The following is a 55,834-nucleotide window of genomic DNA, read 5'->3' on the forward strand; positions in this document are numbered from 1 at the left end:
CAAAGAGGAATAGAACCATATTCCTTCTGTTGTTGATCGCACCAAAACAAAAGAACTTTTGCGTCACGAAAGATAGGGTCCCTCTGCGGGGGCCGGCTGCAAAGCCGGCCCCCGCATTGCTTTTGTGTGCCGCCCGCTTTTGCCGCGCCCTGGATGGGGCTGACTGTTTTGCGGTTGGGCGGGTCAGCTGACTGTTTTTTAACTTTTAGAGCAAAAACTTGACCACAGGTCAACATTCCCGGGGGCTTGCAAGGGGCCATCGGGCCTCCCGTGCAGAGCCCAAACAAAAAGCACCCGCCTTTAGCGGGTGCTCGCCTGTTTAGGGTGTGCGCTGATTGTATTTCGCCAGCACCTGGTCTACCTCAGCCGGCTCCAGCCGGAGGCGGGCCGGAGCGGGGGCGGCGCTGCCTTTGCGCAGGGGCAGCCACCAGGTGGACAGCCCGGCCCAGCGGCCAAACTTGTAAGCCGTGTGGGGCTGGCGGCCTACGCAGGTGAAACCGAACTTCTGATGAAAGCGTTCGCTGGCCGGGTTGGGGTCGGCAATGAGGGCATAGACGTTCCAATACCCCTGCATGCGCAGCAGCTCCAGCAGCGCGCCGTACAATTTGGCGCCCACCCCCGCCGAACAGGCGTCCGGGGCGCAGTAGATGGTGCTTTCCACATCCCAGTCAAAGGCTTCCCGGGGATGATAGCGATGGGCGCAGGCATAGCCCAGCAGGCGGCCGGTCCCGTCCCGCGCCAGAAGCAGCGGAGCTCGGGCCAGTGTATCCTCCACCCAGGTCTGGTATTCCTCCAGGGTGGACGGGGTGATCTGGAAGGTCGCGATCCGGTTGCGCACATACCAGTTATAAATGTGCAGGATGTCGGCAGCATCGGCGCAGGTGGCCATGGACAGCCGGGGCTGCATCTGCCGGGCCCATTCGGCACACAGGGCCTCTTTTTGGGATTTGGACAGCTTTTTAAGGGCGGCTTCCCGCCGCAGCGCCGCCGGCTTGTCCGCGCAGGGTTCGAGGTAGGCCAGGCTCAGAGCTCCGAAGGCCCGGGTCGCCCGGGCACCCTGCCCTGTTTTGTGGGCGTGCAGCCGGGCGGCAGGGTCGTTGGTCCAGCCGGTGTACAGCCTGCCGCCCCCGCAGCGGACCATGTAGACATAGGCGGGGGCGAACGATTCACCGTCCATTGTTCTTGAGCACCAGGCGGCAGGCGGCCACGGCGGTCTGCTTGTCCCTGGCGGTGATCAAAAAGCGGCTGGCATGGCAGAAGCTGATCCCATCCAGACCGCTGCGGGCTTCAATGACCTGCTGGGGCTGGCCGGCCCAGGAGGCGGGGAAGGGGAGTTTGGGCTTTTTGGTCCGGTGGTCGGTGACGCACTGGGCGCTCCAGCCGCCCCGCTGGCTGGGGTACACCACAAAAAGAGCGTCGGTTTTGTACAGGCCGTTTTTCCAGGGCAGATAGCAGGGCAGCACCACGATGCCGTCTTTGGAGGCAGCGTAGGCGGCCCGCACTTTTTCGTCCGCCCGGTTGACCGCGTTGGCCGCCTCGATCTGACGGGACAGGATCTGCTTTGCGACCGCCACCGCCTCAAAGAAGCGGTCATCGGCGCTGTCGGCGCTGTCCCAGGGCGGATTGAAAAAGCCGATGGCATCGCACAGGCTGTTCTGTTCGCCGGTGTTGTCGTTCAGGTCCAAAGGCTGAATGAAATTTTCATCGATGAGGCGGGCCTGACGTTCCCCAACCAGGCCGGGACCCAGCACCCGCCACAGCAGCCCGAAGGCCGCGTAAGGCACCCCGTTGGGGCGGGTCTGACGGGGCTCCCGGTGATGGTCGAACATACCGTCGCCGATGTCATAGACGATGCCGTCGAAGTCATCCGGCACCACAAAGCCCCGGCTGACTTTGATGTCCGGGCGCAGGATCTGCAAAAGTGCGGTCGCAAACACATCGTCGGCGTGGAACTTGCCGGCGTGGGTAAAACCGCGGGCTGGGATCTTCATTAGGAACACCTCTCTGCACAGAACTGTTTTCGTAACAGTATACCACATTTTATGCCGATGTGCAAAACAGCCGCAGCCTTTGGCTGCACCTGCGAATCGGGAAAAAGCCGCCAGCTCTGGGCGCGCCTTTGGCGCCGGGCGGGCTTTTGTCATAAGGGAAAGAAAAAAGATGCGATTAAATCAAGTCTCTCTGTTTTGTATAATTCTTTTCTTCTTGTTTTATAAATTTATACAAATAAGGCGAAACTATATTGACTATTCGCTGAATGATTTATATAATGGCAACATAGCGAACAACTGAACACTTCAATAACTAGGAGGTGGATTTATGAAAATCACAAAGGTGGAAGTGTTCCGGCTTCCGACCGCCCAAAGCAAGACCAACAGCCCCATCGGGTGCCGCATTTACACCGATACCGGCCTGTACGGCGACGGCGAGGCGGGCATGGCCTATGGCATAGGCGGAAGCGCTGCCTTTGGCATGGTGTGCGACCTGGCAGAACTGGTGCTGGGGATGGACCCTCTGCAAACAGAGCTGATCTGGGAGACCATGTACAAAAAGACTTTCTGGGGCCAGAACGGCGGCCCGGTGGTCTTTTCGGGCATCGCGGCCATTGACGTGGCGCTGTGGGACATCAAGGGCAAATACTTCAATGTCCCGGTCTATCAGCTGCTGGGCGGCAAGGTAAGGGACAAGCTGCGCACCTATGCCAGCCAGCTGCAGTTCGGCTGGGGACAGACTGGCGTCAGCGAACACCTGTGGGCCGTCACCCCTGAGGATTATGCCTACAATGTCAAGCTGGCAGTGGAAGAAGGGTTCGACGCCATCAAGATCGATTTCTTTGACCGCGACGAAGAAGGCAAGCCCCTCAGCTTCCTGGACACCACCGGATTTTTGACGCCCAAACAGCTCAAAATGGTGGAAGCCCGGATGAAGGCAGCCCGGGAAGCCGCAGGCGATGAAGTGGACATCATCATGGAGAACCACTCCTATCCGGACGCCCTGGGCGCGGTTCAGCTGGCCAAGCTGGCTGAAAAATACAATATCCTGGCTTTTGAGGAGCCCAATACCCCCACCCCGCAGACGGTGGAGTACATCGCAAAATACAGCTCGGTGCCCATCGCCAACGGCGAACGGATCTTCTCCCGCTGGCAGTACGCAGAATACTTCAAAAAGAACCTGCTGCAGCTGGCCCAGCCCGATATCGGCAACTGCGGCGGCATCAGCGAGACGAAAAAGATCTGCGATATGGCCCATGCTTTTGACGTGGGGGTCCAGGTGCATGCGGCGGGCAGTCCCCTGGCTACCAGCGTTGCCCTGCAGCTGGAGTGCACCATCCCCAACTTCATCATCCATGAGCATCACACCTGCAACCGGATGGACACCAGCGTAGGCCTGACCAAATACAACCTCCAGCCTGAGAATGGCTGCTTCACCGTGCCCGACCTGCCCGGTATCGGCAACGAGTTCCTGCGGGAGGCCATCGATAAGGCGGTCCTTTACAAAGTGATCGAGTAATGCCCCGGTCCGGCCGGGGAGATCGCGGAGTACGCCGTGACGGAAGGCGCAGCGTACAAGACAACGGCAGTAAACCAAACGGTTTTGGCCCGCGCCGGGAAGCGATGCCTCTGCGCGGGCCTATGGTAAAAGGAATCATAAAACCCAACTATAAGGAGGCGTTGAACTATGGCAGTTAAAATCATCCATGAACCGGAGCCCAAACCAGGTACGCTTGGCACCAAAGAGCTGTACGCGCTGGCTGTAGGCCAGGTCATTGGCGCTGGCGTTATCACCCTGATCGTCCCGGCCATCAAAATGACGGGCTATTCGGCCTGGCTGGCCTATTTGACGGCGATCATCATGGGCTTTATCATGGTTTTGCCCACCATCTTTATCTCCTCCACGCTCCGCCTGGGCGGCGGCAACTACTCGATGCTGTGCGAACTTGCCGGTCCGACGGTGGGCGGCATCTTCGCCTACGCTTACCTGACCCAATGCCTCTCCCTGTCCCTGTTTGGTGCTTCAGCGGCGGCCTATCTGGGTGATATCTTCCCCATCCTGGGCAGCCACTTGGCCCGCATCATCGTGGGCGGCGCCCTGCTGACGTTCTTCTTTGTGGTCAACCTGATGGGCGTGGACATCATGGCCTTTGCCCAAAAGGTCATGACCTGGCTGCTGATCGCCATGCTGTTTGTCTTTGCAGTGGCCGGTGTGATCCAGGGCAGTCTGCCCATCTTTGATTTCAGCGATCCCGAGTTCCTGACCCAGGGCTGGGGCATCACCTTTGAAAACGGCCAGATCGCCGGCGGTTTTACCGGCGCGGTGCTTCTGTTCGTCTACTCCTGCCAGGGCTACTACATGACCAGTTCCTATGGCAAGGACTCCAAAAACGCCCGGCGGGATATCCCCAAGGCCATGCTGATGACGGTCCCTACCCTGATCGTTCTGTATGTGGGCGTGGCCATGGCCGGCACCCGCGTCATGACCGTGGAAGAATACGGCAGCTCCACCACCCTGGTCTTTGCGGCACAGCGCATTTTCCCCACCTGGCTGTTCATCCTGTTCATCATTGGCGGCCCCATCATGGCGCTGCTCTCCACCCTGAACTCCTCCTTTGCCTACAACGCCATCAACATTGGCCAGTCCTGCGATGACGGCTGGCTGCCTGCCTCCTTCGGCAAAAAGAACAAGGCCGGCGCCCGCGTGTGGATCCTGACCTTCATGTATGTCGTGGGCATGATCCCCATCGTTTTCGGCTTCTCCATCGAAGTGATCACCAATATGGTCCAGCTGATGACATCGGCCTTTGCCATCCTGAACATGATCGCCTACCTGAAACTGCCCAAGAAATACCCCAACTCCTGGAAGAAGGCTCGCCTCCATGTGCCTGACGCGCTGTATTACGTCATCTGCTGGGTATCGTTCTTCTTCTTTATGGTGGTGCTGTGGAAGAGCTGTCTGTCCATGAGTCCCCTTCTGGCGGCCATCAACGTGGCGGCCATCGTGATCCTGGCAGCGATCGGCCTGTGGCGTTCCAAAACGGGCAACATCGTCATCCATACCTCGGTCTGGAGCGGTGAACCCGAAGAACATACCGCGTCCGAACAACAACCCAAATCATGACCCAGGGCTGATCCGCATCGGCCCGGAACAGGAGGTATCAAAGCTATGAAGATCACAAAAGTCGAAGTGTTCGAAGTGCAGGCCCGCCGCCCCGAATGGCGGCCCGTCCTCTGCCGGATCTATACCGACGAGGGGATCTATGGCGACGGCGAAGCCGCCCTGGCCTACTGCAACGGCGCACCGGCTGCCGCAGCCATGATCCGCGACCTGGCCACCCTGATCATCGGGATGGATCCTCTGGACAACGAGGTCATCTGGGACAAGCTGTATAAGTGCACCTTCTGGGGCCAGAACGGCGGCCCGGTGGTGTTTGCCGGCATCAGTGCCATCGATATCGCCCTGTGGGACATCAAGGGCAAATACTTTGGAGTGCCTGTCTACAAGCTGCTGGGCGGCAAGCGCCGGGACAACATCCGCACCTATGCCAGCCAGCTGCAGTTCGGTTGGGGTCTGGATGTATGCAAGGACAGCCTGACCATGAGCGCTCCCCACGATGCCGTCACGGTGCAGGATTATGTGGACAACGCCATGAAGGCGGTCGAGGAAGGGTACGACTGCATCAAGATCGACTTCTTTACCTATGACCCCAAGGACGGCCATGCCTACACCGATGAGGAGTGCTGCCGTCTGCTCTCCCCCTACTACGTCAATGTGGTGGAAGAACGTGTGGCCGCCGTCCGGGAGGCCATCGGTCCCAAGGTGGATATCATCATGGAGAACCATTCCCGCCCCGACGCCCAGAGCGCCGTGCAGCTGGGACGTGCCGTCCAGAAGTACAATATCTTCTATTTTGAGGAGCCCAACACTCCCACCCCCAAGACGGCCAAGTTCATTTCGGACAAGCTGTCCATGCCCATCTCCCACGGTGAGCGCGTCTACTCCCGCTGGCAGTATGCACCGTATTTTGAAGATCAGGCCATCCAGGTCATCCAGCCTGACATTGGAAACTGCGGCGGCATCACCGAGGCCAAGAAGATCTGCGACATGGCCTATGTCTATGACATCTCGGTACAGGCCCATGTCTGCGCTTCGCCCCTGTCCACAGCGGCGGCCCTCCACCTGGAAGCCGTCATCCCCAACTTTGTCATCCATGAACACCATGTGTTCAACCTGCACGACTACAACCGCGAGCTCTGCACAGTGGATTTCCAGCCGGTGAACGGCCGGTTCAAAGTGCCTGAGGGCCCTGGCCTGGGCGCAGAGATCAGCCCCTGGGCGATGGAGCACTCCATCCGGTATGTCGTGGAATAACGATACACAAAACAGAATGCAGACAAGAAAGGAGCTGTAACGTTGTATGAAGATCACAAGCGTTGAATGCTATCTGGGCAATTTTATCACGGTCAAGGTCAACACGGACGAGGGCATCAGCGGCTTCGGTGAGGCCGGCCTGGCTTATGGCAACAGTTGGGAGGCGGCCTTTGGTCAGTGCCAGGATTTCGCCAAGCTGGTCATCGGTATGGACCCCTTCAACACAGAGGAGATCTGGGAACACCTGCACCGTCATACCTTCTGGGGCATGGGCGGCGGCCTGGTGATCACCTCGGCCATGGCGGCCATCGATACCGCCTGCTGGGACATCAAGGGCAAGGCGCTGAACCTGCCGGTGTACAAACTGCTGGGCGGCAAGACCAACAAGAAGCTGCGCGCTTACGCCAGCCAGCTGCAGTTCGGCTGGCGCACCAAGATCGAGGCCAGCGACAGTCTGGGCCTGCTGTACGATCCCCAGGACTACTACGACGTTGTCAAGGACGCCATGGCTGAAGGCTATGACGCGGTCAAGATCGATCCTGTGTTTGCTCCCACTGAACCCCGGCCTCTGGCTGAGATCATGGGCACGCAGGGCAACCAGATCCGCGGCTGCTACCGCGAACACGATCTGAAACGCTCGGTGGAGCGGATCGCCGCGGCCCGTGAGGCGGGCGGCCCCGATCTGGATATCATTGTGGAGATCCACTCTCTGCTGGATGCCAACACCGCGGCCATCCTAGGCAAAGAGCTGGAGCCCTACCGCATCATGTACTACGAAGAACCCACCATGCCCTGCAACCCCACCCTGTTCAAGCACATCAAGGAGCGCAGCGGCCTGCCTCTGGCCACCGGTGAGCGCAGCTCCACCCGCTGGGGCTTCCGCCAGTTCCTGGAGGACCGGACCCTGGATGTGATCCAGCCCGACCTGTGCAATACCGGCGGCATTACAGAGACCAAGAAGATCTGCGATATGGCTCAGGTCTATGACGTGGGCGTCCAGATCCATGTCTGCGGCGGCCCGATCGCCACGGCAGCTGCCCTGCAGGTCGAGACGGTCATCCCCAACTTCGTGATCCATGAGGAGCATAACGCCAACCTGCTGACCAAATTCAAGAACGCAGGCAAGTACTACTATGCACCCAAGGATGGCTATTACGAGGTGCCTGAGCTGCCCGGCATCGGCCAGGAGATGAGCGAACAGGAAATGGCCACCGCACGCAAAGTTGTCATCGAGTGATCCTCCTGAATCCCGTATACCTGCCCTTTCTATCCCCTCAGAACAGCCCTCTTTCGGTCCAGCCGCCGGAAGGGGGCGTTCTTGTACCTCTTTGCAGGAGACGCGCCCGGGAGGAGCAAAATTTATGAAAGGTAATGACAAAAGCTAAACGAACCGCTATAATAATACATATACATGTGCAAAGAATTTGCCGTGTTCAGAGCTCTTATAGCCACAATCTCTACAGAAACATGGTCGGGTGAAAAATGTGAGACAGGAACAGATCAAACAGAACAGCAGAAGGCGCGTGAAAATCGCACGGGTGTCGGTGGTAGACCAGGTGTGTGCCTCGATCAAGCAGGACATAGCGGACGGCGTCTGGCAGCCGGGGGACAAGATCCCCTCCGAAGCAGAATTTGCGGATATGTTCGGAGTGAACCGGCTGAGCGTGCGGATGGCACTGCAAAAACTGAATACCCTGGGCATCATAGAGACCCGTGTGGGCGAGGGCTCCTTTGTCTGCAACTTCTCTCTCAAGCCCATCCTCAATGAGATATCTGTCTTTTATGAGGGGGAGGAACAGTACCGGGATGTGCAGCAGCTGCGGAACCTGCTGGAATACGAGTGTATGCGGCTGGCTGTTTACACCGCAACCGACGAGGAAAAACAGCAGCTGAAAGAAGCGCTGGACTGCTACAACGAGCGCGCAAAGCTCCAGGACACGGACCCGTATTCGGAAGAACTGCTGGCAAACCTGGTGGATGCGGATTTCAATTTCCATTACCAGGTCATCAAAATGAGCCACAACAAGCTCTACAAGGACATCTACTATATGGTACAGCAGCTGATCCGCGGGCATATCACCAGGCTGCTCAGTACGCGGACCCGGCGCCGCCACGAGGCAGGTATGCCTTATCAGACAGACAGCGACACGCACAACAAGATCTATCACTGCATCATCCATTCGGATGTGGATGCCCTGCAGCGGGCCCAGGAGGAAATGATCGGGATCATCCCCATCAAGGGTCTGGACCCGGATGCGGAAAAATAAGCGGCCTGCAGACGGCCGGTTTGGTATGAGATCGGGGTGGACCTGTCGGGGTTCACCCTTTTGATATCTATGGGCAAGACACGTTCCCAAATGCAAAGCAGCCGCAGCAGATCCCTGCTGCGGCTGTTGCATCATAATAGCATCGTGTGGGGGAGCCGGCGCACCGGGCGGGTGGCGGCCGTCGCCTCGTTACTGCACGTTCTGCTGGATCCAGTTCTCGATGTGGTCGGCGATGACGTCGTTGTTCAGATCCTGGAACATGAAGTGGTCGTTGCCGGTGATGCCCTCATCCGGCAGATGCACCACTGTGCTGGTGCAGCCGGCGGCGGTGTAAGCCGTAGTGAAGGTGTCGGCGGTGGAGGCCATCATGGTCCACATGGCGGCTGCGGGCACGTCGGTGTACTGCTGGCCGATGTAATCGCCGTAGTAGAAGGCCGCCGGGATGTTCTGTTCCACCATGGCGTTGTAGGCGTCGCTGCCCACCTCAGGCGCAGCGCCCGGCTCAATGGCCACGATGGCGGCCACATGATCCGTATACAGGGGCACTTCCCAGCCGGGCAGGCCGCCCTGGGAATGGGTGACCAGGATGGAGTCTTTGCCGGTGCGGGCATACACTTCATCGATGGTCGCCGCGACGGCCTGGGCCACCACGGTGTTGTCGATGGCCTGATCGCCTGCGTCGTTGTCCATGCTGGTGTCAGGGGTCATCTGGCGGAAGAACTGATCCAGCACCTCCTCGCCCCGGGGGAACTGGGAGCCCTCATTTTAGGTGAACTGATCGTTCCGGTAGGTGCCGATGCGGAACTGGGTGTACCAGGTCTGGTCCGAGGGGGTGGTGGTCATGGTGCCTGCCACCGAGGTCTGGCCGGCCTCGCCCCGGCGGGGCTGGTCGATCAGCCAGACGCTGTGCCCTTTGCGCAGGAACATATCCGACCATCCTTCCCGTCCGTCCGGGGTGGTCATCCAGCCCATGCGGGACTGGCCGTACCCGTGCAGGAACACCATGGGCAGTTCGGTGTCGTTTTCGGGGATCTGGTAGAGGACGTTGGCGTGGTCCACATGGGAGGTGTAGTAGTTGCCCACGTCAAAGGTGCCATCCGAGCGGATGACGGTGCCGCCCGCCGAGAAGATGCCCTGTTCCGCGATGCGCAGGGGCGCGTTTTCGGGGTCGATCAGGTCCCGCAGGGGGGCGGGCAGAAGGTCCAGGATGCCGTTTTCGGCGGCATCCCCGGATGCCGCAAAGGCGGTGACCGGCGCTGTCAGGGTGGACAGGGCCAGAACGGCGGCCGCTGTCAGGGCGGCGGCCCGATGCTGTAGTTTCATAGGTTTGATCCTTTTCTTTTGTACGGTGGACGGTCGTTCTTTTCTGGGGCCGAAGCACTTTTTTCCTGGCTTTATTGTAACGCGCTCCGCCCCCGGTCAGAAGTCTCGATTGGTTATGGAGTGATAAGCCGAAGGTTTCTACTGGGGATGCATACGCCAAACAGGCCCGCAGCATTCGGCTGCGGGCCTGCGGCAAAGAAGGAAGATGGAGATGATGTTATTTGGAAAGGCGATATCGCAGCCAAAGCGCACCGCCGTCCACCGCGTAGACGGCGCCGCTGATGTAGCCCGCTTCCTCCGATGTTGTGTATGGATCTTCCGGATGCGCCCATCCCGGCTTATTTCAGCCTGCCGCCGTCCCAGAACGCGTTGCCCGTCTTTTCGCCCAGGGCGCGGTAGATGTTGTTGGCGGGGTCGAAGGAGATGGGATGGAACAGCTCCGGGTCGATCTGGCCCTCCCCGTTCAGGATGGTGTCATCCACACTGACGTTGAGGATCTGGCCGATGATGTTGCCGTCCTCGTTCACCTTGAGCAGCCGGCACTCCAGCGCCACCGGCAACTCGTCGATGAGCGGCGCGTCCACCGTGCTGGCCTTGCTGGTGTGGAAGCCGGCCTTCTGCATCTTGGCCGGCTCGCTGTTGCCCGAGACCATCCCCCTTTTCATTCCTATAGGCGTTGGCGGTATCGATCAGGCGGTAGCCGCACCGCAGGGCGCTGCGCACCGAGGCCTCCGCCTCATCGGGGCTGAGAAGAAAGGTGCCGATGCCGGCCATGGGCATCTTGACGCCGTTGTTCAGAACTGCGTACTCCATAAGAAAACCTCCTTGTTCCGTATGTTCAGTTTTGTTTTACCCCATAGACCGCGGACATCCCGACGGTGTCCAGGGCCTTGTCCAGGGCCTCCACCTCTCCGGCGGTGAGGGCGATGCCGGCGGCCCCTGCATTCTCTGCCATGCGCTCTTCCTTGCGGATGCCGGGGATGGGGACGATCCAGGGCTTTTTGCACAGCATCCAGGCCAGGGAGATCTGGGCCGGGGTGGCCTGTTTTTCCCGGGCCATCCGGCGCAGCAGATCCAGCAGCGGCTGGTTCTGGTCGATGGCGTCGGGGGCGAACTGGGGCATCCCGGCCCGGTAGGCAGGTTGCGGATGACGCTGCGCATCAGGGCCTCCATGATGTCATCCGAGACGTTGTCCGCGTCGGGGGCGCTGAAATAGGTCTCCATGATGTGGCTGAGGATGTCGAAGCTGCCCGACACCATCTGTCCCTGGGGCACGCTGTACGTGTAGGTCGGGTCCATCAGGGCAAACCGTGCGTTGAGGGCGGGGTAGTCCCGGCCGGTCTTGATCTTCTTTTCCTCGTTGGTGATGACGGCCCCGCCGTTGCACTCGCTGCCGGTGCCCGCCACCGTGACGATCACTCCCAGCGGCAGCGGCTCGAAGTCGATAACGCCGGGCCGGGCCCAGAAGTCATCCCAGACATCCCCGTCGTAGCGGGCGGCCAGGCTGACCGCCTTGCAGCAGTCCATGACGCTGCCTCCGCCCACGGCCAGGATCATGTCGGCGCCGCAGGCGCGGGCCAGGCGGGCGCCCTCCTGCACCTTGGCGTAGGTGGGGTTGGCCATGATGCCCGAAAATTCCACCACCTGCTTGCCTGCGCTGTAAAAGACATCCATGATCTCGTCGTAGACGCCGTTGCGCTTGATGGAGCCGCCCCCGTAGGCCAGCAGGATGGTATGGGCGTGTTTGGTCAGGCAGGCCAGGTACTCCTTGACGCAGCCCTGCCCAAAGTAGACCTTGGTGCTGTTCTGAAAAATAAAGTTGTTCATAGAAAATGCTTCCTTTCCGACTGTGACCTCGCTTTTTCCGGCGGTCCGTTCTGTTCCTAGTATAAAAAAATCGAGACTTCGGCAGAAGTCTCGATTGGTTATGCAGTGTATACCTGCGGCTTATCAGTTTGGCGCGGGATGGGACGGGCCGGGATTACGGCTCCAGGTCCTCGCCGTTGGAGGCGATGACCTTTTTGTACCAGAAGAAGGACTTTTTCCGCAGCCGGGCAAAGTCCCCGGTGCCGTCGTCGTAGCGGCGGACGTAGATAAAGCCGTACCGCTTGGCATACTCCCCGGTGGAGGCGCTCACCAGGTCGATGCAGCCCCAGGGGGTGTAGCCCATCAGGTCTACCCCGTCTCGGACCGCCTCGGCCATCTGCTGGATGTGGCGGCACAGATAATCGATGCGGTAGTCGTCCTGGATGGAGCCGTCGGGGGCGACCTCGTCCTTGGCGCCCAGGCCGTTCTCCACCACCATCAGGGGCTTGCCGTAGCGGTCGTACAGGTCGTTCAGAGCGTAGCGCAGCCCCTCGGGATCGATCTGCCAGCCCCAGTCGCTGGCCTTCAGATAGGGGTTGGGGACCCCGCCCAGGATGTTGCCCTCGCCGCTCTTGGCCTCGCCTGCGGTCTGGCAGGAGGACATAAGGTCAGCCAGTATTTCACCTTGCCCTTATACCGGGTGAAGATGGCCCGGCAGTAGCAGAGGAAATAGTCGATGGTCTCCCGGCTGGCCCAGGCATTGCATTTTTTGGTCAGGACGAAGGGCACCTCATAGTGGCTGATGGTGATCAGCGGCTCGATGCCGTACTTCCGGCACTCGTCGATCACCTCATCGTAGTGGCGCAGCCCGGCTTCGTTGGGCTGTTCCTCGTCGCCGTTGATGTACCTGGCATCCTGACACAGGGAGTGGCCCGCCGCTGTCAGCTGCAGGCCGCGGTGGGTGCGGATGAACAGCGCCACACCCAGGCTGTCCTCCAGCAGGTTGATCTGCTTGATGACCGCCGGGGGCGAGATATACAGCTGCTCGGCAGCCCGGTTGAAGCTGCCAGCTTCTGCCACACAGAGAAACGTTTCCAGCTGGGGGTTATAGATCATCCGTGTCACCGTCCTTTCCTGTTTATTGTAGGAGATGCGGGACTCCATGTCAAGAAAAAGCGGGCGCGACCCGGCAGCCAGGCCGCACCCGCAGGGCACAAGGAGGAACGCAGGCGGGTCAGGACTTCTGCGCCGGCTCGTCGCGATAGGTGATCAGGATGAGGATGAAGTCAGCCACCATGGCAACGAGGGACACCACGATAGCGACGACCATGCCGCTGGTGTTGTTGGTGGCGGTATCCACAAAGGCGGTCCAGCTGAATATGCCCAGAGCGCCGATGCTGTGATGATGCGGGCAAGGCCGTCGTACTTGCTTGCCATGATTCGTCCTTCTTTCTTTTGAATTTTTTACAAACCGAACGCTTTATAACGCCTGCCGCAGTCCCGGGAGGGGGGCGTTTGTGTGTTTTCTATAAAATAGTCTAACAATATGGATGGAAAAGTACAACGACAGATCGGGAAAGCCGCTTTCAAAAGATGGTTCCTGGCCGGCGCAGCAGGCATGTGCGGCCAACATGGGCTGCACACGGAGCGCATACGGCAGTGTGCCGCCGGAGAATGCCGCACAGGGACTGCTGCTCTGTAAAATAAAAGTAAGAACGGGTGGAATTGGAGCCCCCAACATGGTACAATAAAACAAAAGGCGGAACGATAAATCGATGGAAGGTGGACGAAGAATGAAGGAGCATCAGGACCGGATCGGCAGGAGCATCATGGCAGCGGCCATGATTGCGGCGGCATCGAAAACGCGGGAGCCAACATCCAGAAGGGTCTGCGCTATGCAGCTGAGATCCTGCGGTGAGGGGCGGATATGAAAGAGGTGAGCTGGCAGGGAGCAGGTGTAGGATGGAAAATCGTGCGGAGAAATTGAGGATCGCCATGTTCGGCCAGAAAAGATGGAGCCGTGAAGGCGGCATCGAGGTCGTGGTCAAGGAACTCAGCAGCCGAATGGTGAAGCTGGGCCATCAGGTGACCTGCTACAACCGGAGCGGCCATCATGTGAGTGGGAAAAAATTTGACAGCGCAAAACTGCGGGAATGCAAGGGCGTGAAAATCAAAACCGTCCCGACCATAAACAGGAAAGGATTTGCAGCGGTATCGTCCAGCTTCTTTGCGGCGCTTGCCTGTGCATGGGGAAAATATGACGTGGTGCACGTCCATGCAGAAGGTCCTGCGGCCATGTGCTGGCTGCCAAAGCTGTTTGGTAAACGTGTGGTGGTCACGATCCATGGCTTGGACCACAGACGGGGCGAAAAGTGGGGCAGGTTTGCCCGGAAATATATCATATTTGGAGAAAGAAATGCCGTTCGTTATGCGGATGAGATCATCGTTTTAAGCCGAGGCGTGCAGCAATACTTTGCTGATGCTTATGGACGAAAAACCGTCTTTATCCCCAACGGAGTCGAGCGTCCCATACGGCAGGCGGCAAAGCTGATTCAAGAGCAGTTTGGCCTCGATAAAGATGGTTATATTTTGTTTCTGGGAAGGATCGTTCCGGAAAAAGGGATCCAGTATTTGATCAAGGCATTCAAGCAGGTCGATACCGATAAAAAACTGGTCATAGCAGGCGGCAGCTCGGATTCGGACGCATTCATGCAAGAGATCACAAGGCTTGCTGCGGATGATTATAGAATACGGTTTACTGGGTTTGTACAAGGGCAGATCTTGGCGGAATTGTATAGCAACGCCTATGTATACTGCCTGCCCAGTGATCTGGAAGGGATGCCGCTCAGCCTGCTGGAAGCGATGAGCTACGGAAACTGCTGCTTGACCTCGGATATTGCTGAATGTGCAGATGTTGTGGAAGATAAAGCGGTACTTTTTGAAAAAGGAAACATAGTAGCTTTGCAGAAGAAACTGGAAGAATTGTGCCAGCATCCTGAACAGGTAGAACAATACAAAAAGGAAGCGGCAGATTTTATCTGTGAAAAGTACAACTGGGATACGGTTGTCCAACAAACACTGGATGTATATAGAGGAGGGACGGTCCATAAAAAAGGATAGTTTGCACAGGATAGTATATCCTGCACAATACGCTGCCGTATCATGGAGCACCTGAGCCGGAACGCCAGGTTCGGAAACCGTTGTAGGATTTGGAAACGGCGGTACTTGTATTGGCGGCAATTGTTGTGTTCTCGGTTGTGTTATGGAGCGATTCATGTGGCAGAGGATCAATAAGTATGCGCATTCTTATGATCAACAAGTTTCTCTACCCCAACGGCGGCAGCGAAACATACATATTTAAACTGGGTGATTATCTGAAAAGCCAGGGGCATGAAGTGCAATACTTCGGCATGGAACATAAAGGCCGCTGTGTGGGCAATCGTGTGAATGCATACACCAGTGATATGGACTTTCATGGAGGCTCAAAGCTGGCAAAACTTACATATCCTTTAAAGACTATCTATTCCTCAGAGGCGCGGAAGAAGCTTCGGCTTGTTCTGAATGACTTCAAGCCGGATGTGTGTCACCTCAACAATTTCAATTACCAGCTGACGCCCAGTATCATTCTGGAAATCCAGAAATGGCGCAAAGAAGGCAATAAATGCCGGATTGTTTTTACTGCTCACGATTATCAGTTGGTGTGTCCTAATCATATGTGTAACAACCCGAACACCGGTGAGAATTGTGAAAAGTGTCTGGGCGGACATTTCCTGAATTGTGTAAAAGGCAAGTGTATCCACGGCAGCACGGCCAGATCTGTGATCGGGATGCTGGAGGCTGAGTTCTGGAAACGGAACGGCGCATACAATTATATCGACACGATGATCTGCTGCTCCAAGTTCCTGAAAACAAAAATGGACAGCAATCCGCTTTTTGCACAAAAGACAATTGCCCTGCACAACTTTGTAGACAAGGTGGAGTGGAAGGATACTTGCAAGAAAGAGTATGTGTTGTACTTTGGCCGCTATTCCAAAGAAAAGGGGATTGAGACTCTGATTCAAGTATGTAAGCAGCTTCCCGATATACCGTTTGTTTTTGCCGGAACAGGCCCGCTTGAAAGTGAATTGAGTGGTATTCCCAATGTCAGAAATGTGGGTTTTCAACGCGGCAAAGCACTGGAAAAGCTGAACCGGGAAGCCCGCTTCAGCATTTACCCATCCGAATGGTATGAAAACTGCCCGTTCTCTGTGATGGAATCTCAGATGTATGGCACGCCGGTGCTGGGCGCTGACATAGGCGGGATCCCGGAACTGATCGAGGCAGGTAAAACCGGTACTTTATTTGAAAGCGGCAATGCAAATGACCTAAAAGAGAAAATCCAGACGTTGTGGTCCGACCGTGCGTTGACCGACCAGTACATGGAAAATTGCAAATCGATTCGTTTTGACACGATAGAGGACTATTATAAAAAGCTGATTCCCATTTACTGTCCGAAAAAGTAATGAGAAAAAGGAGGGGGAACAACCAATGGTCAGGGATAAAACAACGATAGGCAAAAAATTGAACGGGACCGTGATCGTGACCTACCGCTGCAATGCGCGTTGCTCGATGTGCAACCGCTATAAGGCTCCTTCCAGAGCGGAAGAGGAAATCAGCATCGAAACCATCAAAAAGCTGCCCCGGATGTACTTTACCAACATCACCGGCGGCGAGCCGTTCATACGTACCGATCTGAAAGATATTGTGCGTGAGCTGTACAAAAAGAGCGACCGTATCGTTATTTCCACCAACGGTTTCTTCACCGATCGTATTGTGGATCTGTGCAAAGAATATCCTGAGATCGGCATCCGCATTTCCATTGAGGGCCTGGAACAGACCAACAACGAGATTCGCGGCCTGCAGAACGGTTACCAGCGCGGCTATCAAACACTAAAAATGCTCCGTGAAATGGGAATGAAGGACGTCGGTTTCGGCATGACGGTGCAGGATAAGAACGCCTCTGATCTGGTGCCGTTATACAGGATCTCAAATGAGATGGGCATGGAGTTTGCAACGGCTTCCCTGCATAACAGCTTCTATTTTGTAGAGGCCAAAAATATCATCCATGACCGGCCAATGGTTGCCAAGAACTTTGAGAACCTTATCAATGAGCTGCTGCGCAGCAACAGCCCCAAAAAGTGGTTCCGGGCCTACTTCAATCATGGCCTGATCAATTACATTTACAGCCAGAAACGACTGCTGCCCTGTGATATGAGTTTCGATACTTTCTTTATTGACCCTTATGGAGATGTGATGCCCTGCAACGGCACCAAAGATAAGGAAGTTATGGGCAATCTGAACACCCAAACCTGGGATGAATTGTGGAATAGCCCGGAGGCTGAGAAAGTGCGGAAAAAGGTGCGTTGCTGTGACCGTGACTGCTGGATGATCGGATCGGTTTCGCCGGCCATGCACAAGTACATTTGGATCCCAACCTGGTGGGTGCTGCGCCATAAATTCAAGGCGCTGTTTACAAAATATCCTTACAGTATGTATGAACTGAAAATCTGCCGGGATTACCGAGACGGCAAGGTGACCAAAGAACAGCTGGATCAGTGCAGTACCTGCGACTTGAATGCCGAGGTCAATGATGGGCTGAGCGAAGCCAGCAAAGCGCAGCTGAAAGGTAAGACTGGCGAGGAAATTGTGGATGCGGATATTGCAGCGCAGATAAAAGAATGAGATGTATGTTATCTGCTTCCTTCCTGCATATATTTTGTATCGAAAGTGGAAAATGAAATCACAGGATTACGATGGGTAATATGGCGCGCCATATCGGCGAAACTATCCCGTAATTTGTGTAAAGCTCCTGAAATGTATAGATGCAGGACACATGGTGTAAAAATATGGCCTGAAGACATAGTTTGCAAAAGAGAAAATTTGAACCCCTTTTCAGATAACAAACATCGGCAGCGTGGATGATATCCAGAATCTCTTTAGAGAGAATCACCAAATGTATGAAGAACGGTCTGGAAGCAGAATGAAATGAGAATTTAGGCCACAGCAAATAGGACGATGATAATAACGCTTAGCAGCAAGGTACTTTAAGTGAAAGAGTTGCAGTGCTCATGCGGTTTGCAGCTGGCACTTTTTGGCAAATACTCGGTATGGCTGTCTCCTCAGATGCACCCTGGCGTGGTTTCTTTGGATTCTTTCGACTATCAGGTGTGGGAGTTGACTTTGTACATAAGGAGAAACTGGACCTTGTGTTCATCTCTTGGATGATGGACTTGCTCCCGTTGCAGCAGAGGGAGATGGATGCCTTTCTACAGGGGTGCAGCTGCCTCCTGCCGCCCTTTCTGCTTGTGTTGACCTGTCGGAAACCGTATAAAATTACAGGTCCCAAGCCTCCAAGAGCTTCCGAAGGGGGTCCTTTCGGTATTTCTTTCACGCATTTTAACGCATTGAAACGGATTTTCACGGAAAAGCTGTCTTTGAACATTTTTCGACTTATGATAATAGAGGGGTCCATGCTTTGGATGTTCCAAGGGAGGAATATAGTATGGACAAGAAAAATGTTTTGCTGGACATTTTGCGGCCGTTCGGCATCGTCAGTCAGTACGCTGGCTGTGCGCAGCTGATCCGTGCAGTCGAACTTACGCTGGAAAATCCGGATGCCATTCAGGCTGTGCACAAACAAATCTATGCGGTCATTGCAAAAGAATACGGCATTCAGCCGAAATCGGTCGAGAGCAACATCCGAACGGTATCGGCTGTTGCGTGGGCGACCGACCCCGTCAGGCTGAAAAAAGTGGCTGGCTTTTCGCTGCATGGCCAACCGTCTGCCGTGGAGTTTATTGAAATTTTCTCGAATTATATGCAGAGAAAGGACATGAAAGAAACCGTCCATAGCTGATGGCGTAAACAAAAGACATCTGAAGCGTTAGATGGCCCCGGGCTGTTGCAGACTGCTGCGGCAGCTCTTTTTATGACCGATGCAGCTCCAGCGGATGTTTTGATCCGTATAGTATAGTATAATACCGGTGGCAGAATAAAATCGAAAACAAACCAGCAACGCGGACAGGAGGGAAATATGAGCGATTTTAGCATTCAAGAAATGCTTGCCATGCAGCAGGCACTGCAAGAAAAATATAAAGATAAGTGGGAAAGGATTTGTCCTGAAGCGGGCAAGCATAAATTGCTGTGGATGATTGGAGAAATTGGAGAGGTTATAGATATTATTAAGAAAAATGGAGAAAGCAAAGCACTGGAAGAAAACGATTTGCGAAGACATCTCATCGAAGAAATGGCAGATGTCCTGATGTATTACAACGATGTTCTTCTTTGCTATGGGATTCGCGGTGAGGAATTGAAAGAAGCCTATACGACAAAATTTGAAAAGAATATGGAACGCTGGTAACTTCCTTTGGATCGAGGAGAAGCAAAGCCGGAGAAATGAACCGCAAGAGGAACGGATGTATAAGTGCACGGTTGTCCGTCCCTCTGCAATGTCCCTCTATGCTGCCCGGGCACGCACGATCGCAAAACCGAAAAAATATGGCCCAGAGGTTTCTCTGGGCCATTGTGTTGAGGGTGATGGACTGTTTCAGGAGGTCAAGCTGACAAGGCGTCGTGTTTTTGGAGGAACTTTTTGGTGCACAGATAAGTGATCCCGATTCCCAGAAACACCACGAACAGGCATACGATCACCCCAATGGTTCGGTGAGTGGTCAACAGGGCGTAGAGCGGCATCGACAAGAAAGTGCCCAAATTGATTGTGACATGAATCACCATGGTAACCGCAAGATTATCGGTCCGCCAATAGATCCAGGCCAGCAAGATCCCGATGAGGAACACAGACGGCCAGGAAATCGTCAAATGTGACAGCGCAAAGATAGCTGCCGAGAGTACCATGGCAATTTTGTAAGAGAAGGAGCTGGCAAAGGACCCAAACAGGCTTCCCCGGAACAAAAGTTCTTCCACGACAGAGATTAGAACTATCCTGGTTGCCATGTATTGTGTCCAAAAGAAAAGAGTAAGAGGCATTTGTTCAGGGACCGGCTCCTGGCTCAAAACGCCAAGAACAATCGCTATTTTGGAAATCAGGGCCAGGCCGAGGCCGATCCCGACACAAAAGAGGAGCTGAGAGCCTTTCAGGTCCCGGCTGCTGAGATGCAGCATCCGTTTTTTGTGCAGCAGCCATCCAAGTACAATCAATGCGATAACCCCGGCAATGGGCTCATAATACTCCACCGAGATAAAGCGGGCCACCAGGATCTGCAATACCAAATAACCGATCAAAGCCAAGATTCCCTGGTACGGTTTCATGCGGATTCATCCTCCCTTCATGCGATTGAAATGGCTGCTTGTAGTATAGCATCCGTTGCGATCGAATGCAAACTTGTCCCTTGCCTGAATGGATTGCAGGAAAAAGAAGCGTAAACTGGAAAGAAAAGAAACATACACTATGAAACAGAAGAAAAAACGAACCACGTCTCCACGATACGGCGCTGGGTTCAAAAGCTGTGCGGCTGGCCGCCAGCCTCGATCTGGGGGATGCCTCCTGATGAGGCGGCCTTTGCACGGGGTACAAATCTTGTGCGGTGCGCCGGCAAAAAAGAGGGGACAGATGAATCAAAATTCGCCTGTCCCCTCGGTTTGGCGGAGCAGCAGGGATTTGAACCCTGGCGCCGGTCGCCCGGCCTACGAGATTTCGAGTTTTTACGGTTTCACGGTAGTTGAGAGAACCTCGTGGAAGATGCCAGACGAAGCCGGAAGATAAAAACCACCCTGTTTACGATGAAAAGAAAGCCGAATTCTAAAAAATCCAGTCAGGATGTACGGATTTGAACCCATTCCCCAAAGACCTTAAAATAGCCCATTGGAAAGATTTTAGAGAGATTTTGGGCTGTCTGGAAAGATACAGGAAAGACTATTTCACCCTTTGTTCCCACCTTTGCCTGGTTCTGCTGCTGACAAAATCAGAACAGGAAAGGATGGCATCGTATGAACAACCTGTCTTCTATTGTACAACAGTTGGACGCTCTCCCTGCAACAATTACCAAGGATCAATTCTATCGCATCTGCCACATCAGCAAACGCCACGCCAAGTATCTGCTGGACTCTGGCCTTGTGAAATGTGTAGACTCCGGCAAAAAGACACGGAAATACAAAATCGAGATGAAGGACGTTTTGGCCTATCTGATCGACCGGGAACTTGATCCCGAAAAATACCGTGCCCCTGCGGGCTACTACATAGGCAACAGCGGCAAACTCAAGCGGTGTATCCGCCGCAGCCAGGCACCTGGTTCTGTGGTGACCTTTCATTTTACAGAACAGGAGAAACCCGGCCTGCTTGCAGTATGGGAGGCCGCTGCCGCCGATTACAAAGACCTGATGACAACTGCCGAGGTCTGCGAGTTGACCGGATATGGGGCACAGACCGTCCAACGATGGCACAGCAACAAGTCCATTACTGGATTCGTCATTCAGCGCAAGCTGCTAATTTCCAAACTGACCCTTCTGGAATTTCTTGCTGGAGATACAGCCACCAAAATTGTCCGTAAATCTCCCAAGCATCTGAATCTGCTTTGTCAATATGCAGGGCAATGCAGTAAAGAAAGTGAGGCTGGTGCCTCCGCAGAACCAGAATAACAGTATGAAAACAGCCCCTTGCTTTACAGTGAGGGGCTTAACTCATAGCAGATCTTTTGTCTTTCTGGCATGGATCAGGTCCTGCATCGCATTGCGATGCAAGCAAATCACCCTCCTTCCGGGTAGCCGATATCAGTATAACACACATCCACACCCAAAGATGACCATCCTTGTACACCCGACCAGATAGCCTTAGCCAGAATTATCTTTACTCTATATATTGCATTATAACTTATAACGAGTTATAATATGTAAAAAGAGTTATAAGTGGGTGGTGATGACATGGAGTATCTCAAGCGGGTATTGGGGATAGAAGTCACTTGTGAAAGCAGGCCGATCCGGCATCTGCCCAACTTCATCAGCACGAGGTATACCCTGAAAGGCGCATCTCTGGATGGGCAGAAAGTGGTCTTTCTCTTTCCCAAAACGGAACTGGAACAAATAGAGGCGCTCAAGAAGCATCTGGAAAGGGTGCATGAAAGCGAAAAGTTGCCGGTTGTATTGGTGCTGGATCAGATCACTTCCCGACAGAAAGAGTATCTGCTTCGGGAAAAAATTCCATTCGTTGTAAAGGAAAAACAAATCTATCTGCCCTTTATGGCGGTGTATTTGCAGGAACGCTGCAACGCCGAAAAAATCCAGCAGGAGAAAATGATTCCCTCGGCACAGGTACTTTTGCTCCATTTTATTTACCATGGGGCAGGAAAGATCACTACGCACCAGGCGGCAAAGGACCTGAATTTGACCCCGACGTCAATCTCAAGGGCATCTAGGCAGCTCGAAGAAATGGGCCTGCTCAAAGCCAAAAAGGCTGGCGTTCAGAAAATCCTGTTTTCAGATGCTGTGCCCAAAGAACTATTTCAAACTGCAGAGCCGAAACTGCTCGATCCTGTAAAAAGGACCGTTTATCTCCCGAAGGATTCTGTAAAAGCAGAATGGCTGGAAAGCGGCTATCTGGCGCTGGCAGAATATTCGATGCTGAACACGCCGAAGATTAGCTGCTACGCGACAAACAAGGCTGTGCCGAACGCTCTGCTGACAAGCCGCTTACAGGATTCGCGGTCGCAGGTGGCCGTGGAGCTGTGGAGATATGATCCGCGAAGATTGTCCGGTCGAAAGACGGTGGATGAGCTTTCGTTGGCCTTGGCGCTGCGGAATGACCCGGATGAGCGAGTCGAAGAAGCGGTGGAAGAAATGCTGGACTGCTTGTGGAGGAAGATAGATGGTAAAAGGAATTGACAGTTTTAAAAACTGGTTCCAGGGCTACGAGGAACAATATGTCATCATTGGAGGAACAGCCTGCGACATTCTGATGACAAACGAGGAGCTGAGTTTTCGTGCGACAAAAGATATCGATCTTGTTCTGATTGTCGAAGCGCTGAACGCAGACTTTGGGAGAAAATTCTGGGAATATGTGAAGCAGGCCGGATACGAACATCGCAGCAAGAGTTCTGGAATGCTCTGATTGCAAGCTATCCTGAAGACGAGGATATGCTGCGGGAGATGCTGGAGTTGCTGGTTGATACCGTGTGCAGCAAACGCCGCTTCATCCGCATTGCGGGCGATGACAAGCCCGCTGAGGTGGTGAAGGCCCAGCTCATGAAACTGAACAGCGACCATCTGCGGTTTGTCCTCATGTGCCTCAAAGAGAACACCACCCAGGTACGAAACGTCCGGCAATATCTATTGGCGACCCTCTACAACGCCCCCATGACCATGCACAGTTCCTATGCTGCCAGGGTACAGCATGATTTCAAAACAGGATAAAAAGTTTGGCCCAGAGCTTTCTCCGGGCCTTTTCTGTTGGAGGTGATGAATCATTTCAGAGCAGAAACCAGAAGTAATCCCAACCGAACCCCAACGCGAGCAGATCCAGCAAATCCCCATCACTGAGCTGCATCCCTTCAAAAACCATCCGTTCAAGGTGCTGGACGATGAAGCCATGCAGCGGACGGTGGAGAGCGTGGCTCAGTTCGGCGTGCTGGCCCCGCTCATTGCCCGGCCCCGGCCGGAAGGAGGTTACGAGATCATATCGGGGCACCGCCGCCAGCACGCGGCCCAGCTGGCAGGGCTGACCACTCTGCCGGTCATTGTACGGAACATAAGTGATGAGGAAGCTGTAATCAAGATGGTGGACAGCAATTTGCAGCGTGAGCACATCCTGCCCAGCGAACGGGCTTTCGCCTACAAAATGAAGCTGGAAGCCATAAAAAAGCAAGGTGCTAGGTCGGATTTAACTTCTGACCAAGTTGGTCAGAAGTTGCCGTGGGCTGTAGAAAGGGTTGCAAATGATTCTGATTTAAGCAAGACACAAGTCCAGCGCTTCATCCGTCTTACCAACCTCATCCCCGAACTTCTGGACCTGGTGGACCAAAAGAAAATCTCCTTCAATCCCGCTGTGGAGCTGTCCTATTTGACGGCTACTGAACAGCGAGATTTTTTGGAGGCTATGCAGGACACCCAGAACGCCCCGTCTCTTTCCCAGGCCCAGCGCATCAAGAAACTGAGCCAGGAGGGCAAATGCACCTACGATGCCATGTTCGACATCATGGGGGAAGAAAAGAAGGCCGAGATGGACCGCGTGACCATCAAAAACGATGTGCTGCGGAAGTATTTTCCGAAATCCTACACGCCCAAGCAGATGCAGGACACCATCATCAAGCTGCTGGAACAGTGGCAGAAAAAGCGCCAGCGCAGCCAGGAACGATAAAGGCCAGGACCAACAATGGCCCTGACCTTTATCTGATTTTCAATACCTGTCGCTCAACAGGAAATCCAGCAAATGCACGATCTGCACACCGTTGATATTCCCAGAAGCCAGATCGTCCAATGTCACTACAAATTTGGGGTAATGGTCCCTGATTTCCAGGAGGTTACCGACTTCCCGGTCAGAATCTTCGGGCAGCTGACGGCAGACCTGCACATAAATGCGCTCATCTCGCCGCACAGCTACAAAGTCGATTTCCCTGGTCTCATTCTTGCCGATGTATACCTCATAACCGCGGCGCAGCAGCTCAAAATACACGACATTTTCCAGCATGGATGCCAGCGATTTAGGGTTGAAGCCCGTCATGCAGTATTTGAGCGAAGGGTCAGCCAGATAAAACTTTTCCTGCGTTTTGAGGACAGACTTACCCTGCAGATCATACCGCTGACAACGGTAGATGACGAAAGCCTTTTCAAGCCAGTTCAAGTAATTGTAGATGGATTCGACGGACAGGGAACGCCCTTCGCCCCTGAGAAACTTGACGATAGCGTTGGCCGAGAAAGTTTTGCCCACGTTTTCCACCACATATTTGACCACCCGGTTAAACAGGTCGTAATTGCTGATGTTATGCCGTCTGGTGATATCGTTGGTAATGACAGAAGTGTAGATACCCTCTACGATCTGGTAAGCGGAACGCTCGTCAAAAGAACCCAGAGCAACAATAGGAAAGCCGCCGGTGCGCAGATAGTCGTTGAGCAGCTCTCTGGGTGGACGTCCGCTGGCCGCTTTGAAGTCCAGGTACTCTGCGAACGATAGGGTATATACCGGAATGGAAACATACCGCCCGGAGAGATAGGTGGAGATTTCGCTGGACATCAACCGGGAATTGGAGCCGGTCACATAGATGTCGGCGTTTCCGTTTTCAAGCAAACTGTTCACAGCTTTCTCCCAGCCGGCAATTTCCTGAACCTCGTCCAGGAGCAGGTAGTAAAAAACGCCATCCTTCATCTGCGACTTGATGTTTTGGTACATCTCACGGTCGGTCATGCCCTGTTCGAGCTCCTCGGATGTATAGCGCATCAAAATGACCTGCTCTGCCATGACACCGCCTGCCAACAAATCATCCCGCAGCATTTCAAGGATGGTGGACTTTCCGCAACGACGGATACCTGCGAGGATCTTCACCAGCGGGATGTTGCGATAGGTGCGCAGAGCGTCTATATATCGTGGCCTGAGAATCACAGAAATCGCCTCCTTCTATTCATAGTATAAGAGAAACATAATAAAATTCAAGAGTTTTTGCTGGATTTCAGAAAAAACTTCAAAACAGAAAGGAAATATCTATGACTAAAACGAAACCCACCCTCGCACAGCAGACCTATGAGAAGGTTTGTGCCATCGAAACCATCCTGAATAGCCTGCTGGCAGACAGCACCACACCCGTATCTGGCCCGCCCGTGTCGGAGCGTCCCCTCTATCTGGCGACGGCCGGCCCCGAGATGCCTCTCTCGGTCATCCGGTTGGAGGACGCTCCCGACTATCTGCCTTGTTTCGACGAGGCCGACCTGCTGTATGGTATCCCCGGTCTGCCCATCCTCATGAGCTACTGCCCGGAGCAGGTCATGGATATCGGGGAGGAATCCTATCTCGTCGGCCCCATGGTCTTTTTCCGCATCGACCGGGACGGCTACACCGTCTCCCTTCAGGTAGCAGACCTGTATCAGCTGGCGGAATTTTTGGAACGGCACAGCGTCATCCTGATGCAGGGCGGCGAGAGCTTTATCGCCATCCGGCTGGACTGACCATGTGGACGGGCGCGGTATTTTTTGCGGCGGGCACCTGGTTCGGCTTTTTCGTCGCGGCCCTGATGCAGGCTGGAAAGGAGGATGACCCCCATGCAGGAAGATGTGGAGAACAGAACGATCAACTTCGCCATCAGCACCACCAAGCTGACGGGCCGGACGATCCTGGCGGCGGCCCGTAAGTTCTTGCAGTGGCGGGCGGGCAAGACGCACGGTAAACTGGTGGGCAAGCAAAGCGTCAAGCAGCTGCTGCGGCAGGACCAGGGGGCCACCAACATTGAAATCGAGAAAACCGGCATCCGGGATTTCAAGCGGATCTTGGACAAGTACGGTGTGGACTACGCCATCACCAAAAACCATGACGACCCGCCGCGGTATCTGGTTTTCTTCAAGGCCAGAGATGCCGATACCCTGACTGCTGCCTTCAAAGACTACTCCGCCAAGCTGGTCCAAAAAGAAAAGCACCCCAGTGTTCTGGAGCGTTTGCAGCAGTTCAAGGCCCTGGCTGCAGAGCTGGTACCTGGCCGGATGAAAGAAAAGAAGCAGGAGCGTGGTGAGCGATGAACCAAAACACCAAACGCCTTGTACTCCTGAACCTGCCCTATGTCCTGATGGGCCTTTACGCCACCAATCTGGGTTATGCCTGGCGGCTGGCTGTCGGGGCTGACTTTTCCGAAAAGATGATGTCCCTCATGTCGGTACTGCCGGGCGCCCTGGGACGCATTGTACCCAGCTTCCACCCACTGGACCTGGCTGTTGGTCTGTGCTGCGGCGTGGGGCTGCGGCTGGCGGTTTACCTGAAAAGCAAGAACGCCAAGAAGTACCGCCACGGCAGCGAGTACGGCTCGGCCCGCTGGGGCAATGCCAAGGACATCGAACCGTATGTGGCCCCCAAGTTTGAGGACAACATCATCCTGACCCAGACCGAACGCCTCACCATGTCCAGCCACTCCAAAGACCCCAAGACTGCTCGCAATAAAAATGTGCTGATCGTAGGCGGGTCCGGCAGCGGCAAGACCCGCTTCTGGATCAAGCCCAATCTCCTGCAAATGCACAGCTCCTATGTCCTCACAGACCCAAAAGGCACCACGGTTTTGGAGGTCGGCAACGCCTTTTTGAAGAAAGGCTACTGCATCAAAATCTTCAATACCATCAACTTCAAAAAGTCGATGCATTATAATCCGTTCGTGTATATCCACTCAGAAAAGGACATTTTGAAGCTGGTGACGACCCTCATGACCAACACCCGCGGCGAGGGAAAAGGCGGTGATCCCTTCTGGGACAAGGCGGAAAAGCTCTTGCTTACGTCGCTTATTGCTTATATCCACTACGAGGCCCCGGCAGAAGAACAAAACTTCGCTACCCTGCTGGAATTTTTGAACATCATGGAAGTGCGGGAGGATGACGAGGAGTTTCAAAACCCGGTGGACCTCATGTTCGAGGATCTGGCAAAACAGAAGCCGGACCACTTCGCAGTGCGGCAATACCGTCTTTACAAGCTGGCTGCGGGCAAGACTGCGAAAAGCATTTTGATTTCCTGCGGTGCCAGATTGGCCCCATTTGACATCGCTGAACTGCGGGAGATCACCGCCTACGATGAGCTGGAACTGGACACCCTGGGCGACCGGAAAACAGCGCTGTTCCTCATCATGTCGGACACCGACAGCACCTTCACCGACAGCACCTTCAACTTCCTGATCTCGATGGTGTACACTCAGCTTTTCAACCTGCTCTGCGAGAAGGCCGACGATGTGTACGGCGGGCGGCTGCCCGTCCATGTGCGGTGCCTCATCGACGAGTGCGCCAACATCGGCCAGATCCCGAACCTCGAAAAGCTGGTGGCCACCATCCGCAGCCGGGAAATCTCGGCCTGCCTGGTTTTGCAGGCGCAGAGCCAGCTCAAGGCGCTGTATAAGGACAACGCCGACACCATTATCGGGAACATGGACAGTCAAATCTTTCTGGGCGGTTCAGAAAATACCACTCTCAAGGAGCTGGCAGCCACGCTTGGGAAAGAGACGATCGACCTTTACAACACTTCGGACACCCGCGGCAACAGCCCCAGTTACGGCACATCGTACCAAAAGACGGGTCACGAACTCATGAGCCGGGACGAGCTGGCTGTTATGGACGGCGGCAAGTGCATCCTGCAGCTGCGCGGCGTGCGGCCCTTCCTCTCGGACAAGTATGACCTGACCCAGCACCCCAATTACAAGCTGACCGGCGACTACGACAAGAAAAATATGTTCGATATTGAGAAGTTTCTTAACCGCCGGTTAAAACTGAAACCGTCGGACGTGTACGATGTGGTGGATGCCGACTTGCCATAAAAACGTTTCTCCCAAAAGGCACCATAGATTGGGAGAAAGAACTGGCCCGTTGGGAGTAAACGGGCCGTAAATAGTTGTTCCGCTCTCCCATCCCGGGAGGATTTTTTATTTACCCCAGGCCCCAGGATACACCGGCAAATCAGCCTTCGCTGCGGCCAGCAGCTATAAAAAACGAGATTTCAGGTGTGTATCCGACCGGCCGTAAGTTCTTTTTATACAGGAGGAAACCACCATGGAATTTTTTAACTCCGCAATCGAAGTCCTGCAGACCCTCGTTGTTGCCCTGGGCGCTGGCCTCGGCGTGTGGGGCGGCGTCAACCTGCTGGAAGGGTATGGGTCCGACAATCCCGGCTCGAATGCTCATGTGCCATAAAGTAACACACAAAAATTTGATAGACAACCACCTGCTATTCCGCACAAAAGAGCCGCTTATGACCGTGTGAATGTTTACGGGACAACGGTTCTTTTTACTGCACAGGCAAATGATTGACAAGCAAGGAAATTTAATATATAATTTACGTTATATAACAAATATAATAAATCGGAGGTAAATATAGTGCCACCAAAAGCTAAGGTCACAAAGGATATGATTATTGATGCCGCATTTGAGGTTGCTCGTGAATCGGGTGTGGAAAATATCAACGCTAGGACAGTTGCAAAAAAGCTGAACTGTTCCACGCAGCCAGTTATGTATCATTTTGAAACGATTGAAGAATTGAAAAAAGCTACTTATGCCAAAGCAGATAGATTTCATACGGAATATTTGATGAACATAAAAGAGCCGCAAGAAGGAATTATGCTTGGAATCGGATTAAATTATATCCGTTTTGCGATTGAAGAACCTAAACTGTTCCGCTTACTTTTCCAGTCGGGCTTTGCCACCGAGAACAGTCTACTTGAAATGATCGACTCAGAGGAACTTATTCCCATCCTTTCTGTTATGCAGGAAGCAATGGAAATGAGCATAGAACAGACAAAAAAAGTATTTCTAACGATTGCCTTATTTGCTCACGGATATGCAAGTATTATTGCTAACAACTCATTAGAGTATGACGAAGAACTTATTGCTTCTCATTTGGAGCAAACATATAAAGGCGCAGTTTTAGCCGCACAGGAGGACATATAATGAAAAAGCTATACGAGAAAAACGAGTTAACATTTGCTCTTGTCTGGATTGGAGTTTACTGCGTTTTGCAATCCTTAGCCAATCCACTCAATGAAATAATAGGGATTGAAAACGCTGTAAGTGCTGTTTTTTGTGTTGTACAGGCTATAGTTTTGTTTTCCTTTATGCAGAAAAACAGGTTACTTGACAAGTATGGGCTTTGTAAATCATCTGTATCAGCTCGCCAGTTCCTCTACTACGTTCCGTTGATTATTTTGGCTACAAGTAATCTTTGGAATGGGATTATGGTAAATTACTCTTGGTTGGAAATGGTCTGTCATATCATTTTAATGCTATGCGTTGGATTTATAGAAGAAGTGATTTTTCGAGGTTTCCTCTTTAAGGCGATTGCTAAGGACAATGTGAAAACAGCGATTATCATTTCGAGCGTTACATTTGGTGTTGGACATTTGGTGAATTTAGTAAACGGCAGCGGTATGGAACTTGTAGCAAATCTGTTTCAAATTGTGGGAGCGATTGCTTTTGGTTTCCTGTTTGTAATTTTGTTTTACCGTGGTAGAAGCCTGCTTCCCTGTATCGTTACTCATTCCATGATAAATATACTTAGTGCTTTTGCAAATCAAGCAAGCCTAAACGTTGAGAAGCGTATGATTTCCACCTTGATTGAATTTGCCATTATCCTTGTCTATGCCCTCATTCTTATAAAAACTCTGCCGAAAAACCGGGTGTCATAGAAGCAAGCAGATAGCTGATAACCAATAAAATAGCGAAGCCAGCCGAGCCAGTCAACGGTCAAGATGAACGGGCATACGCCCGCCGTTGACAGCCCCGTCTGTCTTTGCTGGTGAGCAGACAAGGGGCGACAGCAAGGAGTGCTGCCGCCCCTCTTTATCATCACAGAAAGGGGGATTTTCCATGACGGAAACGGAATATCAAATGGCTGTTCAGAGAACCCATGACGCATATTGTAAAACTGTTATACGCCATGCTGCTATCACCGCCATCCGGCGCTTGCAAAGGAAATGGGAACGGGAAATCTCCCTTGAATACTTGATGTACGAGAAGCACTTTCCCATAACAGACTGGCGTGATTTTGTGACTGCGGAACTGGACGAAGAACGGCTCTTGACTGCCTGCGGCTTATCGGTCATGCTGGACAATGAAGAGCTGGCCAATGCCCTTTCCCATTTGTCACAGGAGGAACGTGAGAAAATCTTCTTGTATTACTTTCTGCGTCAGACCCAAACGCAGATCGGCCAGCATTATGGTGTGTCTGATAGTGCCATTGGGCGGCATCTGCATCGTGCCTTGCGGCAGCTCCATGAGGAAATGCAGGTGTATCCCCGTGAGTAGACTTCTCCCCTATGAAACCATTGTGAAAGCCCATGAGGGCGACCCGGACGCAGTAAACGCCGTGTTGCAGCACTACGCCGGATATATCCGCTACCTTTCCAAAGTAAATGGACGGGTCAACGCTGATGTGGAGGATTATGTGATCCAAACGCTGATTGACAGCCTGTTCAAGTTCCGTCTGGAACTCCCGGACAATCCTAAAACTGAATAACCCGCCGCCCAACGGCAGCACATGAAGCAGTAAGTCTTGAAAAAGATTTGCTGCTTTTTTTGCGCCCATTTTTGGCAGAACAGGCAGGGCGGTGGTGTTTAGAGTGAACAGGAAAATTTTTCTGCCTGCCCGGTTGCCATTTTCGGGTTTTCTGTATTACAGAGAGTGGAAAGGGCTTTCTCCGGCGTCGGGCAGGAAGTTCCGTATCTGTCGTCATTTTAGCGAAAACGGGCAGGAATGTCCTTTGCCGGATTATTAGTAGCAGAAAAAGAGAAACGAATTGCCAAAAGGGGCTCCCGATGAACGAGTAGTAGGCAAAGGAAAATTTACAAAAAGCATTTATACAAATCGTGAAAAAGTGGCGGACGGAAGTGAGGGGAAGTTTGCAGTCACGGAGAGCAAGTATCGACCAGTGTACCAAATTTCGCTTTTCGCTCATTTGTCCCCCGGTCAGATACTTGTTGGGGCTGCCACCCCAAACCCGCCTTTTGCGGCCCCAGCCGCTAAAAAAAATTGCTCCAATACTTGTGTTTTAGATAAAAATTGTCCGTTGCAGTTTGAAAGGAGTTGAGCCACCATGACACGCAAGACCTACAACACCCCCAAGCGGAAATGTGTTGTCAAAACCCGGCTTACCGAGGACGAGCGCAGAGCCTTTGAGGACAAATGTGCCACCCTCTCCATGAGCCAGTCGGAGTATATCCGGCAAGCCGTTTTTTACAGCCGGATTTCTCCTGTTATCCGGGTGACCGCCCACAGCGAGGAAATGCTCACCGCCGTATCTTCCCTTGTGGCGCAGTACGGGAAAATCGGCAGCAACCTAAACCAGATCGCCCGGTATCTCAACGAATACGCCACGCCTTACAATGCCCTGTCCGGCGAAGTGAGAGCTGCCGTTTCCGACCTTGCCGCCCTCAAATTCGAGGTGCTGAAAGTGATAGGTGAAGCCTATGGCAACGATCAAGCATATCAGCTCTAAAAATGCCGACTACGGAGCCGCCGAAGCCTATCTGACCTTTGAGCATGACGAGTTTACCATGAAGCCCACCCTTGATGAAGCCGGGCGGCTCATTCCCCGGCAGGACTACCGGCTGGATACGCTGAACTGCGGGGAGGAAGATTTTGCCCTGTCCTGTATCCGGGCAAATCTGCGGTACGGCAAGAACAGCAAACGGGAGGACATCAAGAGCCACCACTATATCATCAGCTTTGACCCACGGGACGCAGCCGACAATGGCCTGACCGTTGACCGGGCGCAGGCGTTGGGGCTGGCCTACTGCAAAGAGCATTTTCCCGGACACCAAGCCCTTGTCTGCACCCACCCGGACGGACACAGCCACAGCGGCAATATCCATGTGCATATTGTCATCAACAGTCTGCGGATCGCCGAGGTGGAGCGCAAGCCCTACATGGACAGGGCAAGCGACACCAGAGCCGGGGACAAGCACCGCTGCACCGCAGCCGCCATGCGGTATTTCCGCAGCGAAGTCATGGAGATGTGCCACCGGGAGGGACTTTACCAGATCGACCTCTTGAACGGCAGCCGAAACAAAGTGACCGAGCGTGAATACTGGGCGAAGCGCAAGGGGCAAGTCAAGCTGGACAAGGAAAATGCTGCCCTGCTTGCCGAGGGTATCGTACCCCGACAGACCAAGTTTGAAACCGACAAAGACCGCTTGCGGCAGACCATACGCCAAGCCCTTGCCACCGCCGCCAGCTTTGAGGAGTTTTCCGCTCTCCTGTTGCGGGATGGCGTGACCGTCAAGAAGAGCCGGGGGCGGCTGTCCTATCTCACGCCGGACAGGACGAAGCCCATCACCGCCCGAAAGCTGGGGACGGACTTTGACAAAGCCGCTGTCCTTGCTGTTTTCCAGCAGAACGCCGTCAGAGCCGTTCAAAGAGCAGAATATCACCCGCAAATTTCCGGGGGCATACGGCAGGAAAAAACCACCCAAATCACCCCCAATCCTGACAGCCCGCAGCGGCTTGTGGATATTCAAAAGAAGCTGTCCGAGGGCAAGGGCAAAGGTTATGAGCGTTGGGCGAAAACCTTTAACCTCAAACAGATGGCAAAGACCATGAATTTCCTTTCCGAGCACGGTTTTGCCAGCCCCGAAGAAGTGGACGCAGCTTTGGAGGCCGCCATTTCCGGGCAGCACGCCGCCGGAGAGAAGCTGAAAGAACTGGAATCCAGAATCACCGCCAACAAGGAACTCATGCGGCAGATCACCATTTACCGCAAGACCAAGCCCGCCCATGACGGGCTGAAAACCGCCAAGAAGCCGGAACGATACCGGGAAGCGTTTCATGCAGACCTGACGCTGTATGAAGCAGCTGTGCGGTATTTTCGGGAACGGGGCTTGAAGAAATTACCCGCCACTTCCAGACTGCAAGCAGAAAATGAAGCCCTGATTTCCGAGAAAAACGGGCTTTACACCGAATACCGGGAGCAGAAAGCCAGAGCCGCCGAGCTGCAAAAGGTCAAATCCAACCTTGCCGCCATGCTCCGGCAGGAACGGACAAAAGAGGTGCGCCGGGATTGGGAGCGGTAAGGGTGTTCCGTTTTGTTCCACCCCTACCGGGAAAGGGGTTTCCATTTTGGACACCCCTTTGCTATGGGAAATTGACCGCTGAACTCAACCCCAAAATGATACCGAAACCACACAAAAGCGTCCCCTATATTTACCCCTATCCGCAATATCACCTACCTTTTTCAAGGGGCATACAGAGGGGAAAATCCCCGAAAATGACACCGAAACCATACACCAAACGCCGCCTATCCCGTTACCCCGATAGAAGCGGCAGAAAGGAGCCGCCATGCCGAGAATGAGCAAGAAGCGCAAGGAAGAATGGGCGTTCTTCCTCAACGAGCGCAACCGTATCACCTACAATCCCCTTTGCCGCAGGTGCCGCCGCACCTGCAAGCAGAGTTTCCGGGCTATCATCATCGAGTGCCCACCGTTTCGCTCCAAGCGGGCGAAGCCATGAAGCCGGACAACACGCAGGAAACCATTTATGTAGGGCTGGACACAGGCTTGCCGCCCTACCTGCCATATCCCCGGTTCCTGCTGAAAATGGACATTTCCCAGACCGCCAAGCTGCTCTATGCGCTGCTGTTAGACCGCACCACCCTGTCACAGCGGAACGGCTGGCAGGACAATCAGGGCAGGACATTCATTGTCTATCCCATAGCGGAGATTGCCGAAATGCTGGATAAGGGGCAGACCGCCATCAAAGCCGCATTGAACGAACTGGACGCAGCCGGACTTCTGGAACGGAAACGGGCGGGATTTTCCGCAGCCAACCGCCTGTATGTGAAGCTGCCGCCATTAGTACGGATTTCCGACCCTATGACAGTCGGAAAAGCGACCCTCATAAGTGCGGAAAACCGACCTACTGATGGTCGGAAAAGCGACCTTATGACGGTCGGAAAACCGACCCCTAACAACCTTACTATAAACAACCTGATAGAAAGCCAAACAATGGGAGTGAGTAGAGAGCCGCACAAGCCGTTTGGCAGATATGAGAATGTTTTTCTGACCGAAGCCGAGTATGCAGAACTGAAAACCGAGTTTCCGGACAGACTGGAACGGCTCATTGAGGAAATGAGCCGCTACCTTGCCGCCAACGGGAGAACCTACCAGAACTATGCCGCCGCCCTGCGGATATGGTCGGAGAACGATAAAAAGGACGCCCCGAAACAGGGCGTCCCGGACTACACCTGCAAGGAGGGAGAAAGTTTATGAACAAAATCGAGAATATCAATCTGCTGCCGGATACCGAGCCGGACAGCGGCGACTACACAGGCGAGGACGGTTTGCTGTACTGTGGGAAATGCCGCAAGCCCAAAGAAGCCTACTTCCCGGAGGGCAAGACGCTTTTCGGGCTTGATCGCCACCCGGCAGAGTGCGACTGCCAGAGGGCGCAGCGGATTGAGCGTGAAGCCGCCGAACAGCAGCGCAGACACCTTGACACCGTAGAGGACTTGAAACGCCGGGGATTTTCCGATACCGCCATGCGGGACTGGACTTTTGAAAACGACAACGGCAGGAACCCCCAGACTGCCGTTGCCCGGTTCTATGCGGAGCATTGGAACACCATGCAGGCCGAGAACATCGGCTATCTCTTTTGGGGCGGTGTGGGAACTGGAAAAAGCTACCTTGCGGGCTGTATCGCAAACGCCCTGATGGAGAAAGAAATCCCCGTCCGCATGACGAACTTTGCCGCAATCCTCAATGACCTTGCCGCCAGCTTCGAGGGCAGGAACGAGTACATCTCCCGGCTCTGCCGTTATCCGCTGCTGATTTTGGACGATTTCGGCATGGAGCGTGGAACAGAATACGGGCTGGAACAGGTTTACAGCGTCATTGACAGCCGATACCGCAGCCGCAGGCCGCTGATCGTCACCACCAACCTGACCTTGCAGCAAATCCAGAACCCGCCGGACACCGCCCATGCCCGTATCTATGACCGGCTGCTGGAAATGTGCGCCCCCGTCCGTTTTACGGGCGGCAATTTCCGAAGGGAAACCGCACAAGCCAAGCTGGAACGGCTGAAAAATCTGATGAACGAGTGAAAGGAGTAGCCTATGGCAGATAACAAGCAGATCACCCGAACCAATCCTCGCCGCCCCGACTGCGTGACGGAAATCCGCATGGGCAACTCTGTCCTTGTGGTGTCCGGCTTTTTCAAGCAGGGCAGCAACGAAACCGCCGCCGACAAAATGGCAAAGGTATTGCAGGCCGAAGCTGCTACACAAAAACCGGCGATATGACGGGACATAGAAAAGCGGTCACGCCGGAGAGCGTGGCCGCTGGAGTGTTCTTATAGTGCAGCGATCTCTTGCGCCACGTCTGCTGCATTTTTTCCAGATGTGTTCACTTTGATTGTGTTCAATTTCTGATAAAGTGGAATACGCTGCACACTTCGCTCAATCACATCAGGAGTACGAATACCCGCAGTCACATCCTTTCGCAAGCGTTCAACAAGTTCCTGTTCTGAACAAATCAGAGATACGGCTATGATACGGCAGTCAGCGGTGTCAAGGCAAGAAATGATTGTGTCAATAATGGATTGTTCGTGCATTACCCAACAAAAAATAACATTCTCATAGGCAGAGCATTTGAGAAAATTATTTAATACCGCACAAATATTTTGTAAGACCATTTCTTTTGTTTCAGCGGTGACTTGAAATGGACTGGAATCCCAGCACCAATCCCCGTCAAGAAATACGCTGTTAGGTAATTTCTGCTTTAAGATTTGGCTAACGGTACTTTTCCCAATCCCCATAGTACCACCAATGATAAACAACCGCTTCATGTGTAATCTCTCCAAATATAATTTGCTGTTTTCTAAACAAGTATAGCACAAATAGAGGAGATAAGCCACCGTTAGAACCCTTACGAATAAAACCGTCATTTTAGCCGACTGTAAAGAAGCAGATTTGACGCTTTCACCGCTATACAGACAGCCGCCCCATGTGGTATGATAAAAATACGGAATAGTGGGGCTGGCTGTCGGAAACGGAGGATTTTATGTTAAGACAAGCCACCCAAAACCTCATTACCGCCCTTTATCCTAGATTGTCCCATGAGGACGAATTGCAAGGCGAGAGCAATTCCATTTCCAACCAGAAAAGGATTTTGGAAACCTACGCCAAGCAGAACGGCTTTACCAATCTGCGCTGGTACACCGACGACGGCTTTTCCGGCGCGAACTTCCAACGCCCCGGTTTTCAAGCCATGCTTGCAGACATTGAAGCCGGGAAAGTGGGTACGGTCATCGTCAAGGACATGAGCCGGTTAGGGCGAAACTACTTGCAGGTGGGATTTTACACGGAAATGCTGTTCCCTCAAAAGGGAGTGCGTTTTATCGCTGTCAACGACAATGTGGACAGCGCAAACGGCGGCATGGACAACGATTTTACCCCTCTGCGAAATCTGTTCAACGAATGGCTGGTGAGAGATACGAGCAAGAAAATCAAGGCAGTTAAGAGAGCAAAAGGCATGAGCGGCAAGCCCGTTACCAGCAAGCCGGTGTACGGCTACCTCATGGACGAGGACGAGAACTATATCGTTGACGAGGAAACCGCGCCGGTAGTCAAGCAGATATACCAGCTTTGCCTTGCCGGGAACGGCCCGACCAAGATTGCCCGTATGCTGTCGGAGCAGCAAATCCCCACGCCGGGGACGCTGGAATACCGCAGGACGGGCAGCACCCGCCGCTATCACCCCGGCTATGTGTGTAAATGGGCGACGAACACCGTCGTTCATATCCTCGAAAACCGGGAGTACACCGGCTGTCTGGTAAACTTCAAGACGGAGAAGCCCTCTTACAAAACCAAGCACAGCGTAGAGAACCCTGTGGAGAAGCAAGCCATTTTCCCCGACCACCATGAGCCGATTATCGACACGGAAACATGGGAGCGTGTGCAGGAGTTACGCAAGCAGCGCAAACGCCCGAACCGCTATGATGAAGTGGGGCTGTTCTCCGGTATGCTGTTCTGCGCCGACTGCGGCCATGTGATGTACCAGCAGCGGTATCAGAACAAAACCCGCAAGCAGGACTGTTACATCTGCGGCAGCTACAAGAAGCGCACCCGCGACTGTACGGCGCACTTTATCCGCACCGACCTGTTGACCGCCGGTGTCCTCTCCAATCTCCGGCAAGTGACCGAGTATGCCGCCAAGCATGAGAGCCGTTTTGTGAAGCTGCTTATCCAGCAGAACGAGATCGGCGGCAAGAGAAAGACCGCCGCAGCCACCAAGCAGCTCGAACAGGCACAGGAGCGCATTTCCGAAGTGAGCCGCATAATCAAGCGGCTGTATGAGGACAATGTGAACGGCAAAATCAGCGACGAGCGTTTCATGGAACTGTCGGCAGACTATGAGCAGGAGCAGCGGGAACTGAAAGACCGCGCCGCCGCTTTGCAGGCCGAACTGGACAAGTCACAGGCCGCCACCGTCAACGCGGAAAAGTTTATGGGTATCGTTCGAAAGCACCTTGCTTTTGAGGAATTGACCCCCACCCTCTTGCGGGAGATGATTGAGAAAATCGTCGTGCATGAGTGCAGCTATGACGAGAACGGCACCCGCAGGCAGGACATTGAGATTTATTACAGCTTTGTCGGCAAGATTGACTTGCCCGAAGCCTAACGCCCGACCTATCCGACACAATGCGCAAGTGCCGGATAGGAACGGCAAAATTTTTTACACTTCTATTACTTCTTTATCGCACATCAGTAAAGAGCCAGGGCATGAAGCAGCTGATGGCCGGCGGCGGTGTCGCCCTGATCGGCACTACCCTGGTTCCCCTGCTGAGCGGCCTGTTTGGCTGAGAAAGCCGGCCCCATAAGCCAGCAGTAATCCGGTAATCCAGCTCTTTTCCCAGCGCCACAAGCGGGAACTGCCGCCCACAGAACAGGGCTTTTTTGAATTGGCTCGCGGCGTATTGGAAAAGGAGAAAACAAATCATCCATCATTTATTTCAGGAGGAAAATCACATGGAAATCTTTTCTGTTGGAACCGCCCTCTTTCAGTTCCTGGCATCTCTCATGACCCTGCTGTCCCGCTTCCCGCTGCTGGGCTAAGGAGGCTGACCCGTGGACAAGGTACTCCAGAAAATCACAGAGTGGCTTAAGGAGATACTGGTCGGCGGGGTTATGGGCAACCTGTCCGGGATGTTTGACAGTGTCAACAAACAGGTCGGAGAAATCAGCGAACAGGTCAGTTTGACCCCTGCCGAGTTCTCACCGCGGGTCTTTGAAATGGTCCAGGAGGTGTCCGAATCGGTGATCCTGCCGATTGCGGGCATCTTCCTGACCATTGTGGCCTGCTATGAGCTGATCCAGATGGTGATCGACCACAACAATCTGGCCAGCTTTGAGACCTGGACCTTTTTCCGCTGGGTATTCAAGACCTTTGTGGCCGTCACCCTGATCTCCAATACCTTCGAGATCACGATGGCAGTCTTTGACCTGGCGCAGACGGTGGTGGCAGAATCCGGCGGCATCATCGCCGGCAGCACAGCGGTGGATGATACCACCCTGGCCAGCCTGCAAACTTCCCTCATGTCACTGGAGCTGGGCGAACTGCTGGGACTTTACCTGCAATCTTTCATCATCGGATTCACGATGCAGATTCTTTCCATCGCCATATTCGTGATTGTGTATGGCCGTATGGTGGAAATCTACCTTGCCGTCAGTCTGGCCCCCATCCCGTTTTCTACCTTCGGGAGCAAAGAGCAGGGACAGATCGGGCAGAACTATCTGCGCAGCCTGCTGGCCCTTGGTCTGCAGGGGTTCCTGATTATGATTTGCGTGGGCATCTATGCGGTACTCATCCAGGGAGTGTCCTTTGCATCCGATCCCATCGGCTCCATCTGGGGTGTCATCGGCTACACCGTCCTGCTCTGCTTCACGCTGCTTAAGACCAGCACCATTGCCCGCAGTATCCTGAACGCCCACTGATCCAACACCTTATCATAAAAGGAGGTATTCATGGCAGCCTATATTTCTGTCCCGCGGGACCTGACGCGGGTTAAATCCAAAGTTCTGTTCGGCCTGACCAAGCGGCAGCTTATCTGCTTCGGGACCGGCGCACTGATTGGTGTGCCGGTCTACTTTTTTGTCCGGGCCGCCGGCAATCTCAGCCTGGCAGCCCTGGCCATGATTGTGGTTATGCTCCCGTTCTTTTTCCTGGGGCTGTACGAACGGAACGGCCAGCCCCCCGAAGTGGTGGCCCGGCAGTTTTATCAGGCCCGGTTCGTCCGGCCTTACCGGATCAACAACTACTATGCTGCCCTGATGCGGCAGGCAGACGCGTAGGAGGAGGTGAACCACATTGTTCAAAAAGCCCACCGGTAAGCCCCTGCTCACAAAATCCGAGCGCAGAAAAGTGGAGAAGATCATCAAGACCGCCAAGCGGGATGACGGCATCCCCCGCACCGCCCAGCAGACCATTCCCTTTGAGCGGATGTTTGCCGACGGCACCTGCCGGGTGCGGGACGGCTATTACACCCGCACCATCCAGTTTCAGGACATCAACTACCAGCTGGCCCTGCAGGAGGACAAGACCGCCATTTTCGAGGAGTGGTGCAGCTTTCTCAACTTCTTTGACAGCTCGGTGCATTTCGAGTTTTCCTTCGTCAACATGGCCGCCGATGCCGAGAGTTTCGAGCGCAGCATCCGCATCCCGCCTCAGAAGGACGGCTTCGACGACATCCGGGCCGAGTACAGCCAGATGCTGAAGACACAGCTGGCCCAGGGCAACAACGGCCTGACCAAGACGAAATACCTGACCTTCGGCATTGAGGCGACGTCCATGCGGCAGGCCAAGCCCCGGCTGGACCATCTGCAGAACGATATCCTCAACAACTTCCGCCGCCTTGGCGCGGCCGCCCGCGTCCTGAACGGCTGGGAACGGCTGCGCCTCATGCACGACCTGTTCCACATGGATGGTGAATCCAAATTTAGATTTGACTGGAAGGAGCTGCCCAGGTCGGGCCTTTCTGCCAAGGACTTCATTGCCCCCAGCGCCTTTGCGTTCAACACCCGCACCTGTCAGGTGGGCGGTCTGCATGGAGCCATGAGCTTTTTGTCCATCACGGCGTCCGACCTCAGCGACCAGCTGCTCAAGGACTTTCTGGGGATGGAATCCAGTCAGATCGTCACCATGCACATCCACTCGGTGGACCAGAACAAGGCCATCAAAACGGTCAAGCGAACCATCACCGAGCTGGACCGCAACACGATCGAGGAACAGAAGAAAGCTGTCCGTGCAGGCTATGATATTGACATCTTACCGTCAGATTTGGCAACCTATGGCCGGGACGCCAAGAACCTTTTGAAGGAGCTGCAGAGCCAGAACGAGCGGATGTTTCTGCTGACCTTCCTTGTGTTCAACACCGGGCGCACGCCCCAGGAACTGGAGACAAACGTCTTTCAGGCGGCCAGCATCGCCCAGAAGCACAACTGCCAACTGATCCGCCTGGACTGGCAGCAGGAACAGGGCCTCATGTCCAGCCTGCCCCTGGTCCACAACCTGGTGGAGAACGAGCGGGCGCTGACCACCAGTTCCACCGCCATCTTTATTCCATTTACGACACAGGAGCTGTTCCAGGCTGGGCCCGGCGCACTCTACTACGGCCTCAATGCTCTCTCCAACAACCTCATCATGGTGGACCGAAAGCGGCTCAAAAACCCCAACGGCCTGATTTTGGGCACCCCCGGAAGCGGGAAATCATTCGCAGCAAAGCGGGAAATCACCAACGCTTTCCTCTCCACAGACGATGATATCATCGTCTGTGATCCCGAGGCAGAGTACGCGGCCCTGGTGGAGCGTCTGCATGGTCAGGTTATCAAAATCTCGCCTACCAGCACCCAATTTATCAACCCCATGGACATCAACAGCAATTACAGTGAAGAAGATAACCCGATTGCGCTGAAATCGGATTTCATCCTCTCGCTGTGCGAGCTGGTGGTGGGCGGAAAGGAAGGGCTGCTTCCCGTCGAGAAAACCGTCATCGACCGCTGTGTGCATCAAATTTACCAGGCGTACTTTCAGGACCCGCGGCCCGAGAAAATGCCGCTGCTGGAGGACCTCTACAAAGCCCTCTTGGAGCAAGAAGAAAAAGAGGCTCACCATGTGGCGACGGCGCTGGAAATCTACGTCAAGGGCAGCCTGAACCTGTTCAACCACCGCACCAACGTGGACATCGACAACCGCTTTGTCTGCTACGACATCCGGGAGCTGGGCAAGCAGCTCAAGAAGATCGGGATGCTGGTGGTACAGGATGCCGTTTGGGGCCGTGTAACTACGAACCGTTACGCCGGAAAAACGACCCGATTCTTTATAGACGAGTTCCATCTCTTGCTTCGTGAGGAACAGACCGCGGCCTATTCGGTGGAGATCTGGAAGCGTTTCCGCAAATGGGGCGGTGCGCCTACTGGAATTACGCAGAACGTCAAGGACCTGCTGGCCTCTCACGAAGTATCGAATATTTTTGAAAATTCCGACTTCATCCTCATGCTCAACCAGGCCGCTGGCGACCGGCAAATTCTGGCAAAGCAGCTCAACATCTCACCTCACCAGCTGTCCTATGTGACCCACTCCGGCGAAGGCGAGGGGCTGCTGTTTTATGGCAACGTCATCCTGCCCTTCGTGGACCGGTTCCCGCAGGACACCGAACTCTACAAAATCATGACCACAAAATTTTCCGATGGCACGGGTGATGCCGGATGAAACGGAAAACCACCCGCCTGACCTTCACCGAGGAAGAACTGGCAAACCCAAAAGTCCGCCGCGCGGCCAAAAAGGCGACCCGCGCCGCCGACCGGGCCGACAAAGCCAAGGCGAAACTTTCCACCCGCGCCCCGCCCAAGCGGGGCCTCAAGATGGACGCCGACAAGGCCAAAGAGCGGTCAGCGCAGCTCCGCTTCGGCAAGGCGGAATTTGGGGAGGAGATCGCCAAACCCAAGCGCCGCAAGTCGGGCGCGGAGGCGCTGCTGGGCGGCGAGGCTCACCGCCAGATCGACAAGCAGAATCGGGATGAAAACGCCGGTGTACAGGCCGCCCACGAGGGGGAACGCCTGGCCGAGGGTGCGGCTAAAAAGCTGAAGGACGGCAAGTACAGCAAAAAATTGAAAGCCTACAAGAAGGCCGAGAAGCTGGACAAAGCCGCCGATAAGGCCAACATCCAAGCGCTGCGGCGCAAGCAGCAGGCCGCGCAGCCCACATCCAACCCCATCTCCCGCTGGAAGCAGCGTCAGCAGATCAAGGCCAGTTACTATGCCCGCAAGACTGGGGGCAAGGCGTGTGGCAGCGCGGCCAACACCGCCCGCAGCGCCGCCACCAAGAAGGCTAAAGCCGCCGCGGCCAAAGCGGCGCAGTTTGCTTCCACCCACGCCCACATGATCCTGATGGGCGGTGTGCTGGTACTGCTGACTATGGTGATTTTCGGCTTTATCACGTCCTGCTCGGTGTTCTTTCCGGGCGGGATGGGCACGGTCTGGACCACATCCTACACCGCCGAGGACGAGGACATTCTGGGCGCAGAAGCCGACTACCAGGCCCTCGAAGAAGCCCTGCGGGCCGAGATATCGGCCATCCCTTCCAGTTATCCGGACTACGACGAGTATACCTGGGACTTGGCCCCCATCACCCATGACCCGCACGAGTTGGCCGCTGTCCTGACGGCTATCCATGAGGCATATACCCGCGGCGAGGTGCAGGGCACCATGCAGTCTATTTTTGACGCCCAGTATGAGATCATCTTGACCGAGACCATCGAGATACGCACCCGGACTGAGACACGCACCGGCACCGATCCCACCACCGGCGACACCTACACCTACGAGGTGGAGGTGCAGTATGAGTGGCGGATCTTGAACATCACCTTGCTGAATTTCGGGATCGACAGCGTGGCCCGTGGGATGCTGTCGGGGGACGATCTGGACCGCTACGACATTTTGCAGGAGACCCAGGGCAACCGCCCCGAGCTGTTCGGCGGGGTGTCGGTGGGGTATGGTTCGGATGGTTCCGGCGAGGCGGGCATCGACTACGAGGTGCCTGCCGAAGCGTTGAGCGATCCGGAATTTGCCGCCATGCTGGAAGAAGCCGAAAAGTACCTGGGCACCCCCTACGTCTGGGGCGGCTCGTCCCCGGAAACAGGGTTTGACTGTTCCGGGTACGTCTGCTGGGTGCTCAATCAGTCCGGCTGGGACGTAGGCCGCACCACCGCCAACGGCCTGTGGCAGCAATCGGCCAAAGTGTCGGAACATGAGGCAAAGCCTGGCGATCTGGTCTTTTTCCAGGGCACCTACGACACCCCCGGCGCGAGCCACGTCGGACTGTATGTGGGCGACGGCATGATGATTTCGGCGGGAGACCCCATCAAATACTCGAACATCCACTCAAGTTATTGGGATGATCACTTGCTGGGATTCGGAAGAATCCCCAAATAACAAGGAGGCAATATGAGCGAAAAACTGGACAAGCTGCGGGCCGATCTGGCGCGGGCCAGAGAGCGCCGCATCCAGCTGAACAACCGCATCGAACTGCTGGAACGGCGCATCGCGGAGGCAGAGAAAGTAGAGGTGGCCGAGATGGTGCGGGTGGCAAACCTGACCCCGGAGCAGCTGGCCGCCCTGCTGCAGCAGAACGCCCAAACTACCCCGAACCCCGCCGCGCTGGCGGCCGTCGGGGCCAACATGAACGAGGAAGAACTGCGTGAGAAAATTTCTGAATAAATTGACCTGTGTGGCTTTGTCGCTGACCTTCCTGATGGGCTGCATGGTTACCCCGGCCTTTGCCTACAGTGGCGGGGAAAGCAACGAAAACGCCACATCCTCCATCTTCGACACAGAGGAAGAACCGGTCACTGTGACTGAGCAGGATACCGGCCCTCTGACCCCGGAGGGCAACCTGACGGTGGTGGACGACTACCAGACCACCTTTTCGGACGGGACAGCCCAGCAGTTCATCACCCTGGTGAGCAAATCGGGAGCCTATTTTTACCTCATCATCGACCGGGCCGCTGACGGCGACCAGACGGCCCACTTCCTCAATATGGTGGACGAGGCCGACCTGCTGGCCCTGATGGACGAGGAGGATATCCCCGAACCTGAACCGGAACCCGCTCCCGCCCCAGAACCTGAACCCATGCCCGAACCGGAACCTGAACCGGAAAAAGAGGATGGTGCGGGCAAATTTGTGCTGGTGCTTCTGGTGCTGGCCGGTATTGCCGGCGGCGGCGCATACTTCTGGCTGAAGATGCAGCAGAAAAAGCGCGAGGCCGAGGAAAACAAGCCCGATCCCGATGCCGACTACCGGGAGGACGAGGAGGAAATCGTTCTGCCCGATGAGCCGGACGCAGAGGCTAACGAGGATGCCGAGCGCAAGGCGTATCAGGATAGCGATGGGTACGAGGAGGAGTAAAACAGAATGATGGACAAAAAATGGGGGTGGCCACGGGGGCCGCCTGCTGACAAAATTTGCTTGCTTTTCGATGGGGTTTCGGCTAAAATAGAAACAGATTAGATTTTGACCGAAAGGAGCTGCACGCATATGAAGTACATCACCCGGAGTTTGGAAAAGGTCGTGATGGAGGTTACGCAGGAATATCCCGTAGTTTTAGTGACGGGTCCGCGCCAGGTGGGAAAAACCACTATGCTCCAAAAATTGATGGACGGGACAGGACGCGGCTATGTCTCTCTGGATGACCTGACGGAACGGGATCTGGCCAAACGAGACCCGGAACTGTTTTTGCAGCTCCACCGGCCGCCCGTTCTGATCGACGAGGTGCAGTACGCGCCGGAACTGTTTCCTTATATTAAGTTGGCCGTAGACCGGGAGCACCAGGCGGGGGCGTTCTGGCTGACAGGTTCCCAAATCTTTAAGCTAATGCGTGGCGTGCAGGAATCTCTGGCCGGAAGGGTCGCCGTTCTCTCGATGACTACATTGTCTCAGGCCGAGGCTGACGGAGCGCAGACGGAACCATTTTTGGTAGAACTGGAAGCACTGAAACGCCGGGCTGCCGGACGTCTGCCGGCAGATACGCACGAAATTTTTGAACGCATCTATCGTGGCTCAATGCCTGCTATCGTCAGCGGCACAGCCAGCAACAGCCAAATCTTTTACAGCAGCTATCTGAGCACCTATATTGAACGGGATGTACGGTCGCTGTCTGAGAGCATCGATGCCACAAAGTTCATACGGTTTGTGACTGCGGTTGCGGCCCGGTGCAGCCAGATGCTAAATGTTGCAGAAATTGCTCAAGATGCGGACATCAATCAGAAGCAGGCCAAGGATTGGCTGGGCATCCTTGAGACATTAGGGGTTATCTTTTATTTGCATCCCTACTCCAACAATCTCTTGAAGCGTCTGGTCAAAACACCAAAGCTCTACTTTTTTGATAGTGGACTGGTCTGTTATCTGACTCGATGGAGCAGTGCCGAGACATTGGAGTATGGCGCGATGAACGGCGCGATCCTGGAAAACTATGTGGTTTCAGAGATTGCCAAAACCTATCTCAACTGTGGTAAAGAACCGTATCTCTACTATTACCGCGACAAGGATGCGAGGGAAATTGACATCGTTCTGGAACACGATGGCGTTTTGAATCCCATTGAAATCAAAAAGACGGCGGCTCCCGGCACGGAATTGACCCGTGTGTTTTCGCTTCTGGATAAGGCTTCTGTTCCCCGCGGTGCTGGTGCAATCGTCTGTATGAAACCGCAGCTCAGTGCTCTGGACCGGGAGAACTTCATCGTGCCAGTCTGGATGATCTGATCCAAATAATTTTTTACAGCCTTGCGATTGCAGGGCTGTTTTTATTTTCAAAGCAGAAAGGAGCCGATACTTTGCATAACCTGATCCTGCCGGTGGAAGAACCGAAGGCTGAACCTGACGAGGATGCCGAGCGCAAGGCGTATCAGGACAGCGATGGGTATGAGGAGTAAGACATGAGTAAAAGAAATATATGGGGGTGGCCGCGGGGGCCTCCCTCAATTTTCGCAAAAAGGAATGAAATCTGTTTCGACGTTGCATTCGGGCAAAAAACGGAGTATACTCTATATGAAGGGAGGGCTGAACATGCAGCGTTTGGAACGGAAAAACTATTTGGATTGGCTCGTCAAGTGGAAAGACCGGCAGATCATCAAGGTGGTGACAGGGGTGCGCCGCTGCGGCAAATCCACCCTGTTCGCCATCTACCAGGACTACCTGCGGGCGCAGGGCGTCGAGCCGCAGCAGATCATCGCCATCAATTTCGAGGACCTTGACTTTGAAGACCTGACCGACTACAAGACGCTTTACCAGTACGTCAAGGCGCGTCTGCTGCCTGACCGGATGAATTATATTTTTCTGGACGAGATCCAGCACGTCAAAGGCTACGAAAAGGCGGTGGACAGCCTCTTTCTGCGGGAAAACTGTGACCTCTACCTTACCGGCTCCAATGGTTATTTCCTGTCCGGCGAGCTGGCAACCCTGTTGACCGGCCGCTATGTCGAGTTGTCTATGATGCCGCTCTCCTTCAAGGAGTTCTGCGCCGGTCTTGCCGATGACAGCGTTTCTTTGAACGCAAAATTTGAGCGGTACATCCGCAGCGGGTCCTTCCCCTATGTGCTGCGGTACGGTTACGGGGAGCAGGAGGCCCGCGAGTATATGCGCGGTATCTACAACACCGTTTTGCTCAACGATATTGTCAAGCGGCTGAACGTGGCGGATGTCAATATGCTGGAAGCCATCACGCGTTTTGCAATGCACAACATCGGCAACCGAACTTCCCCCACCACCATCGCCAACGCCATGACCTCACAGGGGCGGAAAATAGACCCCAAGACAGTGGACCGCTACTTGCGCGGGCTGACGGACAGCCTGCTGTTTTACGAAGCGCGCCGCTACAACATCAAGGGGAAAAGACTGCTGGCCTCCATGAGCAAATACTACGTCTGTGACGTGGCGCTGCGCAGCCTGCTGGTGCGCAGCCAGGACAGCGACATCGGGCATATCCTCGAAAACGTTGTGTATCTGGAGCTGAAGCGCCGCTATCCGGAGGTCTATGTGGGCCAGTATGGAACCGACGGTGAGGTGGACTTCGTCGCCATCCAGGACGGTGCACCCGTCTACTATCAGGTGGCGCAGACCACTCTGGATGAGCAGGTCCTGGCGCGGGAGCTGGCCCCGCTGCGACAGATCCGGGACAACTACCCCAAGTATCTGCTGACGATGGACGAAGCCTTCGGCGAGATGAACTACGAAGGCATCCAGAAGCGGAATGTTCTGAAGTGGATGCTGGAGTGAATATGGAGAAAATGCTATGATTCGAGTGCTCTTTGTCTGCCACGGCAATATTTGCAGAAGCCCGATGGCCGAGTTTATCCTGAAAGACCTGGTCCAGAAAGCGGGCCGGGCAGAGGAATTTGAAATTGCCTCCTGTGCGACCAGCCGGGAAGAAATATGGAACGGCGTTGGCAACCCAGTCTACCCGCCTGCCAAGGAAGAACTGCTGAAACACGGCATCGCCTGCCCGGACAGGCACGCGGTACAACTGCAAAAAAGCGACTATGACCGGTATGATTATCTGATCGGGATGGATGGAAACAACATCCGCAATATGATGCGTATTCTGGGGTCGGACCCCGAGCATAAGGTCCACAAACTGCTGGATTATACCGAACGGGGCGGAGATGTGGCAGACCCCTGGTACAGCGACCGCTTTGACATTGCCTACCGTGACATCTATGAAGGGTGCAAAGCTCTGCTGGAACAGCTTTAACAAACATTTTTACAGCCTTGCGATTGCAGGGCTGTTTTTATTTTCAAAACAGAAAGGAGCCGATACTTTGCATAACCTGATCGTTACCGAGAAGCCCTCTGTCGCCCGCACCATCTCGAAGGTCCTGGGTGCCACCACCCGCCGCGACGGCTATCTGGAAGGCGGCGGCTACCTTATCAGCTGGTGTGTGGGCCATCTGGTGGAGCTGGCCCCGCCCGGTGTGTATGACCCGTGCTTGGAACGCTGGGACCGCGCCGACCTGCCCATCCTGCCCGAGCGGTGGCAGTATCTTGTGAGCAGTTCCACCAAAAAGCAGTTTGATGTTTTGTGCAAGCTCATGCACCGGGCAGACGTGGACCGCATCGTCTGTGCCACTGATGCCGGGCGGGAAGGCGAGCTGATCTTCCGCCTGGTCTATCACCAGTGCGGGTGCCGCAAGCCAGTCTCCCGTCTCTGGATCAGCAGTATGGAGGATGCCGCCATCCGAGCGGGCTTTGCCAATTTGAAGCCCTCAACTGAATACGATTTGCTGTACAAAGCAGCCCTTTGCCGGGAACGCGCCGACTGGTTGGTCGGCATCAACGCCACCCGGCTTTTTTCATGCCTGCACGGCGTCACCCTCAACGTGGGCCGAGTCATGACCCCGACGCTTGCCATGACGGTGGAGCGGGAAGCGGCTATCGCTGCCTTCCACCCTGAACCCTTTTATACAATATTTTTACAGATGGAGGGTTATATGGCGAGCAGCGAACGATTCAAAGAAAAAGCCCAGGCGGAGGAGCTGCTGGCAGAATGCCGGAAAAGCAGCCGGGCCCTTGTGAAAAAGAGCGAGCGCAAGGAGAAATCCGAGCGCCCGCCGGCCCTCTACGACCTGACTACGCTCCAACGGGACGCCAACCGGCAGCTGGGCTATTCAGCACAGCAGACCCTCGATTACACCCAATCGCTCTACGAGAAAAAGCTCGTCACCTATCCCCGCACCGACAGCCGCTACCTCACCGAGGACATGGCGGCGGGCCTGCCCGGTCTTGCGATGGACACGGCGGCAGCGTTTGGTTTCCGGGGTTCCATTCCGGTCCATGCAAAGCAGGTCATCAATAACCAAAAGGTCAGCGACCACCACGCCATTCTGCCGACGCAGAGCGTGGCCGGGGCTGACCTTTCTTCTTTGCCTGCGGGTGAGGCCAGCATCCTGCGTTTGATCGTTGCCCGATTGCTGGCCGCCGTGGGCGAGCCGTATCGCTACGATGAAACCACGGTGCAGATCGAGTGCGCCGGGCAGACCTTCACAGCCAAAGGCAAGACGGTTCTGGACGAGGGGTGGAAGGCTGTGGAGCAGGCCATTCTTGGCGATACCGCTGAAAAAGACAAGGAAAAACTGGGGATTTTGCCCGAGGTGCAGGGCCAAGAAACTCTGCCCATCCTGGACGCCGAGCTGAAAGAGGGCAAAACGTCCCCGCCCAAGCACTTCACCGAGGATACTTTGTTGGCCGCGATGGAATCCGCCGGCGCGGACACCATGCCAGAAGAAGCCGAGCGTCGGGGCATCGGGACACCCGCCACCCGGGCGGCCACCATCGAGAAGCTGGTACAGAAAGGTTTTCTTGCCCGGGAGGGCAGCGGTAAAACCAAGCACCTGATCCCCACTGAAAAGGGCTGCGGCCTCATTGCGGCCATGCCCGAACAGCTCAAATCTCCGGCTATGACCGCTGAATGGGAAACGAAGCTCACACAAATCGAGAAGGGCCAGTATGTGCCCGAACAGTTTATGGAGGAAATCGAATCTATGATGAAAACGCTTGTGAATCAGTACGTCAACGTCCCCAATGCTCCCGCCAGGGTCACCAGCGGTGCGCCAGTAGTGGGCACTTGTCCCCACTGCGGCTCAGAGGTGGCCGAGCGGGAAAAAGGCTGGTTCTGCACGAGCCGCGAGTGCCGCTTTGTGATCTGGAAGGATAACGCCTTCTTTGCGCGCCTTGGCAAGCGCCCCACCCGGCAGGTGGTGGATAAGTTGCTGCGGGACGGCCGCGCCCGGCTCAAGGACTGTAAGAGCCAGCGGACCGGCAAGACCTACAACGCCACCGTGATGCTTACCACCGAAGCCGACGGCCGGGCCAAGTTCAGCCTGGAATTTGAGAACAGGGGTGCACGATGATGCAGGATGTTCTGGACCGCTTTCTTGCCGCCGAGAGCGACGTATATCTGATTTTGCAGCTCAAAGACGGGCCGGAAACCGCAGATGTGCGGTTTGAATCCTTTGCCCGTCTGGAGCAGATGGGCAAGACACCGAATCTCAGCCACTACGAGGCTGTTTACTTTGCCAACACTCCGGCGTACTTTTACGGCATGAGCAACGCGGAGGCATTGGAGGAGCTGTACCTCACGTTCAATTTAAGGCGCCCCGCGGATTTTAGAGGACACAGCCTCTCGGTCAGCGATGTGGTCGTGCTGAACCGCGAAGGTCAGGCCGGGGCGTTCTATGTGGACAGGATCGGTTTCAAGGAGCTGCCGGGCTTTTTGGAGCAGATGAAAGAGGCGGCCCGGCCTCAAAAGTCGGTGGGCGCACAAATGAAGCAGACCAAAGAGGCTGCACCCAAGGTCAAAACCAAGAAGCGTAAAGAGAGGGACACAAGATGAAAAATTTCACCTATGAAGAAGTCAACCTGATGGCCCTCTACAACACCGGCAATCGGGAGCGGCTGATCGAAGTGCTGACCGAGATGCGCAGCTATCTTACCTGGTTGGAAATGGAACTGCGGGACCTGACCGACAGCACCCTGGACAAGCTGGCCAGCATGACCGATGCCGAATTTGACGCGTTGGAACTGTACCCGGATTTCATTTAGTAACGAGGTTTCAAAGCGCACTGGATTGTAGTATAATTAAAGCCAAGAATTTGCTACGATAGGAGGAATGACAAAATGCTTTGCCCTATTTGCGGCGCACAAATGGAAGAAGGTGGCCTGATCATCGACGGGGTGGCCCCGGGCTGGGTCCCTATGGAGGAGTTTAAGAAAAAGGGCGCGGCAAGGCTGCTTTACACAGGGCTGCGCACGATTGGAAAGACCAATATCCTGTTGAGCCAGACAAGGGTGCCCAATGCGTTCTTCTGCAAAAACTGCAATAAAATCGTTGGGATTTTCGATGTAACAAATCGTATAGATGAATGAAAACCAATTTTAGCGGGAAGCTCGATTTCTGAGTTTCCCGCTTTTCTTTTCCCATAAGGAGAACCTATGTTAGACGAAAAAGACAGCAAATGGCAGTGCTATATCATCCCCGACCTCGCCACCTGGACCGGTGCGGCAGGAAGCAAGCCCTACACACCCATCGAGTTTTACGACAGCTACGAACAGGCTGCAGCCCGCTTCCAGGAGCTGCGTTCGGAACCCTACAACAGCGAAGATCTGCCGGGTGCCCGGCTGACCTTTGGCGTCCAGCGGGAGGACCCGCCCAGCGCCGCCGACCTGCTCCATGTGCGCCAGGGCAAAAATTACCTGGTGGACGATTATACCCGGATGGCGTCCCTCAACCAAAGCCCCGAGGTCATGAACATCCTGAAGCAGATGCGGAAAGACCTGGGTTTTGACCGGGTCCGCGCCTATGAACCGGGCGCGATGGAGCCGAAAGATGTTGCTTTCAGCCGCTGGAAACATCCCCTCAAGCCGGGCTCGAGAAAGTCGGTATTGAAAGGGCTGAGAGAGTCGCGCCCCAAGGAGGCCGCGGCCAAACCACCCCGCAAGCACAAAGAAAGGGGCCGGGAGTAAAAGGAAGGAGGTACCATGTCTCATAAAACACTCTACTACGCACAACTCGCCGAGGACACTGCCCGCCGTCTGACAGGAAACTGGGAACGATGGGCGGGTTTTCTGTCTACCGCTGCACGGCTTTACAAGTACCCCTATCCCGACCAGCTCATGATCTATGTCCAGCGCCCGGACGCCACCGCTTGCGCCAGTTATGATGTCTGGAATGACCGCATGAACCGCTATGTCCGGCGCGGCTCCAAGGGCATTGCCCTGCTGGACGATGCGGGCGACCGGCTGCGCTTGCGGTATGTGTTCGACCTGGCTGATACCGGCACCCGGTCAAACTCCCGCGACCCCTGGCTGTGGACGCTGGAGGACCGGCACAGGATTCCGGTGGCAGCCATGCTGGAGCGGCGGTATGGCACCGCGGCCACCGATCTGCCGCAGCAGTTTGCGGATGCAGCTGGAACGCTTGCGGACGCCTACTGGGCCGACCACGGCCAGGAGATCAGCGGCATCCTTGCAAATTCAATGCTGGAGGAGTACGATGAACTCAACAGAGGGCTTGCCTTCAAGCGGGCCGTCACCACCAGCACCACCTTTGCCCTCCTGTCCCGGTGCGGGTACGCCCCTGAAAACCACTTTGGTCACGAGGAATTTAGCAACATTTATGAGTTCAATACGCCGGCCACCGTGGCTGCCCTGGGCACAGCCGTCAGCGAGAGCAGCCGCGAGGTGCTGCTGCAGATCGCGGCAGTGGTCAGGCAAGTGGAACGCGACATCGCAGAAGAAAGGAGACTTTGGGATGAGCAGCACAGCATTGCAGTACACGCAGAACGGGGACTATCTGGTCCCGAATATCGAGCTGAACCAGCCGCAGACGCCTCTGGGCAAGTACGGCAGGATGCGGAAAACCTATCTGAAGGAGAACCGGCCCATCCTTTACAACCACCTGCTGTTGAGCGGGAAGCTGTACCTGCACCTGGTGGAGATCGACCGGACAGCGAAGGACCGCTTGGACCGGCAGATGGAGGAGCTGCTGAAACAGAACCCGGCCCCGGACAAAGCGGCGCAGCAGATGGCCTGGGTGCAGCACATGAACGCTCTGAAAATGCAGGCCGAGGAAGCAATCCTGAACGAGCTGATTTACAGCTGAGTTTCTTCGCCACCGAGGCGGAGCAAATCGCGCAGATTGACCAGCGAGCGGAGACCGAACAAGTCTCCGCTTTTTCTTTTTCCGAGGCGGATTGGCGGGCGGCCCTGGCATCCGGCAGCGGGTTTGAATATGGCAAAGAGCGCATTGCGGCCTACTACGCTGAAAATCACACGCAGAAAGAACACATTGAATTCCTGAAACAGGAATACGGCACCGGGGGCCGGAGCTGGACGTTTCAGGATGGCAGTAATGGCTTCCTCGACTACGATGCCAGCGGCGTCAAGCTGCGTTCCTATCCCAAAGGACAGGAGCATCGTCTGAAATGGCCCGAGGTTGAAAAGCGCATCTACGTCCTGATCGCCACGGGGCAGTATCTGGATGAGCAGAAATCGGAAGAAATTGCTGCAAATCGGTATCAGGTGATTGTCTATCACCGGACTGAAAACGGCTTTGATGAGCGCCGGGAATACCCGACCCTGGAGGAAGCAGAACAGGCGGCGCAGAAATATGTGGATGGATCTCTGGAAAACGATGGCTTTGCCTATGACGGCGCGGCGGTCTATGATTTGCAGGAGAAAACGTATCTACGGGTTTTCGGCGTTTACCCGGATGAAACAGCTCAGTCACAGGTAGAGGTTAAAGAATCCATCCAGTCCGCCCGTGATCCGCTGGACCCGGCCTACCAGAAGGGCGATACAGTGTATTTAGAGGGCAGCCCCTACGAGATCACCAGGGTGAGCGCCTACCATGTGGAGCTGCTGCCGCCCGGCCTGGCGTACCCGATCTTTCGGAGTGAACCAAAGGAGCGGTTTGAACAGCTGCTCGCCAGGGATGAGCGGAACGTTTCCATTACTGAGTACCTGACCGACTCCCTGAGCGCCATCGACCCCGACCTGGAAGAAGCGTTGACCATGGAAGGCGGCTTGCTGGATGCCGGCGGGCGGGAAGAGCTGGCCGCGGCCTTCCGTGCCGGCGAGGGCAACAACCAAATTGCACAGCGTCTGGCCGAACGATACAGCGGCGCAGCCGACATTGTGGAACTTGAGGGCGGAGATCTGGCGGACTATCAGGGGACCCAGGCGGGCTTTGAGTTGGCTATTCAGGACAAGTATGAAACCACGATCAGCCGGAGCTGGGGCGAGGTTGCCCGAACGCTGCGAACCCTCTATCAGGTCGGGCAGGGCGAGTTTGTTCGGGAACCCAAGGCGGTGGAACAGTCGAAACCCGTACTGGAAACGCCTAATCTTACGTTATCCGAATCCACCCAGTCGGAACGGTTCGAACCGGAAACAACAGACAGTGCCCCAGTGCCTCATGAACTTCATGGTACACCTATTGAGTCCGATACACCAGCCATGCCATCATTGACCTCTGAGCCAGCAGCCTTTTACCCCGCCGGCAAAAATAATCTGCCCTATGACATTGTGGTCGAGAAACTTCACATCGAGAATCCCGAACCACAGATTTCTGCCCCGCCTGCCCGGAACTTCCGCATCACCGACGAGCACTTGGGCGAGGGCGGGCCCAAGCAGAAGTTTGCCCGCAACATCGAGGCCATCCGCACCCTGCTTGCCATTGAGGCGGAAGGCCGCAGCGCTACCCCGGAAGAACAGGAAATCCTGTCCCAGTACGTCGGCTGGGGCGGACTGGCGGACGCTTTCGACCCGGACAAGGACAGCTGGGCCAAGGAGTATAAGGAGCTGAAAGGTCTGCTCTCAGAGGACGAGTATGCCGCCGCCCGGGCCAGCACTCTGAACGCCCACTACACCAGCCCGACCGTGATCCGCGCCATCTATGACGCGGTGGAACAGATAGGTTTCACTACTGGCAATATCCTGGAACCCTCCTGCGGCGTGGGCAATTTCTTCGGAATGCTACCGGAGTCTATGCAGGGCAGCCGCCTGTATGGCGTCGAGCTGGACAGCATCACGGGACGCATCGCCCGGCAGCTGTACCCGGAGGCCAATATCACGGTAGCAGGCTTCGAGACCACCAGCCAGCGGGACTTCTACGACCTCGCCGTGGGCAATGTGCCTTTTGGAAACTACAAGGTTAACGACAAAGCCTACAACAACCTTGGCTTTTCCATCCACAACTATTTCTTTGCGAAAGCGCTTGATCAAGTGCGGCCGGGCGGCGTGGTGGCTCTTGTCACCAGCCGTTTCACCATGGACTCCAAGGACAGCACTGCCCGCAAGTACCTGGCCCAGCGGGCCGACCTGCTGGGCGCGGTGCGGCTGCCCAACAACGCTTTCAAAGCCAATGCAGGGACGGAAGTCGTTTCCGATATCCTCTTTTTGCAGAAGCTGGAGCGGCCCATCGACCGGGAACCAGAGTGGGTGCAGGTAGGCCAAACGCCCGAAGGTTACACCATCAACCAGTATTTTGTGGATCACCCGGACATGGTGCTGGGTGAACTTTCTGCCGAAAGCACCCAGTATGGCCGGGAGGACGTGACGGTCAATCCTATCGAGGGGTCCGACCTGGCCGAACAGCTTAAAAGCGCGATGGCCCATATCAACGGCAGATATGAGGCAATGGAGCGAGTGAACACCGAGCTGGACGAGGGCGCTTCTCACATTCTGCCCGCCGACCCGAACGTCAAGAATTTTTCCTATACGGTGGTGGACGGCGAAGTTTACTACCGCGAAAATTCGGTCATGACGCCAGTGGAGCTGAGCGGCGACGCAAAGGAGCGGGTCAAGGGGATGGTGGAGCTGCGGAGCATCGT

The 55,834-nt window shown here is 54.9% G+C and carries 55 protein-coding genes and 4 pseudogenes; 46 read left to right on the forward strand and 13 right to left on the reverse strand.

The genetic code is table 11. The features are described 5' to 3' along the window. From B5G12_RS14800 to B5G12_RS09550, 3 genes are all read right to left on the reverse strand, one after another. Window positions 1-260, reverse strand: a 260-nt coding sequence (locus B5G12_RS14800) for a hypothetical protein (RefSeq protein WP_204245671.1), incomplete at its 3' end; no start/stop codon positions are given. A 59-nt stretch (window positions 261-319) separates the two neighbouring features. Beyond that, window positions 320-1,177, reverse strand: a complete 858-nt coding sequence (locus B5G12_RS09545) for a GNAT family N-acetyltransferase (RefSeq protein ID WP_087324752.1) — start codon at window positions 1,175-1,177, stop codon at window positions 320-322. Then, entirely contained in the window at window positions 1,167-1,991 is an 825-nt protein-coding gene (locus B5G12_RS09550) for an MYG1 family protein (protein WP_087232721.1), read from the reverse strand. The genes B5G12_RS09545 and B5G12_RS09550 overlap by 11 nt, the downstream gene beginning before the upstream one ends. A 328-nt stretch (window positions 1,992-2,319) precedes the next feature. Between B5G12_RS09550 and B5G12_RS09555 the strand changes: the two genes are divergently transcribed. From B5G12_RS09555 to B5G12_RS09575, 5 genes are all read left to right on the forward strand, one after another. Further along, window positions 2,320-3,510, forward strand: coding sequence for a mandelate racemase/muconate lactonizing enzyme family protein (locus tag B5G12_RS09555; protein ID WP_087324753.1), 1,191 nt, complete (start codon window positions 2,320-2,322; stop codon window positions 3,508-3,510). 168 nt (window positions 3,511-3,678) lie between these two features. Beyond that, window positions 3,679-5,115, forward strand: coding sequence for an APC family permease (locus B5G12_RS09560; protein WP_087324754.1), 1,437 nt, complete (start codon window positions 3,679-3,681; stop codon window positions 5,113-5,115). 45 nt (window positions 5,116-5,160) lie between these two features. Continuing rightward, a complete protein-coding gene (locus B5G12_RS09565; RefSeq protein ID WP_087324755.1) occupies window positions 5,161-6,366 on the forward strand; it encodes a mandelate racemase/muconate lactonizing enzyme family protein in 1,206 nt (401 codons plus the stop codon). A 46-nt stretch (window positions 6,367-6,412) separates the two neighbouring features. Then, complete coding sequence (locus tag B5G12_RS09570) at window positions 6,413-7,603, forward strand: mandelate racemase/muconate lactonizing enzyme family protein (RefSeq protein WP_087324756.1); 1,191 nt, start codon at window positions 6,413-6,415, stop codon at window positions 7,601-7,603. Between the two features lie 286 nt (window positions 7,604-7,889). Beyond that, complete coding sequence (locus tag B5G12_RS09575; protein ID WP_242956000.1) at window positions 7,890-8,633, forward strand: FadR/GntR family transcriptional regulator; 744 nt, start codon at window positions 7,890-7,892, stop codon at window positions 8,631-8,633. A gap of 189 nt (window positions 8,634-8,822) precedes the next feature. Here the strand turns inward: B5G12_RS09575 and B5G12_RS15170 are convergent, their stop codons facing one another. From B5G12_RS15170 to B5G12_RS14980, 6 genes and pseudogenes are all read right to left on the reverse strand, one after another. Beyond that, complete coding sequence (locus B5G12_RS15170) at window positions 8,823-9,365, reverse strand: alpha/beta hydrolase family protein (protein WP_343286634.1); 543 nt, start codon at window positions 9,363-9,365, stop codon at window positions 8,823-8,825. A 33-nt stretch (window positions 9,366-9,398) separates the two neighbouring features. Then, window positions 9,399-9,956 carry a hypothetical protein gene (locus B5G12_RS15175; RefSeq protein WP_144064128.1) on the reverse strand — a complete coding sequence of 186 codons (558 nt, stop codon included), beginning with the start codon at window positions 9,954-9,956 and terminating at the stop codon, window positions 9,399-9,401. Between the two features lie 338 nt (window positions 9,957-10,294). Continuing rightward, window positions 10,295-10,609: a flavin reductase family protein gene (locus B5G12_RS09585; protein ID WP_158099710.1), complete on the reverse strand. Its 315-nt coding sequence runs from the start codon at window positions 10,607-10,609 to the stop codon at window positions 10,295-10,297. 185 nt (window positions 10,610-10,794) lie between these two features. After that, complete coding sequence (locus B5G12_RS09595; protein ID WP_087324798.1) at window positions 10,795-11,079, reverse strand: aldo/keto reductase; 285 nt, start codon at window positions 11,077-11,079, stop codon at window positions 10,795-10,797. 179 nt (window positions 11,080-11,258) lie between these two features. Beyond that, window positions 11,259-11,783, reverse strand: a pseudogene (locus tag B5G12_RS09600) (iron-containing alcohol dehydrogenase); the annotation flags it as partial. Window positions 11,784-11,937: 154 nt separating this feature from the next. Continuing rightward, window positions 11,938-12,878 (reverse strand): annotated as a pseudogene (locus tag B5G12_RS14980) (family 1 glycosylhydrolase). Between the two features lie 846 nt (window positions 12,879-13,724). Between B5G12_RS14980 and B5G12_RS09610 the strand changes: the two are divergent. From B5G12_RS09610 to B5G12_RS09630, 5 genes are all read left to right on the forward strand, one after another. Then, complete coding sequence (locus tag B5G12_RS09610) at window positions 13,725-14,882, forward strand: glycosyltransferase family 4 protein (protein ID WP_242956001.1); 1,158 nt, start codon at window positions 13,725-13,727, stop codon at window positions 14,880-14,882. A gap of 176 nt (window positions 14,883-15,058) precedes the next feature. After that, complete coding sequence (locus B5G12_RS09615; RefSeq protein ID WP_087324758.1) at window positions 15,059-16,264, forward strand: glycosyltransferase; 1,206 nt, start codon at window positions 15,059-15,061, stop codon at window positions 16,262-16,264. 25 nt (window positions 16,265-16,289) lie between these two features. Beyond that, window positions 16,290-17,483: a radical SAM protein gene (locus B5G12_RS09620; RefSeq protein WP_087324759.1), complete on the forward strand. Its 1,194-nt coding sequence runs from the start codon at window positions 16,290-16,292 to the stop codon at window positions 17,481-17,483. A gap of 820 nt (window positions 17,484-18,303) precedes the next feature. After that, the gene (locus B5G12_RS09625; RefSeq protein ID WP_087232747.1) at window positions 18,304-18,657 is read left to right on the forward strand and encodes a sporulation initiation factor Spo0A C-terminal domain-containing protein; all 354 of its coding nucleotides are present in this window, start codon (window positions 18,304-18,306) and stop codon (window positions 18,655-18,657) included. Window positions 18,658-18,834: 177 nt separating this feature from the next. After that, entirely contained in the window at window positions 18,835-19,161 is a 327-nt protein-coding gene (locus B5G12_RS09630) for a MazG nucleotide pyrophosphohydrolase domain-containing protein (RefSeq protein ID WP_087232750.1), read from the forward strand. Window positions 19,162-19,355: 194 nt separating this feature from the next. Here B5G12_RS09630 and B5G12_RS09635 read toward each other — a convergent pair whose 3' ends face one another. Continuing rightward, entirely contained in the window at window positions 19,356-20,069 is a 714-nt protein-coding gene (locus B5G12_RS09635) for a CPBP family intramembrane glutamic endopeptidase (RefSeq protein WP_087324760.1), read from the reverse strand. Window positions 20,070-20,747: 678 nt separating this feature from the next. Between B5G12_RS09635 and B5G12_RS09640 the strand changes: the two genes are divergently transcribed. From B5G12_RS09640 to B5G12_RS09660, 5 genes are all read left to right on the forward strand, one after another. Then, complete coding sequence (locus B5G12_RS09640) at window positions 20,748-21,395, forward strand: helix-turn-helix domain-containing protein (RefSeq protein ID WP_087324761.1); 648 nt, start codon at window positions 20,748-20,750, stop codon at window positions 21,393-21,395. Between the two features lie 282 nt (window positions 21,396-21,677). Continuing rightward, window positions 21,678-22,634 carry a helix-turn-helix domain-containing protein gene (locus B5G12_RS09645; RefSeq protein WP_087324762.1) on the forward strand — a complete coding sequence of 319 codons (957 nt, stop codon included), beginning with the start codon at window positions 21,678-21,680 and terminating at the stop codon, window positions 22,632-22,634. Further along, window positions 22,618-22,860 carry a hypothetical protein gene (locus B5G12_RS09650; RefSeq protein WP_087324763.1) on the forward strand — a complete coding sequence of 81 codons (243 nt, stop codon included), beginning with the start codon at window positions 22,618-22,620 and terminating at the stop codon, window positions 22,858-22,860. The genes B5G12_RS09645 and B5G12_RS09650 overlap by 17 nt, the downstream gene beginning before the upstream one ends. 47 nt (window positions 22,861-22,907) lie before the next feature. Beyond that, window positions 22,908-23,162: a DUF6017 domain-containing protein gene (locus B5G12_RS09655; RefSeq protein WP_144064132.1), complete on the forward strand. Its 255-nt coding sequence runs from the start codon at window positions 22,908-22,910 to the stop codon at window positions 23,160-23,162. Between the two features lie 49 nt (window positions 23,163-23,211). After that, complete coding sequence (locus B5G12_RS09660; RefSeq protein ID WP_087324765.1) at window positions 23,212-24,105, forward strand: ParB/RepB/Spo0J family partition protein; 894 nt, start codon at window positions 23,212-23,214, stop codon at window positions 24,103-24,105. 39 nt (window positions 24,106-24,144) lie between these two features. Here the strand turns inward: B5G12_RS09660 and B5G12_RS09665 are convergent, their stop codons facing one another. Next, window positions 24,145-25,344 (reverse strand): ATP-binding protein, encoded by a 1,200-nt coding sequence (locus tag B5G12_RS09665; RefSeq protein ID WP_087324766.1) that lies wholly within the window; start codon window positions 25,342-25,344, stop codon window positions 24,145-24,147. A 101-nt stretch (window positions 25,345-25,445) separates the two neighbouring features. Here B5G12_RS09665 and B5G12_RS09670 point away from each other — a divergent pair, with 101 nt between their 5' ends. From B5G12_RS09670 to B5G12_RS09730, 13 genes and pseudogenes are all read left to right on the forward strand, one after another. Continuing rightward, window positions 25,446-25,904, forward strand: coding sequence for a hypothetical protein (locus B5G12_RS09670; protein ID WP_087324767.1), 459 nt, complete (start codon window positions 25,446-25,448; stop codon window positions 25,902-25,904). Window positions 25,905-25,997: 93 nt separating this feature from the next. Then, window positions 25,998-26,468, forward strand: a complete 471-nt coding sequence (locus tag B5G12_RS09675) for a PcfB family protein (RefSeq protein WP_087324768.1) — start codon at window positions 25,998-26,000, stop codon at window positions 26,466-26,468. After that, the gene (locus B5G12_RS09680) at window positions 26,465-28,234 is read left to right on the forward strand and encodes a VirD4-like conjugal transfer protein, CD1115 family (protein WP_087324769.1); all 1,770 of its coding nucleotides are present in this window, start codon (window positions 26,465-26,467) and stop codon (window positions 28,232-28,234) included. The genes B5G12_RS09675 and B5G12_RS09680 overlap by 4 nt, the downstream gene beginning before the upstream one ends. 232 nt (window positions 28,235-28,466) lie before the next feature. Beyond that, window positions 28,467-28,595 (forward strand): annotated as a pseudogene (locus tag B5G12_RS09685) (Maff2 family mobile element protein); the annotation flags it as partial. Window positions 28,596-28,820: 225 nt separating this feature from the next. Beyond that, a complete protein-coding gene (locus tag B5G12_RS09690) occupies window positions 28,821-29,360 on the forward strand; it encodes a TetR/AcrR family transcriptional regulator (protein ID WP_207728258.1) in 540 nt (179 codons plus the stop codon). Further along, window positions 29,360-30,094 carry a CPBP family intramembrane glutamic endopeptidase gene (locus B5G12_RS09695; RefSeq protein WP_087324772.1) on the forward strand — a complete coding sequence of 245 codons (735 nt, stop codon included), beginning with the start codon at window positions 29,360-29,362 and terminating at the stop codon, window positions 30,092-30,094. Before B5G12_RS09690 ends, B5G12_RS09695 begins: the two co-directional genes overlap by 1 nt. 181 nt (window positions 30,095-30,275) lie before the next feature. Beyond that, the gene (locus tag B5G12_RS09700) at window positions 30,276-30,713 is read left to right on the forward strand and encodes a sigma-70 family RNA polymerase sigma factor (RefSeq protein ID WP_087324773.1); all 438 of its coding nucleotides are present in this window, start codon (window positions 30,276-30,278) and stop codon (window positions 30,711-30,713) included. Then, entirely contained in the window at window positions 30,706-30,924 is a 219-nt protein-coding gene (locus B5G12_RS09705) for a helix-turn-helix domain-containing protein (RefSeq protein WP_087324774.1), read from the forward strand. Before B5G12_RS09700 ends, B5G12_RS09705 begins: the two co-directional genes overlap by 8 nt. Window positions 30,925-31,501: 577 nt before the next feature. Continuing rightward, window positions 31,502-31,903 carry a plasmid mobilization protein gene (locus tag B5G12_RS09710; protein ID WP_087324775.1) on the forward strand — a complete coding sequence of 134 codons (402 nt, stop codon included), beginning with the start codon at window positions 31,502-31,504 and terminating at the stop codon, window positions 31,901-31,903. Beyond that, the gene (locus B5G12_RS09715; RefSeq protein WP_087324776.1) at window positions 31,875-33,476 is read left to right on the forward strand and encodes a relaxase/mobilization nuclease domain-containing protein; all 1,602 of its coding nucleotides are present in this window, start codon (window positions 31,875-31,877) and stop codon (window positions 33,474-33,476) included. Before B5G12_RS09710 ends, B5G12_RS09715 begins: the two co-directional genes overlap by 29 nt. Before the next feature lie 432 nt (window positions 33,477-33,908). Next, a complete protein-coding gene (locus B5G12_RS09720) occupies window positions 33,909-34,670 on the forward strand; it encodes a replication initiator protein A (RefSeq protein WP_087324777.1) in 762 nt (253 codons plus the stop codon). Beyond that, window positions 34,667-35,500, forward strand: coding sequence for an ATP-binding protein (locus B5G12_RS09725; protein WP_087324778.1), 834 nt, complete (start codon window positions 34,667-34,669; stop codon window positions 35,498-35,500). The genes B5G12_RS09720 and B5G12_RS09725 overlap by 4 nt, the downstream gene beginning before the upstream one ends. A 12-nt stretch (window positions 35,501-35,512) precedes the next feature. After that, on the forward strand, window positions 35,513-35,698 hold the full coding sequence (locus B5G12_RS09730; RefSeq protein ID WP_087324779.1) for a transposon-encoded TnpW family protein: 186 nt from the start codon (window positions 35,513-35,515) through the stop codon (window positions 35,696-35,698). A 50-nt stretch (window positions 35,699-35,748) separates the two neighbouring features. Here B5G12_RS09730 and B5G12_RS09735 read toward each other — a convergent pair whose 3' ends face one another. Continuing rightward, window positions 35,749-36,243, reverse strand: coding sequence for an ATP-binding protein (locus tag B5G12_RS09735; RefSeq protein WP_087324780.1), 495 nt, complete (start codon window positions 36,241-36,243; stop codon window positions 35,749-35,751). Window positions 36,244-36,458: 215 nt separating this feature from the next. On the opposite strand from B5G12_RS09735, the gene B5G12_RS09740 reads away from it, so the two are divergent. The 17 genes and pseudogenes from B5G12_RS09740 to B5G12_RS09820 all read left to right on the forward strand — a co-directional run bounded on the left by B5G12_RS09740 (window position 36,459) and on the right by B5G12_RS09820 (window position 53,103). Continuing rightward, a complete protein-coding gene (locus tag B5G12_RS09740) occupies window positions 36,459-38,078 on the forward strand; it encodes an IME_Rho_tet family element recombinase (RefSeq protein WP_087324781.1) in 1,620 nt (539 codons plus the stop codon). A gap of 89 nt (window positions 38,079-38,167) precedes the next feature. Next, window positions 38,168-38,260, forward strand: a pseudogene (locus tag B5G12_RS15225) (Maff2 family mobile element protein); the annotation flags it as partial. Window positions 38,261-38,524: 264 nt separating this feature from the next. Then, entirely contained in the window at window positions 38,525-39,391 is an 867-nt protein-coding gene (locus B5G12_RS09750) for a VirB6/TrbL-like conjugal transfer protein, CD1112 family (RefSeq protein WP_087324783.1), read from the forward strand. A 30-nt stretch (window positions 39,392-39,421) separates the two neighbouring features. After that, window positions 39,422-39,748, forward strand: a complete 327-nt coding sequence (locus tag B5G12_RS09755; RefSeq protein ID WP_087324784.1) for a PrgI family protein — start codon at window positions 39,422-39,424, stop codon at window positions 39,746-39,748. Between the two features lie 70 nt (window positions 39,749-39,818). Continuing rightward, window positions 39,819-42,164, forward strand: a complete 2,346-nt coding sequence (locus B5G12_RS09760) for a VirB4-like conjugal transfer ATPase, CD1110 family (protein WP_522731437.1) — start codon at window positions 39,819-39,821, stop codon at window positions 42,162-42,164. Beyond that, entirely contained in the window at window positions 42,161-43,885 is a 1,725-nt protein-coding gene (locus tag B5G12_RS09765) for a C40 family peptidase (RefSeq protein WP_087324786.1), read from the forward strand. The genes B5G12_RS09760 and B5G12_RS09765 overlap by 4 nt, the downstream gene beginning before the upstream one ends. Window positions 43,886-43,897: 12 nt before the next feature. Further along, complete coding sequence (locus B5G12_RS09770) at window positions 43,898-44,170, forward strand: DUF4315 family protein (RefSeq protein WP_087324787.1); 273 nt, start codon at window positions 43,898-43,900, stop codon at window positions 44,168-44,170. Beyond that, the gene (locus B5G12_RS09775; RefSeq protein ID WP_242956002.1) at window positions 44,151-44,858 is read left to right on the forward strand and encodes a DUF4366 domain-containing protein; all 708 of its coding nucleotides are present in this window, start codon (window positions 44,151-44,153) and stop codon (window positions 44,856-44,858) included. Before B5G12_RS09770 ends, B5G12_RS09775 begins: the two co-directional genes overlap by 20 nt. A 129-nt stretch (window positions 44,859-44,987) precedes the next feature. Next, on the forward strand, window positions 44,988-46,211 hold the full coding sequence (locus B5G12_RS09780) for an ATP-binding protein (RefSeq protein ID WP_087324788.1): 1,224 nt from the start codon (window positions 44,988-44,990) through the stop codon (window positions 46,209-46,211). Window positions 46,212-46,514: 303 nt separating this feature from the next. Beyond that, window positions 46,515-47,723: an ATP-binding protein gene (locus B5G12_RS09785; RefSeq protein ID WP_087324801.1), complete on the forward strand. Its 1,209-nt coding sequence runs from the start codon at window positions 46,515-46,517 to the stop codon at window positions 47,721-47,723. 16 nt (window positions 47,724-47,739) lie between these two features. Beyond that, window positions 47,740-48,198 carry a low molecular weight protein-tyrosine-phosphatase gene (locus tag B5G12_RS09790; protein WP_087324789.1) on the forward strand — a complete coding sequence of 153 codons (459 nt, stop codon included), beginning with the start codon at window positions 47,740-47,742 and terminating at the stop codon, window positions 48,196-48,198. Between the two features lie 67 nt (window positions 48,199-48,265). Next, the gene (locus B5G12_RS09795) at window positions 48,266-50,353 is read left to right on the forward strand and encodes a type IA DNA topoisomerase (protein WP_242956003.1); all 2,088 of its coding nucleotides are present in this window, start codon (window positions 48,266-48,268) and stop codon (window positions 50,351-50,353) included. Further along, window positions 50,350-50,835 (forward strand): YodL domain-containing protein, encoded by a 486-nt coding sequence (locus B5G12_RS09800; protein WP_087324791.1) that lies wholly within the window; start codon window positions 50,350-50,352, stop codon window positions 50,833-50,835. The genes B5G12_RS09795 and B5G12_RS09800 overlap by 4 nt, the downstream gene beginning before the upstream one ends. Then, window positions 50,832-51,044, forward strand: a complete 213-nt coding sequence (locus tag B5G12_RS09805; RefSeq protein WP_087324792.1) for a transposon-transfer assisting family protein — start codon at window positions 50,832-50,834, stop codon at window positions 51,042-51,044. The genes B5G12_RS09800 and B5G12_RS09805 overlap by 4 nt, the downstream gene beginning before the upstream one ends. Window positions 51,045-51,119: 75 nt before the next feature. Continuing rightward, window positions 51,120-51,368: a PF20097 family protein gene (locus tag B5G12_RS09810; RefSeq protein ID WP_087324793.1), complete on the forward strand. Its 249-nt coding sequence runs from the start codon at window positions 51,120-51,122 to the stop codon at window positions 51,366-51,368. 66 nt (window positions 51,369-51,434) lie between these two features. Then, window positions 51,435-51,965: a hypothetical protein gene (locus tag B5G12_RS09815; protein WP_087324794.1), complete on the forward strand. Its 531-nt coding sequence runs from the start codon at window positions 51,435-51,437 to the stop codon at window positions 51,963-51,965. Window positions 51,966-52,752: 787 nt separating this feature from the next. Continuing rightward, window positions 52,753-53,103 carry a TnpV protein gene (locus B5G12_RS09820; RefSeq protein ID WP_087324795.1) on the forward strand — a complete coding sequence of 117 codons (351 nt, stop codon included), beginning with the start codon at window positions 52,753-52,755 and terminating at the stop codon, window positions 53,101-53,103. On the opposite strand, the gene B5G12_RS14805 is transcribed toward B5G12_RS09820, so the two are convergent. After that, a complete protein-coding gene (locus tag B5G12_RS14805) occupies window positions 53,094-53,537 on the reverse strand; it encodes a hypothetical protein (RefSeq protein WP_087324796.1) in 444 nt (147 codons plus the stop codon). The genes B5G12_RS09820 and B5G12_RS14805 overlap by 10 nt on opposite strands. Between B5G12_RS14805 and B5G12_RS15230 the strand changes: the two genes are divergently transcribed. After that, window positions 53,523-55,834, forward strand: a 2,312-nt coding sequence (locus tag B5G12_RS15230; protein WP_522731436.1) for a class I SAM-dependent methyltransferase, incomplete at its 3' end; no start/stop codon positions are given. The genes B5G12_RS14805 and B5G12_RS15230 overlap by 15 nt on opposite strands.

Source organism: Faecalibacterium sp. An58, from assembly GCF_002161515.1.
GTDB lineage: Bacteria > Bacillota > Clostridia > Oscillospirales > Ruminococcaceae > Faecalibacterium > Faecalibacterium avium.

Coding starts and splice junctions, on each gene's coding strand:
- B5G12_RS09675 (WP_087324768.1), top strand. CDS start 25,998: ATGCAGGAAGATGTGGAGAACAGAACGATCAACTTCGCCATCAGCACC.
- B5G12_RS09555 (WP_087324753.1), top strand. CDS start 2,320: ATGAAAATCACAAAGGTGGAAGTGTTCCGGCTTCCGACCGCCCAAAGC.
- B5G12_RS09645 (WP_087324762.1), top strand. CDS start 21,678: ATGGAGTATCTCAAGCGGGTATTGGGGATAGAAGTCACTTGTGAAAGC.
- B5G12_RS09565 (WP_087324755.1), top strand. CDS start 5,161: ATGAAGATCACAAAAGTCGAAGTGTTCGAAGTGCAGGCCCGCCGCCCC.
- B5G12_RS09695 (WP_087324772.1), top strand. CDS start 29,360: ATGAAAAAGCTATACGAGAAAAACGAGTTAACATTTGCTCTTGTCTGG.
- B5G12_RS09725 (WP_087324778.1), top strand. CDS start 34,667: ATGAACAAAATCGAGAATATCAATCTGCTGCCGGATACCGAGCCGGAC.
- B5G12_RS09765 (WP_087324786.1), top strand. CDS start 42,161: ATGAAACGGAAAACCACCCGCCTGACCTTCACCGAGGAAGAACTGGCA.
- B5G12_RS15175 (WP_144064128.1), bottom strand. CDS start 9,956: ATGAAACTACAGCATCGGGCCGCCGCCCTGACAGCGGCCGCCGTTCTG.
- B5G12_RS09805 (WP_087324792.1), top strand. CDS start 50,832: ATGAAAAATTTCACCTATGAAGAAGTCAACCTGATGGCCCTCTACAAC.
- B5G12_RS09650 (WP_087324763.1), top strand. CDS start 22,618: ATGGTAAAAGGAATTGACAGTTTTAAAAACTGGTTCCAGGGCTACGAG.
- B5G12_RS09690 (WP_207728258.1), top strand. CDS start 28,821: ATGATTATTGATGCCGCATTTGAGGTTGCTCGTGAATCGGGTGTGGAA.
- B5G12_RS09755 (WP_087324784.1), top strand. CDS start 39,422: ATGGCAGCCTATATTTCTGTCCCGCGGGACCTGACGCGGGTTAAATCC.
- B5G12_RS09670 (WP_087324767.1), top strand. CDS start 25,446: ATGACTAAAACGAAACCCACCCTCGCACAGCAGACCTATGAGAAGGTT.
- B5G12_RS09800 (WP_087324791.1), top strand. CDS start 50,350: ATGATGCAGGATGTTCTGGACCGCTTTCTTGCCGCCGAGAGCGACGTA.
- B5G12_RS09610 (WP_242956001.1), top strand. CDS start 13,725: ATGGAAAATCGTGCGGAGAAATTGAGGATCGCCATGTTCGGCCAGAAA.
- B5G12_RS09710 (WP_087324775.1), top strand. CDS start 31,502: ATGACACGCAAGACCTACAACACCCCCAAGCGGAAATGTGTTGTCAAA.
- B5G12_RS09770 (WP_087324787.1), top strand. CDS start 43,898: ATGAGCGAAAAACTGGACAAGCTGCGGGCCGATCTGGCGCGGGCCAGA.
- B5G12_RS09680 (WP_087324769.1), top strand. CDS start 26,465: ATGAACCAAAACACCAAACGCCTTGTACTCCTGAACCTGCCCTATGTC.
- B5G12_RS09735 (WP_087324780.1), bottom strand. CDS start 36,243: ATGAAGCGGTTGTTTATCATTGGTGGTACTATGGGGATTGGGAAAAGT.
- B5G12_RS09630 (WP_087232750.1), top strand. CDS start 18,835: ATGAGCGATTTTAGCATTCAAGAAATGCTTGCCATGCAGCAGGCACTG.
- B5G12_RS09700 (WP_087324773.1), top strand. CDS start 30,276: ATGACGGAAACGGAATATCAAATGGCTGTTCAGAGAACCCATGACGCA.
- B5G12_RS09815 (WP_087324794.1), top strand. CDS start 51,435: ATGTTAGACGAAAAAGACAGCAAATGGCAGTGCTATATCATCCCCGAC.
- B5G12_RS09585 (WP_158099710.1), bottom strand. CDS start 10,609: ATGGTCTCGGGCAACAGCGAGCCGGCCAAGATGCAGAAGGCCGGCTTC.
- B5G12_RS09640 (WP_087324761.1), top strand. CDS start 20,748: ATGAACAACCTGTCTTCTATTGTACAACAGTTGGACGCTCTCCCTGCA.
- B5G12_RS09810 (WP_087324793.1), top strand. CDS start 51,120: ATGCTTTGCCCTATTTGCGGCGCACAAATGGAAGAAGGTGGCCTGATC.
- B5G12_RS09545 (WP_087324752.1), bottom strand. CDS start 1,177: ATGGACGGTGAATCGTTCGCCCCCGCCTATGTCTACATGGTCCGCTGC.
- B5G12_RS09570 (WP_087324756.1), top strand. CDS start 6,413: ATGAAGATCACAAGCGTTGAATGCTATCTGGGCAATTTTATCACGGTC.
- B5G12_RS09615 (WP_087324758.1), top strand. CDS start 15,059: ATGCGCATTCTTATGATCAACAAGTTTCTCTACCCCAACGGCGGCAGC.
- B5G12_RS09550 (WP_087232721.1), bottom strand. CDS start 1,991: ATGAAGATCCCAGCCCGCGGTTTTACCCACGCCGGCAAGTTCCACGCC.
- B5G12_RS09790 (WP_087324789.1), top strand. CDS start 47,740: ATGATTCGAGTGCTCTTTGTCTGCCACGGCAATATTTGCAGAAGCCCG.
- B5G12_RS09785 (WP_087324801.1), top strand. CDS start 46,515: ATGCAGCGTTTGGAACGGAAAAACTATTTGGATTGGCTCGTCAAGTGG.
- B5G12_RS09730 (WP_087324779.1), top strand. CDS start 35,513: ATGGCAGATAACAAGCAGATCACCCGAACCAATCCTCGCCGCCCCGAC.
- B5G12_RS09740 (WP_087324781.1), top strand. CDS start 36,459: ATGTTAAGACAAGCCACCCAAAACCTCATTACCGCCCTTTATCCTAGA.
- B5G12_RS09560 (WP_087324754.1), top strand. CDS start 3,679: ATGGCAGTTAAAATCATCCATGAACCGGAGCCCAAACCAGGTACGCTT.
- B5G12_RS09780 (WP_087324788.1), top strand. CDS start 44,988: ATGAAGTACATCACCCGGAGTTTGGAAAAGGTCGTGATGGAGGTTACG.
- B5G12_RS09595 (WP_087324798.1), bottom strand. CDS start 11,079: ATGCCCCAGTTCGCCCCCGACGCCATCGACCAGAACCAGCCGCTGCTG.
- B5G12_RS09720 (WP_087324777.1), top strand. CDS start 33,909: ATGAAGCCGGACAACACGCAGGAAACCATTTATGTAGGGCTGGACACA.
- B5G12_RS09620 (WP_087324759.1), top strand. CDS start 16,290: ATGGTCAGGGATAAAACAACGATAGGCAAAAAATTGAACGGGACCGTG.
- B5G12_RS09715 (WP_087324776.1), top strand. CDS start 31,875: ATGGCAACGATCAAGCATATCAGCTCTAAAAATGCCGACTACGGAGCC.
- B5G12_RS09635 (WP_087324760.1), bottom strand. CDS start 20,069: ATGAAACCGTACCAGGGAATCTTGGCTTTGATCGGTTATTTGGTATTG.
- B5G12_RS09625 (WP_087232747.1), top strand. CDS start 18,304: ATGGACAAGAAAAATGTTTTGCTGGACATTTTGCGGCCGTTCGGCATC.
- B5G12_RS09820 (WP_087324795.1), top strand. CDS start 52,753: ATGAGCAGCACAGCATTGCAGTACACGCAGAACGGGGACTATCTGGTC.